This window comes from Cellulophaga algicola DSM 14237 (genome assembly GCF_000186265.1).
Lineage (GTDB): Bacteria > Bacteroidota > Bacteroidia > Flavobacteriales > Flavobacteriaceae > Cellulophaga > Cellulophaga algicola.
Map to the genome: position 1 here is coordinate 807,401 of NC_014934.1, position 57,671 is coordinate 865,071.

Annotated in this window: 44 protein-coding genes and 1 tRNA gene (2 of these 45 running past the window's edge); 15 read left to right on the top strand and 30 right to left on the bottom strand. The window is 34.2% G+C overall.

What is annotated here, in order from left to right; genetic code table 11:
- The 6 genes from gcvP to CELAL_RS03600 all read left to right on the top strand — a co-directional run.
- Nucleotides 1–1,042, top strand: partial view of an aminomethyl-transferring glycine dehydrogenase gene (gene gcvP / locus CELAL_RS03575; RefSeq protein WP_041557483.1) — the end only. The gene continues 1,808 nt to the left of window position 1, outside the view; the window shows 1,042 of its 2,850 coding nt (coding positions 1,809–2,850); its start codon lies beyond the left edge, outside the window; its stop codon occupies nt 1,040–1,042.
- A 168-nt stretch (nt 1,043–1,210) separates the two neighbouring features.
- Nucleotides 1,211–2,269 carry a 3-oxoacyl-ACP synthase III family protein gene (locus CELAL_RS03580; protein WP_013549552.1) on the top strand — a complete coding sequence of 353 codons (1,059 nt, stop codon included), beginning with the start codon at nt 1,211–1,213 and terminating at the stop codon, nt 2,267–2,269.
- Between the two features lie 14 nt (nt 2,270–2,283).
- Nucleotides 2,284–2,805: a methyltransferase domain-containing protein gene (locus CELAL_RS03585; RefSeq protein ID WP_013549553.1), complete on the top strand. Its 522-nt coding sequence runs from the start codon at nt 2,284–2,286 to the stop codon at nt 2,803–2,805.
- Between the two features lie 76 nt (nt 2,806–2,881).
- Nucleotides 2,882–3,298: a hypothetical protein gene (locus tag CELAL_RS03590; RefSeq protein WP_013549554.1), complete on the top strand. Its 417-nt coding sequence runs from the start codon at nt 2,882–2,884 to the stop codon at nt 3,296–3,298.
- A 20-nt stretch (nt 3,299–3,318) separates the two neighbouring features.
- Entirely contained in the window at nt 3,319–3,855 is a 537-nt protein-coding gene (locus tag CELAL_RS03595; protein WP_013549555.1) for a sigma-70 family RNA polymerase sigma factor, read from the top strand.
- Nucleotides 3,856–3,911: 56 nt separating this feature from the next.
- Nucleotides 3,912–4,799 (top strand): PhzF family phenazine biosynthesis protein, encoded by an 888-nt coding sequence (locus tag CELAL_RS03600; RefSeq protein WP_013549556.1) that lies wholly within the window; start codon nt 3,912–3,914, stop codon nt 4,797–4,799.
- 59 nt (nt 4,800–4,858) lie between these two features.
- Here CELAL_RS03600 and CELAL_RS03605 read toward each other — a convergent pair whose 3' ends face one another.
- Entirely contained in the window at nt 4,859–5,170 is a 312-nt protein-coding gene (locus tag CELAL_RS03605) for a winged helix-turn-helix transcriptional regulator (RefSeq protein WP_013549557.1), read from the bottom strand.
- A 119-nt stretch (nt 5,171–5,289) separates the two neighbouring features.
- Between CELAL_RS03605 and CELAL_RS03610 the strand changes: the two genes are divergently transcribed.
- Nucleotides 5,290–5,802 (top strand): VOC family protein, encoded by a 513-nt coding sequence (locus tag CELAL_RS03610; RefSeq protein WP_013549558.1) that lies wholly within the window; start codon nt 5,290–5,292, stop codon nt 5,800–5,802.
- 98 nt (nt 5,803–5,900) lie between these two features.
- Nucleotides 5,901–7,598: a GMC oxidoreductase gene (locus tag CELAL_RS03615; protein ID WP_013549559.1), complete on the top strand. Its 1,698-nt coding sequence runs from the start codon at nt 5,901–5,903 to the stop codon at nt 7,596–7,598.
- A gap of 69 nt (nt 7,599–7,667) precedes the next feature.
- Here the strand turns inward: CELAL_RS03615 and CELAL_RS03620 are convergent, their stop codons facing one another.
- The 4 genes from CELAL_RS03620 to CELAL_RS03630 form a co-directional block, all read right to left on the bottom strand.
- A complete protein-coding gene (locus tag CELAL_RS03620) occupies nt 7,668–8,306 on the bottom strand; it encodes a response regulator transcription factor (RefSeq protein ID WP_013549560.1) in 639 nt (212 codons plus the stop codon).
- Nucleotides 8,307–8,550: 244 nt separating this feature from the next.
- Nucleotides 8,551–8,688, bottom strand: a complete 138-nt coding sequence (locus tag CELAL_RS22285; protein ID WP_165750086.1) for a hypothetical protein — start codon at nt 8,686–8,688, stop codon at nt 8,551–8,553.
- Nucleotides 8,689–9,100: 412 nt separating this feature from the next.
- Nucleotides 9,101–10,894 carry a PorP/SprF family type IX secretion system membrane protein gene (locus CELAL_RS03625; RefSeq protein WP_013549561.1) on the bottom strand — a complete coding sequence of 598 codons (1,794 nt, stop codon included), beginning with the start codon at nt 10,892–10,894 and terminating at the stop codon, nt 9,101–9,103.
- 81 nt (nt 10,895–10,975) lie between these two features.
- Nucleotides 10,976–12,217, bottom strand: coding sequence for a TolB family protein (locus tag CELAL_RS03630; protein WP_041557485.1), 1,242 nt, complete (start codon nt 12,215–12,217; stop codon nt 10,976–10,978).
- Nucleotides 12,218–12,460: 243 nt separating this feature from the next.
- On the opposite strand from CELAL_RS03630, the gene CELAL_RS03635 reads away from it, so the two are divergent.
- Nucleotides 12,461–13,312, top strand: coding sequence for a glycosyltransferase family 2 protein (locus CELAL_RS03635; protein WP_013549563.1), 852 nt, complete (start codon nt 12,461–12,463; stop codon nt 13,310–13,312).
- Here CELAL_RS03635 and pafA read toward each other — a convergent pair.
- Nucleotides 13,304–14,989: an alkaline phosphatase PafA gene (pafA, locus tag CELAL_RS03640; RefSeq protein WP_013549564.1), complete on the bottom strand. Its 1,686-nt coding sequence runs from the start codon at nt 14,987–14,989 to the stop codon at nt 13,304–13,306. The two genes, CELAL_RS03635 and pafA, sit on opposite strands and share 9 nt — an antisense overlap.
- Before the next feature lie 199 nt (nt 14,990–15,188).
- Between pafA and CELAL_RS03645 the strand changes: the two genes are divergently transcribed.
- Both CELAL_RS03645 and CELAL_RS03650 read left to right on the top strand, forming a co-directional pair.
- Nucleotides 15,189–15,926, top strand: a complete 738-nt coding sequence (locus tag CELAL_RS03645) for an MlaE family ABC transporter permease (RefSeq protein ID WP_013549565.1) — start codon at nt 15,189–15,191, stop codon at nt 15,924–15,926.
- Nucleotides 15,926–16,693: an ABC transporter ATP-binding protein gene (locus tag CELAL_RS03650; RefSeq protein WP_013549566.1), complete on the top strand. Its 768-nt coding sequence runs from the start codon at nt 15,926–15,928 to the stop codon at nt 16,691–16,693. The genes CELAL_RS03645 and CELAL_RS03650 overlap by 1 nt, the downstream gene beginning before the upstream one ends.
- On the opposite strand, the gene CELAL_RS03655 is transcribed toward CELAL_RS03650, so the two are convergent.
- From CELAL_RS03655 to porV, 9 genes are all read right to left on the bottom strand, one after another.
- A complete protein-coding gene (locus CELAL_RS03655) occupies nt 16,690–18,204 on the bottom strand; it encodes a DUF389 domain-containing protein (RefSeq protein ID WP_013549567.1) in 1,515 nt (504 codons plus the stop codon). The two genes, CELAL_RS03650 and CELAL_RS03655, sit on opposite strands and share 4 nt — an antisense overlap.
- Before the next feature lie 3 nt (nt 18,205–18,207).
- Nucleotides 18,208–19,287 carry a mannose-1-phosphate guanylyltransferase gene (locus CELAL_RS03660; RefSeq protein WP_013549568.1) on the bottom strand — a complete coding sequence of 360 codons (1,080 nt, stop codon included), beginning with the start codon at nt 19,285–19,287 and terminating at the stop codon, nt 18,208–18,210.
- A 4-nt stretch (nt 19,288–19,291) separates the two neighbouring features.
- Entirely contained in the window at nt 19,292–19,894 is a 603-nt protein-coding gene (locus CELAL_RS03665; RefSeq protein ID WP_013549569.1) for a SprT-like domain-containing protein, read from the bottom strand.
- A 345-nt stretch (nt 19,895–20,239) separates the two neighbouring features.
- Nucleotides 20,240–20,920, bottom strand: a complete 681-nt coding sequence (locus CELAL_RS03670; RefSeq protein ID WP_013549570.1) for an SDR family NAD(P)-dependent oxidoreductase — start codon at nt 20,918–20,920, stop codon at nt 20,240–20,242.
- 2 nt (nt 20,921–20,922) lie between these two features.
- Nucleotides 20,923–21,975: a M28 family metallopeptidase gene (locus tag CELAL_RS03675; protein ID WP_013549571.1), complete on the bottom strand. Its 1,053-nt coding sequence runs from the start codon at nt 21,973–21,975 to the stop codon at nt 20,923–20,925.
- An 82-nt stretch (nt 21,976–22,057) separates the two neighbouring features.
- Nucleotides 22,058–23,698, bottom strand: a complete 1,641-nt coding sequence (locus tag CELAL_RS03680) for a pyruvate dehydrogenase complex dihydrolipoamide acetyltransferase (protein WP_013549572.1) — start codon at nt 23,696–23,698, stop codon at nt 22,058–22,060.
- A 4-nt stretch (nt 23,699–23,702) separates the two neighbouring features.
- Nucleotides 23,703–24,701: a pyruvate dehydrogenase (acetyl-transferring) E1 component subunit alpha gene (gene pdhA, locus CELAL_RS03685; RefSeq protein WP_013549573.1), complete on the bottom strand. Its 999-nt coding sequence runs from the start codon at nt 24,699–24,701 to the stop codon at nt 23,703–23,705.
- 191 nt (nt 24,702–24,892) lie between these two features.
- The gene (gene cdd / locus CELAL_RS03690) at nt 24,893–25,375 is read right to left on the bottom strand and encodes a cytidine deaminase (RefSeq protein WP_013549574.1); all 483 of its coding nucleotides are present in this window, start codon (nt 25,373–25,375) and stop codon (nt 24,893–24,895) included.
- Nucleotides 25,376–25,487: 112 nt separating this feature from the next.
- Nucleotides 25,488–26,636, bottom strand: a complete 1,149-nt coding sequence (gene porV / locus CELAL_RS03695; RefSeq protein WP_013549575.1) for a type IX secretion system outer membrane channel protein PorV — start codon at nt 26,634–26,636, stop codon at nt 25,488–25,490.
- 427 nt (nt 26,637–27,063) lie between these two features.
- On the opposite strand from porV, the gene gldJ reads away from it, so the two are divergent.
- Complete coding sequence (gene gldJ / locus CELAL_RS03700) at nt 27,064–28,725, top strand: gliding motility lipoprotein GldJ (protein WP_013549576.1); 1,662 nt, start codon at nt 27,064–27,066, stop codon at nt 28,723–28,725.
- Between the two features lie 66 nt (nt 28,726–28,791).
- A complete protein-coding gene (locus CELAL_RS03705) occupies nt 28,792–30,066 on the top strand; it encodes a UDP-N-acetylmuramoyl-tripeptide--D-alanyl-D-alanine ligase (RefSeq protein ID WP_041557488.1) in 1,275 nt (424 codons plus the stop codon).
- Between the two features lie 58 nt (nt 30,067–30,124).
- On the opposite strand, the gene CELAL_RS03710 is transcribed toward CELAL_RS03705, so the two are convergent.
- The 15 genes from CELAL_RS03710 to CELAL_RS03780 all read right to left on the bottom strand — a co-directional run bounded on the left by CELAL_RS03710 (nt 30,125) and on the right by CELAL_RS03780 (nt 52,139).
- The gene (locus CELAL_RS03710; protein WP_013549578.1) at nt 30,125–31,774 is read right to left on the bottom strand and encodes a glycerol-3-phosphate dehydrogenase/oxidase; all 1,650 of its coding nucleotides are present in this window, start codon (nt 31,772–31,774) and stop codon (nt 30,125–30,127) included.
- Nucleotides 31,775–31,799: 25 nt separating this feature from the next.
- The gene (glpK, locus tag CELAL_RS03715) at nt 31,800–33,287 is read right to left on the bottom strand and encodes a glycerol kinase GlpK (RefSeq protein ID WP_013549579.1); all 1,488 of its coding nucleotides are present in this window, start codon (nt 33,285–33,287) and stop codon (nt 31,800–31,802) included.
- A 28-nt stretch (nt 33,288–33,315) separates the two neighbouring features.
- On the bottom strand, nt 33,316–34,971 hold the full coding sequence (locus tag CELAL_RS03720; RefSeq protein ID WP_013549580.1) for a solute:sodium symporter family transporter: 1,656 nt from the start codon (nt 34,969–34,971) through the stop codon (nt 33,316–33,318).
- 12 nt (nt 34,972–34,983) lie between these two features.
- On the bottom strand, nt 34,984–36,753 hold the full coding sequence (locus tag CELAL_RS03725; RefSeq protein ID WP_013549581.1) for a glycoside hydrolase family 36 protein: 1,770 nt from the start codon (nt 36,751–36,753) through the stop codon (nt 34,984–34,986).
- Nucleotides 36,754–36,763: 10 nt separating this feature from the next.
- Nucleotides 36,764–40,099: a VCBS repeat-containing protein gene (locus CELAL_RS03730; protein ID WP_013549582.1), complete on the bottom strand. Its 3,336-nt coding sequence runs from the start codon at nt 40,097–40,099 to the stop codon at nt 36,764–36,766.
- Nucleotides 40,100–40,188: 89 nt separating this feature from the next.
- Entirely contained in the window at nt 40,189–41,778 is a 1,590-nt protein-coding gene (locus CELAL_RS03735; RefSeq protein ID WP_013549583.1) for a RagB/SusD family nutrient uptake outer membrane protein, read from the bottom strand.
- A 15-nt stretch (nt 41,779–41,793) separates the two neighbouring features.
- Nucleotides 41,794–44,802: a SusC/RagA family TonB-linked outer membrane protein gene (locus tag CELAL_RS03740; protein WP_013549584.1), complete on the bottom strand. Its 3,009-nt coding sequence runs from the start codon at nt 44,800–44,802 to the stop codon at nt 41,794–41,796.
- Between the two features lie 207 nt (nt 44,803–45,009).
- Nucleotides 45,010–46,023, bottom strand: a complete 1,014-nt coding sequence (locus CELAL_RS03745) for a GntR family transcriptional regulator (RefSeq protein ID WP_013549585.1) — start codon at nt 46,021–46,023, stop codon at nt 45,010–45,012.
- A gap of 121 nt (nt 46,024–46,144) precedes the next feature.
- Nucleotides 46,145–46,219: transfer RNA gene (locus CELAL_RS03750), tRNA-Val, on the bottom strand.
- A gap of 79 nt (nt 46,220–46,298) precedes the next feature.
- Nucleotides 46,299–47,510 (bottom strand): bifunctional folylpolyglutamate synthase/dihydrofolate synthase, encoded by a 1,212-nt coding sequence (locus CELAL_RS03755; protein WP_013549586.1) that lies wholly within the window; start codon nt 47,508–47,510, stop codon nt 46,299–46,301.
- Between the two features lie 3 nt (nt 47,511–47,513).
- Nucleotides 47,514–48,401: an energy transducer TonB gene (locus CELAL_RS03760; protein WP_013549587.1), complete on the bottom strand. Its 888-nt coding sequence runs from the start codon at nt 48,399–48,401 to the stop codon at nt 47,514–47,516.
- Nucleotides 48,401–48,787, bottom strand: a complete 387-nt coding sequence (locus CELAL_RS03765) for an ExbD/TolR family protein (protein WP_013549588.1) — start codon at nt 48,785–48,787, stop codon at nt 48,401–48,403. The genes CELAL_RS03760 and CELAL_RS03765 overlap by 1 nt, the downstream gene beginning before the upstream one ends.
- A gap of 9 nt (nt 48,788–48,796) precedes the next feature.
- Complete coding sequence (locus CELAL_RS03770; protein WP_013549589.1) at nt 48,797–49,489, bottom strand: MotA/TolQ/ExbB proton channel family protein; 693 nt, start codon at nt 49,487–49,489, stop codon at nt 48,797–48,799.
- A gap of 48 nt (nt 49,490–49,537) precedes the next feature.
- Nucleotides 49,538–50,899, bottom strand: coding sequence for a sodium:proton antiporter NhaD (nhaD, locus tag CELAL_RS03775; protein ID WP_013549590.1), 1,362 nt, complete (start codon nt 50,897–50,899; stop codon nt 49,538–49,540).
- 13 nt (nt 50,900–50,912) lie between these two features.
- Complete coding sequence (locus CELAL_RS03780) at nt 50,913–52,139, bottom strand: Glu/Leu/Phe/Val dehydrogenase dimerization domain-containing protein (RefSeq protein WP_013549591.1); 1,227 nt, start codon at nt 52,137–52,139, stop codon at nt 50,913–50,915.
- A 324-nt stretch (nt 52,140–52,463) separates the two neighbouring features.
- Between CELAL_RS03780 and CELAL_RS03785 the strand changes: the two genes are divergently transcribed.
- Together CELAL_RS03785 and gltB are read left to right on the top strand one after the other, a co-directional pair.
- Nucleotides 52,464–53,606 (top strand): acyl-CoA dehydrogenase, encoded by a 1,143-nt coding sequence (locus tag CELAL_RS03785; protein ID WP_013549592.1) that lies wholly within the window; start codon nt 52,464–52,466, stop codon nt 53,604–53,606.
- Between the two features lie 318 nt (nt 53,607–53,924).
- Nucleotides 53,925–57,671, top strand: the 5' portion of a protein-coding gene (gene gltB, locus CELAL_RS03790; RefSeq protein WP_013549593.1) for a glutamate synthase large subunit. The gene runs 762 nt beyond the window's last position; the window shows 3,747 of its 4,509 coding nt (coding positions 1–3,747); it begins with the start codon at nt 53,925–53,927; its stop codon lies beyond the right edge, outside the window.

The window sequence follows — 57,671 nt, forward strand, 5'->3', positions numbered from 1 at the left end:
TGCAGTGATGGCCGGAATGAAAGTAGTGGTTACAAAAACCGATGAAAAAGGAAATATTGACGTTGCAGATTTAGAAGAGAAAGTAGCAAAACATGCAGATAATCTTGCTGCCCTAATGGTTACTTACCCTTCTACACACGGTGTTTTTGAATCCTCTATAAAACATATTACTAAACTGATTCACGATAACGGCGGACAAGTATATATGGATGGTGCCAACATGAATGCGCAAGTAGGACTAACAAATCCTGCTACTATTGGTGCAGATGTTTGCCACTTAAATCTACATAAAACCTTTGCAATACCTCATGGTGGTGGCGGACCAGGAGTTGGTCCTATCTGCGTTGCAAAACAACTAGTACCCTTTTTACCAGGTAACCCTGTGATCAAAACTGGAGGCGAAAAAGCCATTAGTGCTATTTCTGCTGCGCCCTGGGGGAGCTCTTTAGTATGCTTAATCTCTTACGGCTATATAAAAATGTTAGGCGAACAAGGACTAAGACATTCTACAGAAATTGCAATTCTAAACGCTAACTATATCAAACATCGTCTAAGCGGAAATTATGAAGTGCTATATACTGGAGAAAAAGGTAGAGCTGCACACGAAATGATTTTAGATTGCAGACCCTTTAAACAAAACGGAATTGAAGTTACGGATATTGCAAAACGCCTAATGGATTATGGTTTCCACGCACCTACTGTTTCTTTCCCTGTTGCGGGAACAGTAATGATAGAGCCTACAGAAAGTGAAGGCTTAGCAGAATTAGATCGTTTTTGTAGCGCCATGATTTCTATTAGAAAAGAAATTGATGAAGCTTCTGCTGAGGATGTAGATAATGTACTTAAAAATGCACCACATACTTTAAAAATGGTTACAGCAGATGCATGGAAATTTCCATACAGCAGAGAGAAAGCTGCGTTCCCATTAGAGTTTGTATCTGATAATAAGTTCTGGCCATCGGTTAGACGTGTTGACGATGCATATGGAGATCGTAATTTAATCTGTACTTGTGCTCCTATTGAAGCCTATATGGAAGCGTAAAAACACCAATAAAATCAATGCTTTGAGCCTCTTCAATACTATGAAGAGGCTTTTTTTATTTCTATATTTTAAAATAATAACTAGGTTGAACATCATTTATTTTATTATGCATGCATAACAACTCTTTGATTTTTTAGTAACTTCGTGCAGATTTAAAGAACACCAAAAATGAAAATCGGAATTACAGGAACAGGATCATATATACCACCTGTTTTAACAGCTAATAGCAGCTTTAACAACCACACATTTTTAAATACTGATGGAACCGCATTTGCGCATTCTAACGAAGTAATAATAGAAAAATTTAAAGCCATTACCGGTATTGAAGAACGCCGTTATGTCACGGATGATTTAAATACTTCTGACATTGCATTTTTTGCTGCTGAAAAAGCAATTGCTGATGCAGGAATTGATAAAGAAACTTTAGATTACATCATCTTCGCACATAATTTTGGCGATGTAAAACATGGTACGTCTCAAGGAAATACCTTACCTAGTTTAGCGACACGTGTTAAACATAGTTTAAAAATAAAAAATCCAAAATGCGTTGCTTATGATCTTCTGTTTGGATGTCCTGGATGGATTGAAGGGGTGATACAAGCCAATGCATTTATTAAAAGTGGTATTGCTAAAAGATGCTTGGTTATTGGCGCAGAAACTCTTTCTAGAATTGTAGACGATTACGATCGTGATTCTATGATTTATGCCGATGGTGCTGGAGCTACAATTATTGAAGCTTCTGATAAAAACGGAGAAATATTAGCACATGCTTCTGCTACCTACGCCTATGATGAAGCGAACTACTTATTTTTTGGCCCTTCTTATTCCAAAGAAAATACAACAGACACCAACTACATCAAAATGCATGGCCGTAAAATCTATGAATTTGCAGTAACAAATGTACCGCAAGCCATGAAAGATTGCTTAGATAGCAGTGGAGTTGCAATTACCGATGTTAAAAAAATATTCATTCACCAAGCGAATGAAAAAATGGATGAAGCGATTGTAAAACGTTTTTACAAATCTTATGGGATGGAAATGCCAGAAGGTATTATGCCCATGAATATTAGAGAGAATGGAAATAGTTCCGTAGCTACAATTCCTACCTTATTTGATATGGTGAAGCACGGAAAAATAGAAAATCAGGCTATAGAAAAAGGAGATGTTGTTATATTTGCAAGCGTTGGCGCAGGAATGAATATAAATGCCATTGTTTACAGACACTAACAGCCTTTTTTTACATGTACGAAAACACGTTTCCGAATAAGCGATTTGAGCATACTTTAAGCTTTTTACAAAAACATGTAACTACTTCGCAATCTATTCTTGATTTAGGAGTAGAAAATCCGTTTTCAAAAATAATGACGGAACGTGGTTTTAAGGTGAAAAATACAGGTGGTGAAGATTTAGACTTAGACTTTTCTTCAGTCGTTTCTTCTGATGCGGAAGTCGTGACAGCTTTTGAAATATTTGAGCACCTCATAGCTCCATTTAATGTTTTACGTGAGATAAAGGCTGATAAATTGGTTGCCAGTATTCCTATGCGATTATGGTTCTCACCAGCCTACCAGAGTAAAACGGATAAATGGGACCGTCATTATCATGAATTTGAGGATTGGCAGTTTGATTGGCTCTTAGAAAAAGCAGGTTGGAAAATTGTAGACCGTATTAAATTTACGAATCCTGTCCATAAAATAGGCTTTAGACCCTTACTTAGAAAATTTACCCCTAGATATTATATGGTTTACGCAGAACGCATATAACTATTTTTAGCCTTCAATACCCTACTCATTTTTCCAGTACCTTACAACCAAATATTTTCTTTATTTTAAAATAACTATGCCAAAATTAATAGTAGAACGTACTTCTGAATGGAACAATAAAGCCCGACAAATAGACTTCTATATTGATGGTGTACAAAAAGGAATTCTTGACAATGGTAAAACGTTAACCTTTGATCTTGAACCAGGAACCCACGAAATCGTTGCCAAAATTAATAATCGAAGAAGTGAAAAAATCCAAATTAACTTTACCAAAGACGAAACTAAAACATTTAAATTGGCAGGCTTTAAATACGGAAGTTTAGTAATGCCTCTTATTATTGGGTCTGTTTTAATTTTTTTGGTCTGTAAAGCTTTTCTTAATATTGAATTGAAGTTTCTATTAGCCCTTTCTCTTTTGGCTTTTTTATACCCTGTATATTATATGACATTAGGTAAGAATAATTACCTATCTTTAAGTGATCTAACCTCATAGAGCAAGATAAATTCACGATTTTGAAAAATGACATAAATATAATTTGGGCTGACCTTAATGAGGAATTATTTGCGTTTATGCTGTCACAATTAAAAGATGAAGAACTCGCAAAAGACCTACATCAAGAAGTATTCATAAAAGTCCAAACAAAAATTCATCAATTAAAGCACTCCTCCAAACTCACAAGTTGGGTCTATCAAATTACGAGAAATACTATTATTGATCATTTTCGAAAAACAACATCAAAAAATATCAGCTTAGAAAATGTTGACATTGCTGAAAGTGAGGTTGACAATTTTAAATATTCAAACCTAAGCACCTGTATCAATCAAAAAATAAAATTACTTTCTGCAACACATCAAGAAGTGATTCTTTTAACAGCTTTTCAAAACTACACCCAGAAAGAACTAGCAGAGCACTTGAAAATATCTTATTCAGGAACAAAATCTAGAGTCCAAAAAGCGAGAGAAATTCTTAAAAACACTATTTTAGATTGTCCTAATCTTGAGGCTGATAGTTCTGGTAAGTTATTAAACTTTGAAAAAAAACAAGATTAATTACGTCTTTTTAAAACTACCTACGTCCATTAAATATACCTTTAAAAGAAGATAAAATGGACCAATCAAAAACAATTAAAGTACAGATCATTAATGCCTTTGTAGCAAATAACAAAGGCGGAAACCCCGCAGGGGTAGTTTTGAATGCAGGCGAGCTAAGCATTAGAAATAAATTAGAAATTGCTCAAAAAGTAGGACTCTCTGAAACAGCATTTGTTTCAAGCTCTAAAACGGATGCTTTTAAATTAGACTTTTATACGCCCACAAAACAAATAGCCCATTGCGGACATGCAACTGTTGCTACTTTCTCTTACCTAAAGCAACAAGGATTACTAAAAGGGAATACCTCCTCGAAAGAAACAATAGACGGTAGCCGAGGCATTAGAATAATTGGGGAAAATGCTTTTATGGAACAACGAGCTCCAAAATATGCTTCCTTAGAAAATTATAAAGCCGCTATTTTAAAATCAGTAGGACTCGATACAGCTGATCTTCTACCCAATACTTCCATACAACTTGTTAACACCGGTAATTCATTTGTACTTATCCCTGTTAAAACAACTAAAGCCTTAAAAAACCTGAAACCCAATTTAGCGCTTATTAAAAAAATTAGTATTGAATTAGAGGCTGTAGGGTATTATGCGTTTACACCTACCTCATCAAATGTAGAAAGCGATGCAACCACAAGAATGTTTGCACCTAGTTATGGTATTTCTGAAGAAGCAGCTACAGGCATGGCTGCTGGGCCCCTAGCGAGCTATCTATATGACGTGATGTCTATAGACAAAAGAAGATTTATGATTCAACAAGGAAATTTTATGGATAGCCCATCTCCTAGTTTAATTATTGTCGATTTAAATATTGAAAAAGGTAAGATCACACAACTCATGGCTGGAGGAAAAGGAGTTGTTAAAGAGGAGCTAATAATTACCTTAGACCAGTAAAATTAATTTTAGACAAACTATAATGGTTCAATAACTGGTTGAACCATTATAGCTGCCTATTAAAACGCTTTTTTATCTTCTATGCCCCATTGATCTAAGCTTTTTAATATAGCTTCTAATGATTTTCCCCTAGCCGTTAAAGCATATTCTACCTTAGGGGGTACCACTGGATATATTTTTCTAGAAATCAATCCGTCTTTTTCCAATTCTCTAACTGTTTGTGTGAACATTTTATTAGAAATTCCAGGAACTTTCTTCTGTAAAACTCCGGATCGCTCTGCTCCTTCTAATAAATGGAACAACACAATTGGCTTCCATTTGGTACCAATTAAATTCATGGTATAATCTAGCGGACAATAATTAGCATTCATTTAACATATATTAAATAACTATAAATCAGCAATTTACTCGTTTGGGTAACTAAGCAACTTTTAGGTAAGTTATTACATTTAAGGCAAATATAGATTTATTTTGTCTTAAAATTAATCTTATGACCACTAAAAAAGAATATCCAAAATCGTTTTCACATATAGGCATTACTGTTCCAGACATTAAAAAGGCCGTTAGCTTTTATACGGAAGTGATGGGCTGGTACGTAATCATGGAACCCTCTACCGTTACCAAAGAAACAGATACCGCTATTGGACAAATGTGTATCGATGTATTTGGTGATGCTTGGGAAACTTTTGAGATTGCCCATTTAGCGACATCTGATGGCATCGGAGTCGAATTATTTTCATTTCCGCAAGGCATTAAAGAAGCGCCAGAATTTAGTCCGTTCAATACAGGACTTTTCCATTTTTGCATACAAGACCCAGATATCGAAGGTTTGGTAGAAAAGGTAAAAGAACATGGAGGAAAACAAAGAATGCCTATTCGTGAATATTACCCAAAAGACAAACCTTTTAAAATGTGTTATGTAGAAGATCCGTTTGGGATTGTATTCGAGATTTATACGCACAGTTATGAACTCACCTATTCTTCTGGTGCGTATGCAAAATAATTCTATTAAAGTTTAAAAGCCATAATTATAGTATAGACCACCTTTAGTTCATCTTATGCCTATATTTATTGTAGATTTTAAACGGCAACTTTATACATATGGAGAAAAACGATAGTAGGGCAAATTATAATTATGGCTTTCCAACACCAGGACCTCAACAACCAACAGGCCAAGATGTAATGAATCATGTGTTTTTCACCACTCAGTCTGATTGGAAAAAAATACAAGAAACGGAGCAGTTTGATTTTATAGTTGTGGGCTCTAGTTTTTGCTGTCTTGCATTCGTAGAAAGAACATTATCCAAAAATCCATTTGCTAAAATTCTTATTTTGGAGCGTGGAGAATACTTTTTACCTGAGCACTTTCAAAATTTACCTTTACCGTATAAACAGACACTTGGAGGTTTAAGTGAAACATACCCTTGGACTTTGTCTAAAAAAACCACTGAAGGCGAATATATCAAATGGCAGCATGGCATGTTGCCATTTTTTGGTGGCCGTTCTACTTTATGGAGTGCTTGGTGCCCTAGACCCACTAAAGAAGAAATGATTAATTGGCCAAAAGAAGTCATTGCCAACGCTCATAATTATTTTGCTACAGCGGAAAAACTCTTAAATGTAGTACCAACGGATCAAATTGACTCTCCAATTAAAAGTAAACCAGTATATGGTGTACTACAAAAGGAGATTCAACAAAAGTTAAATGAAAATTATACAAAAATTAAAGAAATTACAAGAACTTTTGCTGCGCCTTTAGCTGTAAAAACTCCAGACGTAGTAGACTTAGATTTTTCCAAATTCTCCGTGCCGGGAAAACTTTTAGAGATCGCAGAAAGGCAAAAAGAATTGTTTAAAAAAGAAAAAGGCGCTTTAGTACATATAGTCACAAATTGCCTTGTTAGCAAAATAATAGCCCAAGACAATTATCCAACGGCACTAGATACCTCAAGGGGTATTCTTAATATAGGAGAAGCCAAATTAATACTTGCTATGGGAACTATGCCTCCTACCACGTTGATTCAAAATTCTTTTCCTGCGCTAGAAAACGTAGGAAAACGATTTACATCACATTTTGTTTCTGCAATCATTGCTAGAATCCCAAGAGTACATTTTGAATTTTCCAAGGACTTAGCCGAATTAGAGTTAGGCGCATTTTATATTGCAGGTGTAAACCCTGAAAGAGGCCATGAAGGTCAGTTTCACATTCAACTAACCGCATTATCAGATAAAAATCCGATTAAAAATATCAAAACTGCATTAATTAATATGCCAGATGTCGTGGCCACTGCAACTAAAGAACAACTATTAGATTCAAAAGATTATGTCGTATTTGTTTGTGCTACTCTCGGAGAGTTAGATTATAACAATGAAGAAAACTGGTTTTTAAAAAATGCAGATTTAGACCCAACAACTAATGCTACTTTACAAGTCATTGCTAATCGTAATGATATGAAAGTATGGGATTCTATGGACACAACTACTTTTGAAACCTTAGAAGAAATAATATCGCCTGAAGGAAAAAAAATGGTGGAGTATTGGGATACTATAACTAAAAAATGGGAAAACAGAAGACCTACAGACAAAAGCTATAGAGTTCCTGCCTTAGTGCATGAAGCATCAACACTTTGGATCAGTGATAAAAAAGATGAAGGTGTCGTAGACGTAAATTACAAGGTAAAAAAAGTTGAAAATGTATATGTTACAGGTGCTGCCTTATGGCCCACTGGTGCTTCATGGAATCCAACTCTAACCATGGTGGCTTTAGCGCAACATTTAGCAGATAATTTAAGTAAATAAAAAAACTTTTCCAGGTAGTACTGGCATACTACCCAAAAAAGTAATCAAACTGAAATTAAATTGTATGAACTAGCAAGCTTCTTTCAGCTCCATCTCTCTTAGCTTAACCAAAGCTTCAGATTTAGAGTTTACATTAAGCTTTACATAGATGTTCTGTATATGGAAATTAACAGCACTTGCTGTAATAAATAAGCGTTCTGCAATCATTTTATAAGTACTTCCTTGACAAAGGAATTCTATAATTTGATTTTCTCTCTTGGAAAAAGAATCGTATGATTTACTTTGAAACATAGAGATTAACTTTGAGGCAATATCATGACTCATCGCTGCACCTTCAAACTTTATAGAATCTAAAGCGTGGTGAAGCCTAGCATTAGTAAGAGGTTTTGTTAAGTAGCCGTTGGCTTGATTTTTAAATGCTTTTTTTACTTGTTCAAAATCGCTATCTGCACTTAGCATGATAACTTTTATGTCTGCCTTTAATTTTCTGAAATATTGAATAGCATCAATACCATTTAAGTCTGGAATTGCTACTTCTGATACAATAATATCAGGCATTACGGAGTTAAATTGTTGTAGGGCATCATTCACTGAAGTATATATACCAGCGAGTGCATAATCTGTGTAGGTTTCAAAGAAGTAACGGTAACCTTTGTGAAATTGTTTATCGTTATCTATGATCATAATTTTTAGAACATTTGATTGCATATTGTGGGGGTTTTTGGGGATCAACATCCTTCATGTTTGGGCATTAAAAGACATCAACAATTAAAATTTGTTTTAAATAAATCGCTAAAAAAAGACACTATACTATGTGGAATAATTAGGGGTAATTATCCTTATATCGTAGTTATAAAATTTTTAATCTTAAGTTAAGGGGGACTATCTCAAGATCTACATCTTACAGTTAAATGCCTTAAAATCAGCAATTAATAATGTTTGGAATAAAAATTTAGCGCCAATAGAACTGAAGTTCATGTGCTTTTATTTGTTTAATTTCTAAGAAGAAATCAAAAAGACTTTCGCTAAATTTTTGAAAAAGAGTGTACTGTCCTCTATGAGGAAACTGTAGGTTTATGTTAGTTTTCATTTATTTGGGGGATTTGGGAAAATGTAAAATTATTTAATAGGCTTTTTTTTAGGTTTAACTTAATAATTATGCTAAAAGTTCTTTTAAAAAGCAATAACTATTTGTTATTACATATTCTAAATTTATATAATTATTCTACAAACCTAGTAAAAATTAGTAATACTTTTCCTACGTAAAATTGTCTTTCGATGAACTACATAGCATTTCATCTATAACCACATGTATTTCAATTAAATAAGGGTTTTTACAAAGGAGTGCATTTGGTCGAAAAATTATTTACAACCTAAAAAAAGAGGGCTTAAACGCAAAAAACTATCGAAATTACAGAGACTGTCTTACCAATCTTAGTAATTTCAATAGTATTTATTTTCCCAATTAAAGCGTACTATCCCAAATATGTAATTATAATTCTTTAGTCTTCATACATGTTCACTGCTGTAGCAGTAGAATTCATAGTATCTACCTGCATGATCCACTTTTCATCATTATATTTTCCGTTTAAATTAGAAACATAAGCTGTTTCTGCTTCTTGCTTAACTTCGTAATCAGCTAAATACACATAAAACAATCCGTTTTCTTTATTGAAGAATTTCTGTGGATTTAAGCCTCTGTTCTGAAGGTTTTTCATAAATGCATTTAAATACTTTTCTGTCTTATACACATTTGCTATTACATAATATCCCGTTTTTACTCCAACAATATCTGCTTCGTTTAAAACTTTAATCGATAATTCTTTGTAATCTTTTTTAGCGTGGTCGTTATTAATAGCATAGGTTTTCTTAATTTCTGCTTTAGAAGCTGCAATTAATTCATTAGGATTATTGTATGCTGCATTATTTGTACCTGAAGTACTAGCTGTTCTAATTTCATTTTTTAACACTCTAACAATATCGTCAAACCTTCTTTCAAACTCTTGATTTCTTGTAGACTCTAAAGAATCTAGTCGATAGATCAATTCATCTAATACTAAGCTGTTTTCATATGCTAACGAGTTTACATCTTCTACAACATCATTTACTGCCATTCCACTTGAACCAGCACCTCTTTCTATTGTTTTTCTACTTTTCTTTGGAATCCCTTTTTTATTAGATTTTACTGGAGCAGCATTATCAGCATCATCAACAGCATTATCAATTTCAGATTCTTTCGTTTGCTTTTCTTGAGCAGACATTAATCTAAGGATCTGCTCTTCATAGTTTCTAATAATAGCATCTACTTTGCTATCTTGAGAATTATCTACATAATCTGCTAACGTCTTTTTATTGTTCTTAAAAGTGTAGGCTACGGAAACTTCATGATTCCACCCCAAATCTGCTTCCGTATTAGCCACATCCTTTTCCATTAAATACCCCAAAGACATTTTATCACTTAAATTAAAACCAAACCCTGCAGAAAGCCCATAATCTGCATCAAACGTTGTTTGTAACCAACCATACTTAGGCAGCTCTAAAACCATTGATCCTACATACGTAAAGCTATTATCACTATTACGTGCAACTTGTAACATTGGTGTAAACCTCCCATTTGCAAACAACCCCCTTGTTGTGCCCATGGTGTGCGTATACTGTAACGCTGCCTTAATACTCTTATCATTAAAGTTGGTTAAAAACTCATTTGTAGATTGGTTGTATTTAAATAAATCTTGTGCATAGACACTAAAATCAAATTTTCCTATAGATAAAGTAACCCCTGGCTGAATCGCTATTTTACTTTCTTTTTTAGTTTGCGCTAATTGAGGATCATTTTCATCTGCTATTACACGGTTTCTATCTAAACCATCACTAAAATAAGTAACATTTGTTCCAAACGTCAAGCTGCTTTTATCCCCTAATTGCACTGACGTTGCATAATTTGCATTGAACCCAAATTCTTGAACTACCCCTGACCATTGGCTGTATACCCCTAAACCTAATGCCGTATGGTCATTAATTTTATTACTAAAACCTATAAAATAATTTTGATTATTGTCTTCAAAAGTACTGTATTGATTTCTGTGTAAAATATTGATATAAGATTTGTTCTCTCTTACTAATGAAAAAGTAGGATTAATTAAGAATCTGTTAAAGAACAATTGATTATGGTACGTTGTTTTTGTACCAAAATTTGCAGCGGCCTCTTCTTGACCAATTACAGACTGGAAACTCATCATTACTATGAATATAAGTACCAGTGTAATTTTGTTCGATATGTTAGTTACGTTGTTCATCTTTGGGGATTTTTGTGGGGTTTTTGTTGTAATCGCTAATACCTTGGGGAGTATTATATATTATCTTATTAGCAGTTGGGACTACTTATCTTCAAATATTGAGGTCGCATAATTTATTTTAGACTCTGTATTCATGGCTTCTAATATGCCATCATCTTTAGTTTCTGGGGTAAAACTACGTCCTGATTTAGAATAACTGAATGCTACACGCTCTACAGCGCCTTTATCTTCTCCACGGTTGATTATCACATAACCCGTTCCGTTTTTATTCATAATATCTAAGGAGAATTCATCTTTTGAACTGTTAATGGGACTACCAAGGTTGACAGAAGCGCCAACCTTGTTATTAGCTACTTCCACCATAAAAACATCTAGTCCCCCATAGCCTTTATGCCCATTTGAGGCGAAAAATAGCGAAGTCCCTCCCACAATATTTGGATACAAATCATTCTCATTTGTATTGACTTTCTTTCCTAAATTTTTAACAGCACCAAACTTACCGTTTGATTTTAAATCTGCTACATAGATATCAAACTTACCAAATGTACCTGGCATGTCTGATGCAAAAAATAAGCGTTTACCGTCTTCTGAAATCGCTGGATGCATAGAAGAAGAATTCTTAGGCCCTAAAGCTACTTCTTCAACCGTTTTCCATTGTCCCGATACTTTTTCTGCTTTAAATATTTTATGTACTAATTCTTTTTTTGAAAATACACCATATTCTGGTTTAACATATATAGCCTTCGTAAAGTATGCAGCCGTACCATCTGGTGTAATTGCAATCTGCAATTCTTCTTGTTTAGTATCTATTTGATTTTCTGACGTTATTGAAGATTTAGTCTCTCTAGCCACAAATTCTTCTATAGACTTTTTACTTGCTGTTGGATTGATATAAAAATCATTGAATTTATTATCCCTTGATTTTTCTTCATAATATTCTGATTTTACAGCGGCAACCCAATTTTTATCATTTGAAAATTTTGATGCTTTTTGATTGCCTGTCTTTTCAATTGCAAATTGGTAACGCTCTACATAACTATCACGCACTCCTGCTCCATCACTTAACTTAAAAAGTTTTGTGTACCAGTGTAATGCCGTCTCATAATTCTCACTTAAAAAATTGGCATTACCCAAATCTTCATAAATTTCTTTTTCTGAATATCCTAAACTCTTTAGAGTATTAAAATTTTCTTTTCGTTTCGTGTTTTCTATTTTTTCTGATTTTGACATTCTATTCGTGTCAGAATCTTGTGCTTGAATAGTGTAGCATGAAAATGCAATCATTGTTGCAAAAAACACGTTGTAGGTTAAATTATTTTTCATAACTAATTCGATAAAGGGGTTAATATCTTCGACAAAATTCACTATTTATTCCTAGAGCATAACTAATAAAAAATCATAGGTTTTTACTAAAAAGATGTATTTCATCGAAAAAAAAGGTTTTTAATCCGATATTTTGTATAAAAAAAATGAAATCTCACTGAAAAAAAATGAAATTTGAGCAAATCATCTCCTTCCTAAAGCAGAATTTTAGTTGGATATTTACACCAAGTATTAATTATTTCAATGAAATATTACGTAGTTATTCCCGCGCACAATGAACAAGACTTTTTAGAAGGGACTTTACAATCTCTAATATCACAAACTCTTCTGCCTAAAAAAGTAATTATTGTTAACGATAACTCTACCGATAATACGGAAGCGATAATCGATAAATTCACTACTAATTGTCCTTTTATTACAAAACTGAATACGACTTCGTCTACGGAACATATGCCAGGCAGTAAAGTTATTAATGCCTTTACTAAAGGTTTAGCGCTATTAGATGAAGAGTATGACTTTATCGTAAAATTAGACGCAGACCTTATACTGCCTACAAACTATTTTTCCGAAATAGCCACTGTATTTAAAACAAACAGTACTGCAGGTGTTGCTGGTGGATTTGTTTTTGAGAAAAATAAACTAGGCGAATGGCAACTTAACCACCCGATGCATAAAAAACATGTACGCGGAGCATTTAAAGCCTATTCTAACACATGTTTTAAAGCAATTGGGGGACTTAAGAATGCTATGGGATGGGATACGGTAGACGAACTGCTAACCCAGTATCATGGATTTGAAGTAATCACCTTAGATGGTTTAAACGTAAAACACTTACGCCCTACTGGAGATGCCTATAACAAAAAAGCCAAGCAGCTTCAAGGAAAAGCAATGTATCAAATGCATTATGGTTTTATAATTACCTTAATTGCTTCACTAAAAATGGCGTTCAAACAACAGAAATTAAATGCCTTTTTTGATAATATAAAGGGATACCTAAATGCAAAAAAACAAAAAACCCCCTTCTTGGTAGCACCAGAAGAGGGTCAGTTTATTCGCAATTTACGTTGGAAAGGAATTAAAAAACAATTATTCTAAAACCGCTGCAATTGGTTTACCGGTAGCTCCATTAGGGAACGCAATGCCTAACATTGCTGATATTGTTGGTGCTATATCAGGAATTTCAGTAGGCGCTACTGTTGCTCCCTTTTTTATCCCTTTTCCAAAAAATAATAAAGGAACATGTGTATCATAATTATAAGGAGAACCATGCGTAGATCCCGTACCACCATACTGAATGTAATTTGGCTTTAATACCAGCATCACATCTCCGGATCTTAAGGGGTTGTATCCATTCTGGATAATATAAGGAATGCCATGTGTATAGTTATTTTCTAACATTTGCTCTGCTGTAAACACAAGCTCATAGATACCATAAGTCATGAATTCATTCGCAATTTGTTCTTCTACTTCTCTTAGTTCTAAATCTAAATTCTTTACAATCTTATAATCTAAAAATACTTGACTGTTAGATATGTTTTTAACAATATCTTCGGTACCATAGGTGTACTTTAAAAACTGAGTAAACTTATCCTTCAAGGCATTATTATCTGTATATCCTGCTGGTATTTTCTGGTCTTTTAAATAAGAAGGTACATCTACTGCTGCATGATCTGCGGTTAAGAAAACAGTATATTCTCCTTCACCAACTTTTTCATCTAAGGTATTTAATAACCGTTCTAAATCGGCATCTAAATTTAAATAGGTGTCTTCTACTTCTTTAGAATTAACACCATACATATGCCCTACATAATCTGTACTTGAAAAACTTACGGCTAAAAAGTCGGTAATTGCATCTGCCCCTAAACTTTCACCATCTAAAGCTGCAATAGCAAAATCTGCCGTTAAACTATTCCCAGAAGGAGTTGCTTTAAGAAGGTCAAACTGCCCATTTTCATCCCAAAGTGCAGGAATATCATGTGGAAAAGCAGAATTCACTTCTCCTTTAAACTTACCTTCATAAGCATTATCATCTGTACCACTCTCTAAATACGTGTCAATACTTTTTAAGGTATTCCATGGTTTTTTATACGAAACTGCTTTCCCTGAGGCATTAAAATCTAACACCCACTTTGGCAAATCACTTCTATAAAAACTACTCGTAATCCAGCGGCCTTCATCTTTACCATGAAACCAATACGCTGCGTTTGCCGTATGTCCGGCAGGTAAAACAGCTCCTCTATCTTTAAGCGCTATCCCTATTACTTTACCTCGCATTTGTGTATGCAAACGCAATTCATCTGTTACCGTAGTAACCGCATTTTGAAAAGGAGATACTTGACCCGCATCAGAAGTAGTACCTACTGAAGTGTAATTAGCATCCGTAACACAATACACTTCCTTGTCTAGCTCCTTATCATACCAGTTATTTCCAATTATTCCGTGAGTAGCTGGTGTCGTACCAGTATACACGGAGGTATGCCCTGGTGCCGTATAGGTAGGGGCATAATTAAAATGATTATTTTTACAATTAAAACCTTCATTCATTAAGCGCTTAAAACCTCCTTCTCCATATTGATCATAAAAACGAGTCAGATAATCGTACCGCATTTGATCAACCACAATACCCACCACCAATTTTGGCCTTACAAAAGGAGCTTCAACAATTGTCTTTTCTTCTTTGTTCTTTTTTGATTTTCGTTGTGCTTGTACTGTACTAGTCGTAAAGTACATAAATGCTGTAAGCAATACCACAGCAGAATTTTTATAATTCATTAGAAATAGTTTAAGGGATAAAAGTAAAGAAATAAATAATTTTATATTTGAATAAAAAGTTAAATCGAAATTAAGAAAGCTACTTTAAAATTTACACCCAAGTTACTTGCGGGACTAGTTCTTTTTTCTTTTCTTACAATAACAAGTAACAACCGGTTTAATATTATTATTTTTACATCAACTAGATTCTAATTAATTAATGAACTACCTAGCATCAATTGGCAGTTATTTTATTATGATACGTGAGGTTTTTAAAAAACCTACGAAATGGAGAATAATGAAATCGCTTATTCTTAAAGAGATAGATGAACTTATTTATGGCTCTTTAGGTATCATCATATTTATTTCCTTTTTTATTGGAGGGGTTGTAGCCATACAAACCGCCTTAAATATGACGAACCCATTAATCCCGAGAAATCTTATAGGTTTTGCCACGAGACAATCGGTTATTTTAGAGTTCGCCCCTACGTTTACCTCTATTATCATGGCAGGGAAAGTAGGCTCTTATATTACTTCTAGCATTGGTACAATGCGGGTTACAGAACAAATTGATGCCTTAGAAGTCATGGGTGTAAATTCGTTAAATTACCTCGTATTCCCTAAAATTGTTGCCTTACTATTATATCCTTTCGCTATTGCTATAGCCATGTATGTGGGTATTTTTGGTGGGTGGATTGCCGGAGTATTTGGCGGATTTAGCACGAGTGCTGATTTTGTTGAAGGTATTCAATTAGATTTTATTCCGTTTCATGTGACCTATTCCTTTATAAAAACAATAATCTTTGCTTTTATTATTGCAACGATACCTTCTTTTCACGGGTTTTATATGAAAGGTGGGGCTTTAGAAGTTGGTAAAGCAAGTACAACATCGTTTGTATGGACGAGTGTGGTTATCATTATTGTAAATTATGTACTAACACAATTATTACTAGGATAATGATAGAAGTAAACGACATACACAAATCATTCGGAGAGGCTGAAATCTTAAAAGGAGTTACTACTCAATTTGAGAAAGGTAAAACCAATTTAGTCATTGGGCAAAGTGGTTCTGGTAAAACTGTATTTCTAAAGTGCCTATTGGGGCTTTTTGAACCAGAAGAAGGGTCTATTTGCTATGATGGAAGAACCTATTCTAGTCTATCTGGTGATGAGAAAAGAGATTTACGTCAAGAAATGGGAATGGTCTTTCAAGGAAGCGCCTTGTTTGATTCTATGACCGTGGAAGGCAATGTAACGTTCCCTTTAGAGATGTTTACCAAGCAATCTAAATCTGAAATGCAAGATAGAGTTAATGCGGTTTTAAAACGCGTTAACCTTATTGATGCACACCATAAATATCCATCAGAAATATCTGGAGGAATGCAAAAAAGAGTTGCTATTGCGCGTGCAATTGTAATGAACCCTAAGTATTTATTCTGTGATGAACCTAACTCTGGTTTAGACCCGAAAACGGCTATTCTAATTGATAATCTTATTCAAGAAATTACAGAAGAATATGATATTACTACGGTAATTAATACTCATGATATGAATTCTGTGATGGAAATAGGGCAAAAGATCTTATTCTTAAAAAATGGATTAAAAGAATGGGAAGGGACTAATAAAGAGATATTCAAAACCGATAACGCTGCCGTTACCGATTTTGTTTATTCTTCTGAGTTATTTAAAAAAGTACGCCAGATGTATATTGAAGAACGTAATTAATCTACTTTTTCTCTAACTTCAATTTTAGAATTTTTTAAACGAAGCTTTAACCATTCGGTTATTTTCTTTGTATCCGCTTCTACTTGCGTTTTCTTTAAGTCTTTTTGCCAATCCACTTCAAAAACAGGAATAGTATCTAATTTTTTAAAATCTGTTCTTATCGTATAAGAATAGCTTAACGATTCTAATTCTTTATAATTTACTTTCGCTTCTGCACTAATATCTTCAAAAGGTATCTGTAAACGCTTTAGCTTATTTAATTTCACTAAATCATCTTCTAAGATTTTAATTCGCTCATCTTTAGTGAGCAATTCTGCTTTTTTAGATTCATACAGTTCGTTTACATATTTAAACTGATCGACAGCCTCATTTTTAGATCCTTGAATAATTTTTAAATTGGTCCCTTTTAATTCGGGATACTCTTCATTTTTAATAGACTCCCAACTGGCAATAATATTATCAGGAACTAATTCTTCTCCCATGAACATTACTTCAATTGAAGATTTTTTATCTTTGGCTTTACTACCAAAAATCATGTCAAAGAAGTTTTTATCACTACCGTGATATTCAATATTGGTAAAGTTCTCTAAAAACATTCCGTTTCCTGAAAATTTATACTTTGCTACATTATCTGCTATAAAACTTTGTGCTTCACTTTTAAACTTAGACTCTTTCCAAGCCTGAAAAAACGTATAACTAGCAGGAATCATTACTAAAATAGCTACTAAAGAGGCTAATCTGGCGATTGTTCTTCTGCGCTGAGAATTGGCATAACGCACCATTGGAAACCCTAAAATCTTAATCACTAAGAATGTAGCTAAACCAATAAAAATGGTATTGATTGTAAATAAATACATGGCACCACTAGCATAATCCCAATTGCCTATTGCGAGTCCAAAACCAACCGTACATAAAGGTGGCATTAAGGCAGTTGCAATTGCAACTCCAAAAATAACACTGGCAATAGTTCCTTTTTTCGCTCGCGCAATAACTAATGCTAAACCACCAAAAAATGCAATTAAAACATCTCGAATATCTGGTGCAGTTCGCGCCAAAAGCTCAGAAGACTCATCGCGTAAAGGAAAAAATTTAAAGAATAAAAAGGCGGTCAGAATACTCAAGACCACCATAACTCCAAAATTCTTTAAAGACCTGCGTAACGTATCAACATCATTAATAGCCAATGATAGTCCCATTCCTAAGATAGGGCCCATTAAAGGCGAAATTAACATCGCACCAATCACTACCGCTGTAGAGTTTGCATTTAAACCAATTGACGCAATAAATATAGAGCAAATTAAAATCCAGGAAGTATGTCCTTTAAAGGGAATATCTGCCACAATAGATTCTCTCGTAGCTTCCTGATCTGTATTCTTTCTTATGTCTAATAATTCCGATAAAAATTGCTTTGTAGAATCCAGAAGACCATGAAGATCTTTTTTTACTTCCTCACCCTTTTGTTCTTCATTACTATTAGGAGCTATGTGGTCTTTATTTAATTCGTCTTGCATATATTAGGTATACTGTTTGCCAAACTTATCTTTTACTTTGGTAAGTACTTGTTTAATATCTTGCTCTTTAGACTTTGGATAAATTAATAATACATCTTCCTTATCTACGATAATATAATCATTTAAGCCATCTACGACAACTACCTTACCTTTAGGAGATCTAATCATGTTACCACTAGCATCCTGACTTAAAACTTGACTATTGACTACCGCATTGTTATCACTGTCTTTGTCTAACTTGTCATATAAAGAACCCCAAGTACCTAAATCATTCCAATCAAAAGTTGCTGGTTTTACATAGATACTTTTTGATTGCTCCAAAATAGCGTAATCAATAGAAATATTCTCTGCTTTTGGGTAGTTCTCATTTATAAACTCCTGCTCAGTAGGCGTATTATAAACACTCATACCCTTTTCAAATAAAGCATATTGAGAGGGTTGGTAGTTTTTAAATGCCGCAACAATTGTTTTAACACTCCACATAAAAATACCTGCATTCCAAAGAAAATTACCTTGAGCTAAAAATTCTTTAGCAGTTTCATAATCTGGTTTTTCTCTAAATTGATTTACTTTTTTCAATCCTTCGGCATTCCCTTTTTCAAATTCAATATACCCAAAACCGGTATTAGGAAATGTTGGCTTAATCCCTAAAGTACAAAGTACATCTTCCTTTTCACACTTATCAAAACAAGCTTTTACATCACTCGCAAATGCCGCCTCATCTTCAATCCAATGATCACTAGGTGCCACTATCATTACAGCATCAGGATTTTGTTTTTGAATTTTTAACGCTGCATATAAAATACAAGGGGCGGTATTACGCATTGCAGGTTCTAAAACTACCTGTTCTTGTTTTACTAAAGGTAACTGCTCAAGAACCAAATCATTATACCTTTCATTGGTTAGGATGAGAATATTCTCTTGAGGTACAAACTTATTTAAACGCTTAAATGTTTTTTGAATTAGTGTATCACCAGTACCCAACATATCATGAAACTGTTTTGGATTTTCTGATGTGCTTATAGGCCAAAATCTTGATCCTACTCCTCCTGCCATTAAAACGGCATAATAATTTTTATTCATTTTATTAGTCTTTTATTAATTCTACTTCTGCATTTGGCTGAAATAAATACATCTTACCTGTTGCCAATTCTGAGCATTCGTATCGTTTTACTTTTCTGTTCCCTTTTTTAAAAATTCTACCATTGTGTATTCTAAAAACACTTCCAATAGGTATTTCAAAAACGTAAGAGTTTTCCTTTAATTGTTCGTCATATTGTTTTAACGCTAAGGATAATCTTGCATCAGTATCACTACTTGCACTTGGGTTTTTAAAATGATTAGCGATTAATGGCAATACTTTATTTGGAAATACATCTGGGTGTATAAATGGTAACATAAGACCTTGAAAAGTGCGTTTCCACTCTAAGCCATGTGGCTTTATTTGGCGTCCAAACCTTTCAAAGGCTACTAAATGTGCAATTTCATGCACTAATGTTATTAAAAATCGATATTTATTTAAAGATGCATTTACTGTAATTTTATGAGATCCATCTGGTAATTTGCGGTAATCTCCATGACGCGTTACCCGTTGATTTACTATTTTTAAATTAACACCATTATCCTTGATTAAGGTGATGCATAATGCAACAGCTCGTTCTGGAATATATTTTTCTAGTGTTTTCTGCATAAAACAAAAATAACATAAAAATCAAAAAATATTATTTGTGTAAAAGAATATTAAAATAAATAATAAAAACTTAATCTAAAACGAGTATTATTTCCTAAAACCGAACTAAAACATAACCATTATTTGTTTTTCGATAAAGATTATCCCTCCACACCCGATAATATGCATCTCTTTTACTAAGTTTTTACCATTTATTTATCTTTTCTACGTCTAATTACTCTCAGAAAAGACTTCAAAACTAGTATAAGTACTAGCTATAGTAAATAAGATAGGCCACATCATAAAAAATATAGGATGCTCAGAGCTATAATTTAGCAACAAAATACTACGTAATAGAAACAAATATTAAGGTGTACTGCTGCTTACTTGAAGAAGTTTACCGTTGTAAAATTTATTTCCGGTCAATGAAAACTCTTTAATATAAGTTGCCATTTCTAAGGCTGTATTTGGTGCTTGATATCCAGGAAAAGCCTCTTCTAACATTTCCGTTTGTACCGCCCCCAAAGCCAATACATTAAATGACGGTCCTTTTTCTTTAAACTCTTCTGCCCATAGCTCTGTTAACGTAATTACTGCTGCTTTACTAGAACTATATGCTGCTAACCCAGGAAACTTTAAACTCCCTTGTACGCCCCCCATAGAACTTATGGTTACTACATGACCAGATTTATGCATGCGCGGCAAAACAGTCTTAGTAACACTGGCTACTCCAAAAACATTTACCCGATAAACCGCTTCAAATTCTTGATCAGAAATTTCAAGAAAAGGTTTATTTAACAACATTCCGGCGTTATTAATTAGAACATCTACTTGCTCCCATGTTGTTGTAATAAAATCATGAAGAATTTCTAAATCTCTAGAAGAAGATAAGTCAAAAGGGAAAGTGGTAATATTAGGATGGTTTAAAGCTAATATAGGCTTGTCATTCCTAGATAATGCCAACACTTGGTGTCCGTCATTTGCAAACAACTTCGCCATTTCAAAACCAATACCTCTACTAGAACCTGTAATAATAATATTCGCCATCTTTAGTTGTACTTTATTTCCTTAGTAGGTGCATTAATAATACCGGTTACCATTGGAATTGATTTATTAACCACAAGTGCCATATGATCAAAATCCATCAACTCAGCTTCGTCATCTACCCCATGGTAATGATCAAAATTTGTAAAATCGAAAGTGCAAAACGTTTGAGATGGCACTCCAAATTCGGTATGAAAAGCATAATTATCTGAACGCTGAAATAAATTCATTTTTTGTGCAGATGGTAAAAAGCCAATTAATTTCTCTCCTGCATAGTCATTAGCAACTTCCGCTAAATTAGTACTTTGGTAGCCTGTTACGTACATAAAATAGTCTTTATCTTGCAAGGCTACACCAACCATTTCAAAATTTAGCATGGTGTATAAGTCAATGTTTTTTTCTTTTAATCTTTTTGCTAAATCTTTAGAACCCAAAAGGCCTTTTTCTTCTGCTGTAAATAAAGCAAAAATAACAGTGCGTTTATTAAGCTTGTTTAAAGCAAAATAACGAGCAAGCTCTAAAACCGTGGTTGTTCCTGATGCATTATCATTAGCTCCGTTTGCAATTTCATCTCCATTTTTAGGAGAAATTAATCCTATATGATCATAATGTGCGCCGATAACAACAACTTCATTTTTTAATTTAGGATCATTACCTTCTAACACCCCTACAACATTATAAGCAGGTTCGCTAAAATTCGAAATGGTATCCTTATAAGAGTCAAAAAATGGTTTTACCCCATTTTTTTTGAAGATTTCCTCTATATAGTTTGCTGCTTTTTCTATTCCTTCACTCCCTGCTTCTCTTCCTTTTAATTCATCAGAGGCCAGATAAGTAATAATATCGCCTACATCTTTTGAAGAACTAAAATCTATAAACGGCACTGCTTTTCTAGATTGAAGAAGTACGCCATCATCTGTTTCCGTTTCGCTTATCATAAGCTCACCGCCACCCTCGCGAGCTACTGGGGCAATATTTTCAGGATCTGTTTCTTTCATTTTAACAGTACCACATGCTGTTAATATCAAAACAGAAAAAAGACAAATAATTGATTTCATACTATTTATATTTAGATTTTAAAGATAAAAAAAGCATCCTAATTACTTAGGATGCTTTTAAATTATATTATGCTTATTTTAATTAAGCTAACATGGTCACTGGATTCTCAATGAATGCACGTAATGTTTGCAAAAATTGAGCCCCTGTAGCACCATCTACTGTTCTATGATCACAAGCAAGTGTCAATTTCATGGTATTACCCACAACAATTTGCCCATCTTTAACTACTGGTTTCTCTACAATTGCTCCTACGGATAGGATTGCTGAATTAGGCTGATTGATGATTGAGGTAAAACTCTCAACGCCAAACATACCCAAGTTAGAAACTGTAAATGTACTACCTTCCATCTCGGCTGGTGTCAATTTCTTAGTTCTAGCCTTCCCTGCTAAATCTCTTACAGAAGCACCAATCTGAGATAATCCCATTTGATCTGTAAATTTCAATACAGGAACTACCAAACCATCTTCTACTGCAACTGCAACACCAACACTAATATGGTGATTATAACGTGTTGTATCGCCATTCCAAGATGTATTTACTTGTGGATGCTTTCTAAGTGCCATTGCACAAGCCTTTACTACCATATCATTAAATGATACTTTTGTATCTGGCAAAGCATTAATCTGCACTCTTGAAGCTTTCGCATTATCCATGTCTACCTCTATATTAAGGTAGTAATGTGGTGCTGTAAACTTAGACTCTCCCAAACGCTTAGCAATAACTTTACGCATTTGGTTGTTCTTAATATCTTCAACACTTTCTTCACCCACTGGCAATGCTAATGGAGCACTTGCACTAGAAGCTTTTGCTGCTGGAGCTGCCGCTTTAGGAGCAGGAACAAAGTTTTCTACATCTTTCTTTACAATTCTTCCGTTATCTCCAGAACCTGTAACATCATTTAAGTTTACTCCTTTTTCTGATGCAATTTTCTTAGCTAGTGGAGAAACAAATATTCTTTGTCCGTCTTTAACAACAACTTCTTGCGTTTCTGCTGGAGCACTAGGCGCAGCTTTTGCTTCTGTTTTAGTTGCTTCTTTTGGAGCTGTTGCAGCTGGCTTAGCCGCTGTTGATGGTTTTGATGGTTTTGATGCTAAAAGTGCATCTACATCTGTTCCTTCTGGGCCAATAATAGCTAGAATAACATCAACTGGAGAAGACTCTCCTTCTTGAGTTCCTATATACAATAATGTTCCTGAATAGAAAGACTCAAACTCCATGGTAGCTTTATCTGTTTCTATCTCAGCAAGAATATCTCCTTCTTCAATCTTATCACCAACTTTTTTCAACCAAGAAGCTACTGTACCTTCTTCCATGGTATCACTTAAACGTGGCATTTTAATGATTTCTACTCCTTCAGGAATCGCTACAGACGCTGCAGCTTCATCAGTAGTTTCTGGTTCAGAAGCTACTTCTTCTTGTTTTTCCTCTGTTTTAGCTTCTGGAGCCGAAGCACCACCACTTAATAAACCAGAAATATCTTCGCCTTCTTCACCAATTATAGCTAGTAAGGTATCTACAGGAGCACCATCACCTTCTTGAATTCCTATATGAAGTAACGTTCCTTCATTAAAAGATTCAAATTCCATGGTTGCTTTGTCGGTTTCTATTTCTGCTAAAATATCACCTTCTTCAACTTTATCTCCTACTTTTTTTAACCACTTAGCTACGGTACCTTCTTCCATGGTATCACTAAGTCTCGGCATATTTATTACTATTGCCATCTAACTATAATTTATGTTTCAAAAATGGATAATCTTCTTGCTCGTAAACCATATCATACATTTGGCTTACTGGAGGGAAATCTGACTCTTCTGCAAATTTCTCACATTCTGCTACTAACTTTTTAATTTTCTTGCCTATGGCACTAATCTCGTCATCAGTTGCATATTTCTTATCCTTAATTACGTCTAAAACTTGCGTAATAGGATCTATCTTTTTATACTCTTCAACCTCATCTTTTGTTCTATACTGCTGTGCATCTGACATAGAATGACCTCTATATCTATATGTTTTCATCTCTAAGAAAGTTGGTCCACCACCACTTCTTGCTCTTTCAATGGCTTTACTCATTTCTTTAGCAACGGTAACAGGATCCATACCATCTACTGGTCCACATGGCATTTCATAGCCTAAACCTAATTTCCAGATATCTGTTGAATATGAAGTTCTAGCTACTGATGTTCCCATTGCATACCCATTGTTCTCACAAACAAAAACTACTGGTAATTGCCAAAGCATGGCTAAATTGAAAGTTTCATGCAATGAACCTTGTCTTACAGCACCATCACCCATATAACATAAGGTAACCGCATCACTTTTTTTATATTTATCGGCAAAAGCTAAGCCTGCACCTAATGGAATTTGACCTCCAACGATACCATGCCCACCATAAAAGCGGTGCTCTTTTGAGAAAATATGCATTGAACCACCCATACCTTGTGAGGTACCCGTAACTTTACCAAATAATTCGGCCATTACTCTTCGTGGATCTACACCCATACCAATTGGCTGCACGTGATTTCTATATGCAGTAATCATCTTATCTTTTGTAAGATCCATAGCATGAAGAGCTCCTGCTAAAACAGCTTCTTGTCCGTTATAAAGGTGTAAAAAACCTCTAACTTTCTGTTGAATATAAACTGCTGCTAATTTATCCTCGAATTTTCTCCAGAATAACATGTCTTCATACCATTTAAGGTAGACCTCTTTTGTGATTTTTTCCATTTAAATATGAATTTATAGAACTTATTCACTTCTATCCAACTTTAGAAGCGAAAATTGAAAAGCAAAAATACACATATAAATCAATAGGGAAAAAAAATTCAAGAAAAAGCGCATGGTCTACCAAAAATTAAACGAATACTTCTTTAAAAGTGAGAATTTCGTAAAAAAGATGAAACGTCAGTAAGATTCTTCTATTCTAAAAAAGAGCTATTGAAAGCTAAAGGCAAAATATCGGATAGTGAATTTATCTTTATCACTTCTCCTTTTTCCCCCATTAAAAGAATTGAAATAGGTTGTTTTTGTTTTTGCTCATATTCTATCATTGCTTGTCTGCAATTACCACAAGGTGCTGCAGGCTCTTCTACAGCATAATTTTTTGAAGTTGCTGTAATTGCTACTGATTTAATAGCTACTCCTGGAAATTTTGCTCCTGCCTGGAAAATAGCTACCCGTTCTGCACAAAGGCCCGAAGGGTATGATGCGTTTTCTTGATTATTACCAATCACTACTTCTCCGTTTTCTAATAAAACCGCAGCACCAACATGAAAATTAGAATATGGTGCATAAGCATTACCTCTTGCCAAAACAGCTTGTTTCATCAATTGTAAATCTTCTTCCGCTAATTTTTCTATAGACGGGTATACTTCGTACTCTATTGTTATTTGTTTTTTCAAAGCTTTTTTTTTTGAAAGATACTACATTTCGAAAAATAGTTAATCTTAAAACAAAAAATCCAAATTCAAAATATAAATTTCGAATTTGGATTCCTCATCTAACTATTTAAACTTAATCGTTGATAAACTCTTCTCCTAAATTAAAAGTTAAGGAAAAACGCAATGTATTCTCTAAAGGGTTTTGAATTTTAGAGGATGAAAATAAGTAAGATAAATCTACCTGAGCTGCTTTAAATTTAAAACCAGCACCAAGAGAGAAAAATTTTCTTGATCCTTTTTCTTCGCTTTCATTAAAGTACCCTGTTCTTAACATAAAAGAATCTTGATAACTATATTCTGCGCCAAGTGCCCATGAAAACTCTTTTAATTCTTCTGAGAAACCATCAGGGGCATCACCAAAAGATTTAAATACACCACTTAAAAAACCTATCTCCTGATATTCTGCATTATCATCGCCATTAATTACACCATCCTCATTAAAATCTTGAGGTGTTGGTACTAATAGTTTATTAAATTCTGTTGAGATTGCTAATTTATTATCTGCATCTAAAATAAAGTCAAACCCTGTACCAAATTTTAAATTTGTTGGTAAGAAATTCTCTTGCCCACCTTCATCATAAGAAATTTTATTTCCTAAATTAGAAAGGTTAAAACCAAGTCTCCAACGACCATCAAAATTATTGTAGGCAATTTCTCTTGAACGATAGAAACCAGCAATATCTACAGCAAAAGCACTAGCTGCTTTTGTATCTGCAGAACCTGCTTGATCCGGAAATTTTAAATTGGAACTAATAAAACGCGCTCCAACCCCCATAGAAAAAGTTTCGCTAAGTTTTAAAGAATACGAGCCATCAATAGCAAATTCATTTGGTTTTACTACCGTACCTTCTTCATTTGCAAACTGTCTAAGCTCAATTTCACCTAAAGTAAAATAACGTATACTTGCTGCAAATGCACTTCTATCATCTATTTTATTATAAAAACTTGCATTTAATAACGCAATATCTGTAATGATACTCTCTAAATAAGGAGTATAACTAATTCCTATTCCCATTTTCTGTTCTGCAAAAGCAAATTTTGCAGGATTCCATTGCTGTGAATACGCATCTACCGATGTTGCTACACCAATATCTCCCATACCAGAAGAACGAGCATCTGCAGCGATTGTTAAAAAAGGAACTCCAGTTGTAATAACACGTTCATTTTGAGCGGATACTTTAAACAAACCTAAAATTAGGGTAATTACTAATATTTTTTTCATCTCTCGTTTTCTATACTTAAAATTTATTGGTATAAATAGGTTACTAGTTTTCGGTAATAAATAAAAATCATATAAATATTATAACACTAACGTTCTATTTCAAGAAAACTTATTCAAAAGAAAAAAAAAGCAAAAAATAATTTCATTATCCTATTAATATACCGTCAGAAATTAAATATTAAAACAAATAAAAATCGCTATTTGATAAAAAAGGAAAAAACAAAATACTAATACGATTATTACTGCGTTATTAATCTGTAAATGCAATTTGGCCTACGAAATTAAAAATCTAGAAATATTTTAGAATTGAATAAAATATTCTTTAGAAAACACCGTTCTTTAAGCCGAAAGCAGTAATTGCAAACCAAAATATAATGTTTTACCTAACTACATAAAGTAGTTATTTTATTGAACTCAAGTCCTAATTATGAAAAAACAATTCATCAAAGTTGTACTCTCTTGCGCTGTTATTGCAGGTGGTTTTAGTAGTTGTAAAAATTCTTCTTCTTCAAAAAACACTTCAAGAGCTACAGGTTGGAAAATAAATGCAAAGGAAGGTGGTTTTCAACACAACACAGACTATAAAGAGCAAGAAACTGCTCCTGGTTTGGTTTTTGTTGAAGGTGGTACCTTTACAAAAGGTAAAGTACAAGACGATGTTATGCATGATTGGAACAACACTCCTACATCACAACACGTAATGTCTTTCTATATGGATGAAACGGAAGTTACTAACTCCATGTACTTAGAGTATTTAGATTATTTAAAGAGCGTTTATCCTCCTGAAGATCCTAGATATGTAAATATCTATACAGGTGCTTTACCTGATACTTTAGTATGGAGAAACCGTTTAGGTTTCAATGAGACCATGACCAATAACTATTTACGTCACCCAGCATACGCGGAGTATCCTGTAGTAGGTGTAAACTGGATCCAAGCAGTACAATTTGCTGAATGGAGAACAGATAGAGTGAACGAAATTATGCTAGAGAGAGAAGGATATCTTTCTGAAGAAGCAAAATATAAAGTTGTAAATGGTGATATTGAAGGTACTTTTAGTACTGAAGCCTACCTAAATAGACCTGAGTCTGTTTACAATGGTCAGATTGATTCATTACAAGGAAAAATGAAAAAAGATTCTGTATCGAACTTCGCATCAAGAAGTACAGGTATTATTTTACCAGAATATAGATTACCAACAGAAACAGAGTGGGAATATGCTGCTGCTGCTCAAGTAGGATCAAGAGAATACAACAACCAAAGAGGTAGAAAAAAATATCCTTGGGAAGGTGATTATACAAGAAACGGACAACGTCTTGGTCGTGGTGATCAATTAGCCAACTTTAAACAAGGTAAAGGTGATTACGGTGGAATCGCAGGATGGTCTGATGATGGTGCTGATATTACAGCTCAAGTTAAATCATACAAACCAAATGATCTTGGATTATACGAAATGGCGGGTAACGTTGCAGAATGGGTTGCTGATGTTTACAGACCTATTGTAGATGATGAAGTAAGTGATTTTAATTACTATCGCGGAAATATCTATATGAAAACGGCAATCGGTGAAGACGGAAAAGTAAACGTAATTAGAGATTCTATTGTTTACGATACCTTACCAAACGGAAAAGTTGTTGCTGTAAATTTACCAGGCGAATTAAAAATGGTTCCTGTAGATGAAAACGAAACATACTTAAGAACAAACTTCTCTTCTAGTGATAACAGAGGCTACAGAGATGGCGAGCCAGGATCTTCAAGATTTTACGATAGATTCAGTGATGATGAAGATGGTGACGAAAAGAAGAAAATGTACAACTCACCTAAACATAAAGTACAACGTGATTCTTTAGGAGCTGTGACTCGTAATTATGATAAGTCTAACTACAGAACTACATTAATAAATGATGAAGTTAGAGTTTACAAAGGTGGTTCTTGGAGAGATAGAGCATATTGGTTAGATCCTGCACAACGTAGATTCCTACCTCAATATATGGCTACTGATTACATCGGGTTTAGATGTGCAATGTCTAGAGTAGGTTCTAAATCTAAAACAAAGAACAAAACGGTTAGAAGTAAAAAAGTAAAATAATCTTTTTTAAATAAAATATTAAAAGTCCCGATGCAACCATCGGGACTTTTTTTATACATTAGTTTTATGAAAATAGAAAAGCTACACGAACTTTTTTTAAAGTTCTCAACGATAAGTACAGATACCCGAAAGGTTACTAAAGACTGCATCTTCTTTGCGCTAAAGGGCGAAAATTTTGATGGCAACACCTACGCTAAAAAAGCATTAGAAAGTGGCGCTAAATACGCTGTAATAGATGACGAAAGGTTTGCGGATAGTGATGCCACTATTTTGGTTCCAGATGTTTTAACCTGCTTACAACAATTAGCTAATTTTCATCGAAATTTCTACAAAACAAAGGTTATTGCACTTACTGGAAGCAATGGAAAAACAACCACCAAAGAACTTATAAATTCCGTTTTATGTACCACGTATAAAACCATTGCCACAGTCGGGAATTTAAATAACCACATAGGAGTACCTTTAACACTACTCGCTATAAAAGAAGATACCGAAATTGCGATTATTGAAATGGGTGCTAACCATCAAAAAGAAATTGAATTTCTTTGCAACATAGCTGAACCTGATTTTGGCTATATCACAAATTTCGGAAAAGCACATTTAGAAGGTTTTGGCAGCTTTGAAGGTGTTATCAAAGGAAAAAGTGAACTTTACGATTACCTTCAAAAAGATGAGAAACCTATTTTCTTTAATGCTGATGATGAATTGCAAGCAAACAAATTATCAAACTACATTAATAAATTTGGTTTTAGCGAAACAGATTCCCATTACTATAACATACAACTAAAGGAAGCGGATCCTTTTGTGCAGATCATTTTTGAAAATCAAGAAATCGTTTCAAATTTGATTGGCGCTTATAATTTTATTAATTGTTGTGCCGCTATAATCATGGGTAAGTATTTTAACGTTTCCATTGATCAAATTAAAAACGGAATAGAACGCTACATCCCTTCTAATAACCGTTCACAAGTACTAACACAAAATACGAATGAAATAATTTTAGATGCTTACAATGCCAACCCAAGTAGCATGAAAGCGGCTTTGGATAATTTTAGCAAATTAAAGACCACTAAGAAGATTGTTTTTTTAGGTGATATGTTTGAATTAGGAAGTACCGCACCAGAAGAACATCAACATATTGCGGAATTAACTTCAGCATTAAACTTCACCGAAGCTTTTTTAATTGGTGAAAATTTTGATGTAACCACTTCAGATTTAAAAACATTCAAGTCTTTCAATGAACTCGCTGTATTTTTAAAAACAAACACATTTAAAGATGCCTCTATATTAATTAAAGGATCAAGAGGAATGGCTTTAGAAAGAGTACTAGATTTACTATAAATAACAAGATGAATACCTCAACGAGGCATTCATCTTGTTATCTTTTTTTAAAAAAGTATTAGAATTCTGAATGTGATTTTATCAAAGCATCTAATTCTGAATTATAGGCTGATAAGGTTTCTTCACTTAAAGCAAAAGTCTCTTTAAAAACTGCAAAAACTTTTTCTCTATACGCTTTTACACTCTCTATATTAAAATACAGTCTTCCTGTTCTCCGTATAAAAAAATCTAATGGCGTAACCACCATTTCATGGTGCATACAAAATTCTAACTCAGCCATGATTAAATTCTCCTTAGGATTAGCCCCTGTACTGGAAGCATAAATTTGTAATATAGCTTCTGTTTGTTTCCCATATGTGGTAACCAAATACCATGCTTCATGTGCCTCAAAATTATCCTTTTCTAATATGTCATTAATTTTAGTGATGTATTTCTTAACTTCTTTGTATTTTTTCCATGGCCCACCAGTTAGCGGAATTTTATCCGTAAAAACATCCTTGAACCTTGCACTTGTCTGTTTTTCTAATTTTTTGTGAACTTTATCTACTACTCGTTCTGCCATTTTACGATACCCCGTAAGCTTACCTCCTGCCATACTCAATAATCCAGAATCAGAATTAAATATTTCATCTTTCCTAGATAGCTCTGAAGGCGACTTCCCTTCTTCATGTATTAAAGGCCTTAAACCTGCCCAAGAAGACACAATATCTTTACGCTCTAAATGAACACTAGGAAACATGTTATTAATAGCATCTAACAAATAATCTGCATCTTCTACAGTAGCCACAACATCTTCCTTAGAATGTTTGTAATTGGTATCCGTTGTACCTGCATAAGTTACATTTCCTCTAGGAATAGCAAACATCATGCGACCATCTGGAATATCAAAGTAAACGGATTGTTTTAAAGGTAGTTTCGCTTTTTCAAAAACCAAATGCACTCCTTTGGTCAGATGTAATTGCTTTCCTTCTTTAGAATGATTGATCGTCCTCAACTCATCTACCCACGGACCCGCAGCATTAATTACGTATTTAGAATGTATCTGATAAGATTCTCCACTCACTGCATCGGTAACCGTGACTCCCGAAATTTGGTCGCCATCATACAAAAAGTCAGTTACTTTCGTATAATTAATAGCTGTTGCATTGTAATTTAATGCCGTTTTAATGTTCTCTAAAGTCAAACGTGCATCATCCGTTCTATATTCCGCATAATACCCAGACCCTTTCAAGATGCCTTCTGGCAATAATGGCTCTAATGCTAAGGTTTCTTCCTTATTCATCATTTTACGCTTATCATCACCTTCTACATCAGCAAGAATATCATAAACTTTTAAGCCAATTGAAGTCATCCATTCTCCATAAGAACCGTCTTCAATAAGCGGTAATAGCATTTTTTCAGGAATGACTAAATGTGGTGCTAATTTATGCACTATAGCACGTTCTGTACCTACTTCCTTTACAAGCATTAGCTCAAATTGCTTTAAGTACCGAAGACCTCCATGAATTAATTTAGAAGACTTGCTACTGGTTCCTGAAGCAAAATCGCCTTTTTCTATTAAAGCAACTTTCATTCCTCTTGAGGATGCATCTAATAAAATACCTGCTCCTGTAATTCCTCCACCAATAACTACTAAATCAAACGTATTAGCCTTTAATTCTTCTGTTATCTTATCTCTTTTTAAATAGGTAAAATTTTCTTTTTTCATAACTTTATTTCCCCAACTAAATTAATTAATTGCACTCCCAATTCATAGTACGTTTTACCGCTTTTTTCCAACCAGCATACATTTTATTTCTGAGTTGCTTAGAAACATTTGGTTCAAATATTTTATCGACAGTTCTACTCTTCAGAATATCATCTTCAGACCACATACCCACGGTAATCCCTGCCATATATGCTGCGCCTAATGCCGTAGATTCTATAGATTTTGGTCTGATTACATTTTTATTTAATATATCTGCCTGGAACTGCATTAAGTAATTATTTGCTGCTGCACCTCCATCTACTTTTAAGCATTTAAGCTTTATACCAGAATCGCTTTGCATGGCCTGTAAAATATCTTTTACTTGATACCCTAAACTATCTAAGGTAGCCTTTGCGATATGTGCTTTTCCTGTATCTCTCGTAAGTCCAAAAATTGCACCCCGTGCATACATGTCCCAATATGGGGCCCCTAAACCTGCAAAAGCAGGAACTACATAAACAGGATTCTCTACATCTAGACTCAAAGCCAACTTCTCAGATTCACATGCAGATTCTATAACATTTAACTCATCTCTTAACCACTGTACTGCCGCGCCTGCAATAAAGATACTACCTTCTAAAGCGTACCGCACTTTACCATTTACGCCCCACGCTATTGTGGTGATCAGTCCGTTTTTTGAAAACTGGGGTTTTTTCCCTGTATTCATTAGTAAGAAACAACCTGTTCCATAGGTATTTTTAGCGTCTCCCTTTTTTAAACATGCCTGACCGAATAATGCCGCTTGTTGATCCCCAAGTACACTTGCTATTGGGATTTTAACTCCATTGAGTTCATACATTCCAAATACACTTGACGAAGGAAAAACTTTTGGCAGCATACTTGCCGGAATTTCTAATTCTGAAAGTAGCTTTTTATCCCATTCTAAGGTATTAATATTGAATAACAAACTTCGTGAAGCGTTGCTATAATCTGTAACATGGACATTCTCTTTTGTTAAATTCCAAATTAACCAGGAATCTATAGTTCCAAACCGCAACACTCCTTTATCTGCCTTTTCCTGAGCCCCTTCTATGTTATCAAGAATCCATTTTATTTTAGTTCCTGAAAAATAAGAATCTATTACTAGTCCCGTATTTTTTCTAACATAATCTGTAAGTCCGCGTTTTTTTAATTTTTCACAAAATGGTGCTGTTCTCTTATCTTGCCAAACTATAGCATTATAAATAGGTTTTCCGGTTTCTGAATCCCAAACCACCGTGGTTTCTCGTTGATTTGTTATACCTATTGCTACAATTTGGTCTGGTGTTACCTTAGTATTCTTGATTAGTTTTTCAAAAACGCGTAGTTGACTTTGTAATATTACAGCAGGGTCATGCTCTACCCAACCTGATTGCGGATAGATCTGTTCAAACTCCTCTTGCTCCATGCCTATAATTTTTCCTTGATGATCAATCAAAAGAGCGCGAGAACTTGTTGTTCCTTGATCTAAAGAGACGATAAATGAAGTGTTCATTCTAGAAAATTTATATTAGTTATCTCAATTAAAAAATTAAATAGGTACTCAGTACGAGTATTGTTATCAATATACCTGCTACTATGGCATACTTCCAAGGAGTTATATTTAAATCGTCTGTTTGCATAGGAACATAATCAGTATCACGAGGATACAATTTACCTATGACTAGCATTATAATGATATTCAACACAAAAAGTATCGCCATCACGTGTAAGAAGTGCGGATAAGCTTCTGCTTGAATGACATTTAATGCATGAAGATCTGTAATACCATTCTGCTGCGCTTCTAAAAGTGCTTTTTCAATAAATCGAGGTTTTATTATAAATTGACTAATTGAATAAAGTACTACTCCAGAAATAACGCCAACTTTTGCTGCAATCGCTGGTACTCTTTTCGTAAAGAACCCTATAACAATTACTGTTAATATCGGAATACTATAACAACCATTGGCTTCTTGCAACCATGCGAATAATCCATTAGGCGCATTTGCTATTAGTGGTGCAACACACATACCCAAAATTCCAAGAACTAGACCAAATATTTTACCTGCTTGAACCACTTGTTTTTCAGAAGCATTTTTTTTGAAATACTGCTTATATAAATCAAAACCAAAAAGTGTTGCACTACTATTTAATAAGCTATTAAATGAACTTAGTACTGCCCCAAACAATACTGCTGCAAAAAAGCCAGTGAATACTGTTGGCAATACTGTTTTTACCAATTGCGGATATGCTTGGTCAGGGTTTTCTAAATCGCCATTAAAAACATGCCACGCTATTATACCTGGAAGTACTACAATTATTGGAATTAAAAATTTAGCAAGCGCAGCCAAAATCATTCCTTTTTGACCTTCTTTTAAATTTTTAGCACCAAATACACGTTGCAATATTGCCTGATTAGTACCCCAATAGAACATCTGAACCAACATCATCCCCGTAAAAACCGTTCCAAAAGGAATGGAAGCATCAACCCCGCCTTTAACATTAAATTTCTCTGGATTTTCTTTCCATAAAATATCTAATCCGTCTAATACATTACCATCTCCTATCAACATCAATCCGAATACAGGAACTAAAAGTCCCCCAATGATAAGACCTATAGCATTTATTAAATCTGAAACAACCACTGCCTTTAGTCCTCCAAAAACTGCATAAATAATACCTATTATTCCAATACTCCATACACATACCCAAATGGTTGCATTCTGTGAAATTCCTAAAATTTGCGGAATATCAAACATAGTACTAAAAGCTAAAGAACCAGAATACAAGACTGATGGCAATACAACCAAAACATATCCAGATAAAAATAAAATTGTTAATATGGCTTTAGTTTGATGATCGAATCTATTTTCAACAAATTGAGGAATCGTAGTTATTCCCCCTTTCATATATTTTGGAAGTAAGAATATAGCGGTAATAATCATGGCAATTGCGGCTAGTGTTTCCCAAGCCATGACCAAAACACCTTCTGTAAATGCTTGCCCATTTAAACCCACAATCTGTTCTGCAGACAAATTAGTTAGCAAAATAGAACCTGCAATAGTAACTGCTCCTAAGCTCCTGCCTGCCAAAAAATAACCATCGGCAGATTTTTCATCTGTTTTCCTAGTAGCATACCATGCTATAATTGCGACTAAAAGCGTAAAACCGACAAAAGAAATGATTGCTAAAAAATCCATATAGTTTGGTTGTTATTTTTTGATTAACTGAATAATACCACAAGAAGGTACGCTTATTTCAACAATTACAGCATTTATAGTTAATGCTGCTTTAGAGACTTCATTGCCCATACAATCAAAAACGATATATTCATACATACCTAAGTTTGTAGTTGCTTTCAAGGCAATATTTGTACTCATTTTTCCATTATGCAAATGAATGTGCTCATAAGAATTTGAAATAGTTGTAATTAAATTATCATAAACTCCTATAATGATACTTTTATCTTTAGTGACTTTTTGAGTAGTGTAATTACCTAAAGGATTAGAGGGGGTAAACTCTCCATTCATTAACACATCGGCATTTCTATTCCAGTATGCAGTATAAAACGCAATCATTTTTCTATGTGCAACAGATACTTTAGAAATAAACATTGAAAGTTGCGGTACTCCAAAAAGAGTATTTATCAATTGCAAAGCTGCAACCTCAACAGGTTCTTTATCATGCCAAGTAACCATATCTGAATGTACCGCAGTGTTCCCTGCTAACAGTCTAATATCTGCAATACGGATTCTATTCATGGTAGCATCTCCTGGACAATCAAAAGCGCGAAGCATGTTCCCAAATTTACGCATCGCAGGACCAACATATTTTTGTCTAAATTCTATGAAAATATCTGGATTTATCGCTTGTAAATTGTGCATAACATCGGTCATCAATTTATCTACAGCATCATTAATAGATGCAAAATCTCGACCATTACCTAAACCTAGAGGTGTACTTTCATACAAACGAAAATCATCAATAAAATCTAACTTCAATCCATCAAGATTCCACTCTTTAACTGCATTAGCATAAATGGTAATTAAATACTCCCTTACTTCTGGGTATCTTGGATCAAATACAGGAGCCCACCTATGATCTTCGGTCAAAAATTTACCTTTAAATCTTTTGAAAGCTTCTGATTTTGGACCACAAAAAGGAACGGAATACCACAAAGCTGCTTTCAGCCCTGTTGCCTGAATTTTTGCAATATATTCTGCCATATTAGGAATACGGTCTGGTCTCCAATCTCCGGTATAATCATACCCTCTATTCGTATCGAAAGTCTGCCAACCATCATCAATAATTATTGCCTTATATCCCAAATCACTAGCTAACTTGCATTCTTCTAAAAGTAATTCTAAATCTAAATTTTGATGAAATTGATACCACGTAGAATATAGTGGCATTTTTGCAATTGCCGGTACCGATGCTGGCTTTAGATTTTCAAAAGTTTCCCACCAAGCTGAAACCTGCTTTATAGCCTCTGAAAAAAGTGTATTTCTGGTATCTATTCTAACCTGAGCTTTAAAACTTTCTAAGGCTTGTTCTTCTTCTGAAAAGAAGGTTATATGGCAATAAAAATAATTATCCTCTTCTCTAATACGCGCATTCATTTGCAACTTATTGATTGCATTTGAACAGGCAAAAGTGATGATATTTTCATCCTTATGACCAAATAAGCTAATTACTGGAGCATCAATTGAGATTCTAGATTCCATATGATCTAACTCCCAATCTGCCTGTATCCTCTTAGCAAAATCTGTAGTAGGTTTCCAAACCCCTTTTACATTTATTCCAGGAATTTTCCATTTGAGCGTAATTGGTTTTGGAAAATGTTTTTCACCACACTTTACCTCAAACTCATAAATATCTAATCCTTTTTCTGAACTAATTTTCTGGACGGAAGAAGACACCATTGCATCATCTCCAATTATTTCCATAGCTTCTATAGCAGCTTCAATACTATCAACATTCATTTTATATACTTTATCTATTTTGTGAAAACACTTTCATTTCATTATTATATTGGGTAGCTATAATAAAAGCTTTCCCTTTTATATCTATCAATTTTATTACATGATTAGATTGCTCTGGGACATAAAACCCTGAATCCTTACTTGGTACTACTTCAAAAAAATCATCCTTACCTTTTAAAAAGATTCCTGTTAGCGCATCTTGATTACCAAAATGTGTTTCTGCTGTTTTATCATTACCAACCAGAAGCATATCTAATTTGCCATCTTCATCAAAATCATCAACTAAAATATCTTTTATAGGAGCTACTTGACATGTAGCAGGAAGTGGTCTTAATTTAAATTTACCATTACCTAAATTTTCTACATAACTACTTTCAAAAATTGATGCCTGTACAGTTTCTGAAGCCAGCTTTTTTATCTGAAGTAACTCTTGAAAACTTGTACTCGCAAAAGATTCATACGTTGAGTAGTCATTTTTCAAGACGGATAATTGCTTCATTATATCATCTCTTGTTTGCAATGGCAACAGAACCTCTCCCTTATCCGTAGTAAAATATTTTGCCAGAATAGGATCTAAACTACCATTATGATCAAAATCTTTAGTATACAAATAGACAGGCTTAGCTTGTGTTGGCCTCATAAAACTATTTGTACCTTGATTACCTATAACAAAATCAATATCGCCATCCTTATCAAAATCTGCAGCCTTTATTTTGTTCCACCAACCAGAGGTATTCATTGGCTGGTCATTTTCATCAAGCCAAGTAATTTTCATGGGCTGTAGAGTTCCTCTATTATTTTTAAAAACAGTAATTTCCATGAACTCCCCTACTACAATTAAATCTTGCCAGGTATCATTATCAATATCTTGCCAAATTGCGCTGGTTACCATTCCTAAGTGAGAAAATATTGTTTTAAACGCCCCCTTAAAAACACCACTTTCATTAATTAAAAAAGAACTGATTGGTACCGACGGATATTCTTTTGGTGTAAGTCTAGCCCCTATAAAAACATCTACATCACCATCTTTATCAAAATCTGTTGCCGCTATTGCCCCAGTACTTTGTATAATTTCGGGGAGCTTACCTTCTGCTTTCTCAAAAAATCCTTTTCCATTATTCAAGTATAATCTATCTTTATAACTACGAGATTCTTTGGTATGTCTATTACCTCCACTACCCACATATAAATCTAAATCGCCATCTGCATCGGCATCAATAAAAACTGCCTGACTATTATCAAAATTGCTTTCTAAATATTGAGCTACTTTATACACGCCGGCTTCATCCTGGAACCAAATGCTGCTAGGCACACCATTAGTTCCTCCAACAAACAACTCATCACCCATGTGATTATCAATATTAGCTGCAACCACACAAGGACTTTTTGGTGTATACTGCTTTACCATTAAATGCTGTACTAAGTATTCATTTAACGGAAGAACTTTTTGATTATATTTTAGTAAGCTTGTATCCATACTAAATAAAAAATCTCTTTTCTTATTAAAAACGGAATGCTCAGAAGCGTCTTCCTGCTTTAAGGACAATACCTGATTAGCTGCAATTTTATAATGCATACTATTTTTACCGTTTGGCCACTGAATTTTTAGAGAATCTACAACAGTATCTTTAATTCCGAAATGCACTATGGGTTCTACAGATGATAAATACCCACGAATAACAGATTGGTAATGACTTTGTGTAGTACCATTTTGATAAAGGGTAACTTTTGCACCAATTGCCTTTGAATTATGTGTGCCTCCTTTAAGGAGTATTCTAAGGTAATTGTTATTGTTTTTTTGTCTAGAACGATTTTCTAAAATAAATGCTTTTTCATTATTATTATTGACAATCAAATCTAAATCTCCATCATTATCTAGATCTGCATATGCAGCGCCATTGGAGAAAGATTCTTTGTTTTGAATCCATGTATTAGATACATCATTGAAATTTGTATCATCATCTTGTTCGTAAATAAAATTGGGTAAATGAATCCCAGGTAGTTTAGCAACAGCCTCTTTTAATCTTTTACTTTTTGCTTCTGGTGTACCAAAAATTCCGTTTTGATTGGAGTAGTTTATAAAATCTAAATCTGTAATATCTTTTACATACCCATTTGTAATGTAAATATCTTTATCTCCATCATTATCAAAATCTACCATTAACGGCGCCCAGCTCCAATCTGTGCTAGCAATTCCTTTCTGAAAACCAAGTTCACTAGATTTGAGGGGTTTATCTGCTAAAAAACCATTACTTAATTGTAGGGTATTATGCATATACTGTGGCGTATACTCATTTCTTTGAGATAGAAGAAATTTATCATAATTCATGCTTCCCAGCATCATTTTTTGTCTCTTATACGCTTTTGGCAACATATCTAAAACCAAAATATCTGGTAAAGTATCATTGTTAATATCTGCAACATCAACCCCCATAGCATTGTAGGTTTCATGAGAAAGATAGGCCTTGCTAGATTCTATAAAAGTTGGATTTTCATTCGTATGAGATGCCCTATTAATGTATAAAATATCATCCGTAATAAAATCATTGGAAACATAAATATCAGGCAGATTATCTCCATTAAAATCATTGATTGCAACGCCCAACCCAAAGCCTTTACTATTCATATTTAAACGATCTGAAACATTTATATAAACCGGATGATTAACTCCTTGTATTGTTTCATTTTTTAATAGATAGTCGGACAAGTGATTAGGTAAGTACCTTTTAGGCATTGGTGTATTTTTATCATGCGTGGTATTCCCATTGTGCACGATATACACATCCAAATCCCCATCTAAATCATAATCAAAAAATACTGCTTGTTGTGCATAGTTTGCATCATCTAAACCATATGCCTTTGCTTCTTCTATGAATTTAGGTACTCCATTTTTAGTTAATCCTTGATTCACAAACAATAAATTCTGACAATTATCAGTACAATTTGCACCTCCTACACTTAAATAAATATCATCCCAACCGTCTGAATTTATATCTACTATAGAAACCCCAGTAACCCAAGTATTAGTAAAAAAATTAGCCTTTTCAGAAATATCTGTAAAGGTTAATTTTCCATTATTTAAATAGATTTTTGAAGAAACTTGATTTCCTGTAAATACAATATCTTGAAGACCGTCATTATTAAAATCTCCTATTCCGACACCTCCACCATTGTAACAGTATTGAAAATCGATTATATTGATTTCATTATTTTCTGTGATTGTATTTTCAAAATTTATGTTTGATGTATTTTCTGAAACATGTACAAATAAAAAATCCTCGTTATTCGTAACGCAACCTGTAAATAGTAACGATAGCAAAATAATAAGAGTAGAATATTTAAACATGATACAGCTAATATTTTTAATTAAAGCCAAGTATTTCTCTCAAAACACTTGGCCTAAAACTCAACTTCAATTAAACTTAACAACAATTCTTAATACCCCGGATTTTGCTTTAAATTAGGGTTTGCATCAATCTCTGAGCCTGGAATCCAAACTAGTTCATGTTTATTTTCTTGAAAAATTCCTCCACTTAACGATTTTGGATTTGCACCATGTAATGAAGTTGCTCCCATATAATCATCTGCAAGGCCCCAACGCACAAGATCAAAAAATCTATGCCCCTCACCTGCCAATTCCATGGCACGCTCATCTATTATTGCTTGACGCATTGCAGTTTGATCTAAACTTAAATCTGAAACTGTAGAAAGTTCTGCTCTTAAGCGAACCTGATCTACAAATGGTCCTGCAAGGTCTGGTTGATTGTTTTCATTCAGTGCTTCGGCAAGCATTAACAAAACATCTGCATACCTAATGATTCTCCAGTTATTACCTACATTAGTTCCTAGAAGATCTACTTGTTCTCTTGTTCCTAATTCCATTCCGGTATACTTTCTACTGAAAATTGGCTCTACACCAGCATCAATTGCAATCGTAACCGCATCAGAGGGTTCACCTTCCGGCTCAGGCGTTTCATCTCCCATATCCGTGACAAAATCTACACCACCATAACCTGTGGCTCCTGCATAATTATACGTTAGTGTTTCATTTCTTCTTATAACGTCATTATTATCATTGAACAAATCTTTTAACCAAGGGTTAATAACATGCCCTTTATCTGGTGACTTAACAGGAGGAGCATAATCAATATGATAATTCCCCATGGTGCCTGTTCCAGGAATATCTGTTCCCCAAATAAAAGTGGTCTGTCCTAAAAATTGTAGCTCAAAAACAGATTCTTGGTTATTTTCATTTGTACTTGAAAAATTATCACCATAAAATGATCCGGGAAGCAAACTGTATTTACCAACTAAACTCTGCAATGCAGTGATCGCTAATGGATACTCTTTCATGTATAAATAACTCTTCCCTTTTAATGCTGTTGCTGCACCTGCAGTCGGTCTACCTAAATCATCACCACTCCAACTATCTGGCAACATTCCTTCAGCCATTTCTAAATCGGCAATTATTTGTGCCCAAACTGCAGACGGTTCTGCTTGGTCTACTAATAAATTATCTAAATCTGGTAATGTTGTAATTAACGGTACACTACCGTATAAATTTAGTAAATACCAATAATCAAATGCTCTTAAAAAATAAGCCTGACCAATAAGACTATTTCTTATTTCTTCATCTGCTATATCTTCTTCATTAATATTTATGATGATATTGTTACATCTAGCGATTGATTTATACAATTGCTGAAACGGCTCTAATGCCCAACGATCTCCGGGATTTCCTTGTAAGGTAGACATCGCCGTATTACTCCCAAACGGAAATATATTAAACTCATCAGAACGCAATAATGCTCCTGTGTGCACTATTCTTCCCCAGAAAAAAGTATCTGTAATTGGGTGAAATGCTCCATTTACTGCGGCCTTTACCTGAGCTACAGAAGTACCAAAATTTTCTGTTGAAGTAGCATTATTATTTTCTTGATCCAAAACATCATCTGAACACGAACCAAATAAAACAATACTGGATAGCGCTAGTGCTAAATTTCTTGATTTAAAAATATTTTTCATTGTCTAATTTTTTAATTAAAATGTAGCTTGTACACCAAACATTATTGTTCTTGCATTCGGATATGCTCTTGCATCTAATCCTCTTCCTAATAACGGGTTAACATTATTTCTTAATCCCGGAACACCACTATCTCTATTTGCTCTACCTCCATTTGTAGAAGAAACATCTGGATCATACCCACTGTAACTAGTAAGTACAAATACATTTTGAACATTAAGAGATAAACGAACATCTTTCACCCAGTCTAAACCAGCAATACCGTCTCTAAAATTATATCCAACATCTAAATTTTTCAATCTGAAATAAGAACCGTCTTCTACAAAGAAAGAAGATGGAGCCTTATTACCAGCAGCATCTGATATAGAAGCTCTAGGAATATTAGTATCTGTATTTGAAGGCGTCCAAGAGTTTAAAACTTCAGTAAGTTTACCTCCATCTTGCCATAAAATACTATAATATCTACCCAAATTATAAATTTCATTTCCTTGTACCCCGTTAAAACTTAATCCAAAATCGAAATTCTTGTATTCAGCGTTAAAGTTTAAACCATAGGTAAAATCTGGTGTAGGATTACCTATGTTCGTAATATCATCTGCAGTTATAGCGCCGTCTCCATTTACATCAACTCTTACAAAATCTCCAGTTGCTGGATTTACTTTATCTTCTACTTTATACCCATAAAATGCACCAATGGACTCATTGGAAGTTGTTCTATTTACAATACGTTGATCTTCATCGATTGCTGGACCAAGAATTGGATTAGGCAAATCTCCTGCTTCACTTTTTAAATTGAAAGAAAAGTTGGTTCCTACTGTATACGTAAAATCACCATCATTTTTGCGATAGGTTAAATCCCACTCTAAACCATTATTGACAAGTGTTCCTGCATTTCTAGTAACAGGTATACTTACGCCACTTGTGGAAGGCACATTAATCCCAACCAATACGTCTTCTATATTCTTAGAATAGTAGTCCATTGTAAAATTCATCTTATTATTCATAAAAGCTAAATCGATGCCAATGTCAAACGTTTTTGATGTTTCCCATACTAAGGAAGGATCTGCCAAAGTGGTTTGCGACAAGCCTGTTGCTAAACCACCCCCGAATGAAGTATTAGAATTGGTTTGAAATGTAGCTTTCGTTGGATAAAATGTGTCAGGATATGAACCCAAAACACCATAAGAAGCACGTAATTTAAAATAATTGATAGCTTCTGATTTCCAAAAATCTTCGTCGCTAATATTCCATCCCGCAGAAAAAGAAGGGAAATACCCAACTCTATTCTCTGGAGCAAAACGAGAAGAAGCATCTCTTCTTATGGTAGCAGATACTAAATACTTACCATCATAACCATAATTTACACGTCCAAAATAGGATTGTAAAGCAGCCGCATTATTATCCCCTAACAATACCAATTGCTCGGTTGATGGCAATGCTCCAACATTTTGAATTACATTTGATGGAGTACCTTGCCCATAAACACCATTGCCTTTTTGTGTTTCTTTAAAAAGCGTATACCCTGCTACAGCGCCAAATTTGTGTACACCAAATTTTTTATCATAAGCTAAGGTAGGTTCTACCAAAATATTAACATCTTCTTGTCTGTAATCTGTTAAATCATTTTCTGTATTTACGTTTAAAACAGCATCTACATTACTCATGAAGTAAGTAGGCGTAAACTGAAAACTATTTCTGTTGGTATAATCTATACCAAAATTTAGTGATGCTGTTAACCCTTCTATGATTTCATAATCTAACTTTGCATTACCAAAAATAGTTCTCGTAGTTTCTAAATTATTTTCCAAGCTTGCTAAACCATACTGGTTGACACCACCTGGCCCATGAATTACTGATGAAGGAGCTTCAAAACCACCATCATTAGCAGTATTCGTAAAGGCCAAAGTTGGTACAGAAGCACCGTCCCAACCATACCAATTGTTCTCCTGTAGTTTACCTTCTGCAATACCTAAAGACTGAGTAAGTGTAAATTTCCCGAAATCTGACCTACTATTAAATCTCATATTAATTCTCTTGAAACCAGAACCTACCAAAATACCATCTTGATTAAAGTAATTTCCTGAAGCAAAATATGAAGTATGCTCTCCTCCACCAGAAATAGAAAAGCCTAAATCTTCAACAATTCCTGAACTTAAAGATTCATCTTGCCAATCTGTATTAACGCCATTATAAGTTACTCTTGTAGCCTCTCCATCGTTAGCAAAGCGTTGATTTAAATAATCTGTATATTGTTGACCATTGATATAATCTAACTTCTTACTAGGCGTATCAAAACCAATTCTTGAATTAATTTTAACCTCAACAGCCCTATTCTTCCTTCCGTGATTTGTTTTTATTAAAACAACACCATTCGCTGCTCTTGAACCATAAATAGAAGCTGCTGCTGCATCTTTAAGAATAGAGATATCTTCTATGTCTTGCGGATTTACATAATCCATATTATCAACAAATAATCCATCAACAATAAAAAGAGGATCTGCATTACTTAAAGAGTTAACCCCTCTGATAAAAACATTTGCAGAACCTCCAGGCTGACCACCAAAACTCTCTACCTGTATTCCCGAAAGTTTTCCTTGCAATGCTGTTGTAGGGTTACTTGCAACCACATTAACAATGGCTTCCTTTTTAATTGTAGCAACTGCACTGGTAAGTTCTCGCTTATTTGAAGTTCCGTATCCTACAATAACCACTTCGCCTAATGCCTGAGCGTCTGGCTCTAGAGTAATATTTACAGTAGATCTACCCGCTATAGGGATTGCTTGAGTTGCATACCCAATATAGCTAAAAACTAATACACTATTTTCAGTCAAATCTGAAAACGTATAATTACCGTCAAAATCTGTTGTAATTCCGTTTGTTGTTCCTTTTACCACAATATTTACACCAGGTAAAGGGCCATCTACATCGGAAACAATTCCTGAGACCTTTCCGGTTTGCGCAAAAGCAATACTACTCAGTAATACTAAAGCCAAACCAATAAATTGTTTGAGTGTTTTTCTGATCATAAGAATCAATGTTAATTAATAGTTTTTTTAAGTTAGTTAATTAAAACATAAGCCATTATAATAGTCTATGATAGTCTATGCTACTATGCAAATATAATTATATTTTAATAATATCAAAATATTATGTAGTTAATTTGAGAATATCACATATTAGTACGCCTATTTATATGCATACTATATAATAGTAAAAATAACCTCTAAGTAAGTTTATAGGGAGTTTCTTTTGATTAGATCCGAAGGCATAATCAATTGTGTAATTTTTTTATTTTTAATATGGCTCGCCGCTTTTCTTGCCATTTCTTTAAAATCCGTAGAAATAGTAGTGATCCCTCCGAAAATAATTTCTTTAACCACATGATCATTGTGAGACAAGATTCCAATTTCTTTGCCTACTTTAAACTCACTGTTTCTAATATCCTTTAAAACATCCCAGAGGTAGGTGTCACTTACAAAAAAATAGACGTTTCCTCTCTGAACAGCTCCAGGTTTATATTTTTCCAAAATACTATTGCTTATAGAATAGTCTGAACAAAATCTATTAAAAGCATTTAATATGCCAACAGGATAATCTGCATCCTCCTTGAAGAAAAGTATAAATTTTTTGTATTTGGTAATTTTCGGAAGCAGTTCTACCAATTTGGAATAAGTAGATTCCTCAAACTCTTGCGCTATATAGGAATATGATTTATTCAGCGGTATGAACCTATCTATAATTAATAACTTCTCAGGAGGAATTACCTCCATAAGAGGCCTTAAATTTAAATCTGGAATAGGAGCAACGACGTACATACCATATTTGCCTTGTATATTTTGGAATACACTACTAAATATAGCACTATTATTATGATGAAAAAAAACATCAATTTGATATTTTTTACCAAGTTCTTTTCTAAAGGTATTATAAAATTCTTCTTGAAAACGTTGAAAAGAAAACAAGATGAGTGCCACCCTCAACACTACTTTAGTTTCTTCACTTACAACAAAATACCCTTTGAGTTTTTTTGATTCTATGAGTCCACGATCTTTGAGCTCTTCATAAGCCTTAACGATAGTTTTTCTTGCAAACCCTAATTCAGAGACCATTGTATTAATAGAAGGCAATTGATCTCCTATTTTTAGAATACCAGATTGTATAGCATCTAATACTCCATGAACTATTTGCTCATGTTTTGATAATAAATTTACCTCTTGAAGGTTTTTTATTTTATCTATTAACGTCATCTTAAAAAAATCAATCGTACATAAGAATACTATTACAAAATAAATATCGAGAAATTTATCTAGAATAAATAGTATTCAAAAAAAAAACCCATCAATTTCTTGATGGGTTTTAAATTATCGGTGGGCCTTGTAGGATTCGAACCTACGACCCCCTGCTTGTAAGGCAGGTGCTCTAAACCAACTGAGCTAAAAGCCCGATTTGCAAAACTTGTTTCGTTAAGCGAGTGCAAATATATAATAGTTTTTCAATTCTCAAAAGAAAAAAATGATTTTTTTTATAAAATTTCTGCTACAACAAAAGTACTTCCTCCTACATAGATAAAATCTTCATCAGACGCTGCCATCAAAGCACTTTCAAGTGCCTTATTTACAGAAGAATAAGATGCTCCGATCAATTTATGTGCTCCCGCAGTATTTTTTAAAATAATTTCATCTAAACCTCTATTTATTTTTGGTGCACAAAAATAATAAGTCGCTTCTTTAGGAAAAAGCGGTAAAATTAGCGCCAGGTCTTTATCTTTCACAAAACCTAAAACCACATGCAACTGATCATATTCTTGTTTCAATAACTGATTAACTACTATTTTAATTCCGTCTGAATTGTGTGCGGTATCGCAAACTACGGTTGGATGTTCCGATAGTGTTTGCCACCTCCCTAAAAGACCTGTATTTACAATAACATTCAACAAGCCCCTCTCAATAGCTTCTTTTGACACCTGAAACCCCTTAAGCTTATGAATAACCTCAAGTACACCTTTCATGTTTTTCTCTTGATAGGAGCCTAATAAGCTAGTCTGATAGAGTTCTACTACGACTTGATCAGCAAACGTAATTTCAGCACCCTTAGATTCTGCAATGGCCTTAAAAACATCTTGAGTTTCTAATTGCGTTTCACTCACCACCACAGGAACATCATTCTTTATAATCCCAGCTTTCTCCGCCGCAATTTTTGCAAGCGTGTCACCTAGCATTTCTATATGATCTAAACCTATATTTGTAATTAAAGAAACTTCTGGAATAACAATATTTGTAGAATCCAAACGGCCACCTAATCCGACCTCTACAATAGCTATATCAATATTTTGAGTTACAAAATAATCAAACGCCATCCCTACAGTCATTTCAAAAAAAGACAACTTATTTTCTTGGAGGTACTCAAAATTAGCTGCTATAAAGTCAACTACTTCTTGCTCACTAATACTGCTACCATTAATTTTTATTCGCTCTCTAAAATCCTTTAAATGGGGAGAGGTATACAAACCCACCTTATACCCTGCCTCTTGTAAGATAGATGCAAGCATATGACTACTAGAACCCTTTCCGTTGGTCCCAGCTACATGTATACTTTTAAATTTATTCTCTGGATTGTTTAAATGTGTAGAAAATTTGATAATGCCATCCAATTTACCTGAATGTGCAATGACTCCTTTTTGTTGATACATTGGAAGTTGCGCAAACATCCAATCTAACACCTCTTGATAAGTCATTTTCTAGTCCCTCAATTTAAAATTTATCACAACAAAACCAACTTGTTGGTTAGGTGCATTAGGGTCAGGTTTCCAGGAATGAGAGCGCGCTGTTTGCTCTGCAGGCTTCATCAAACAAGGATTTGTATTTGTAGTCCCTTTTACTCCTGGGGTAGCACTAATTACACGACCAGTTCTATCTACCACAATTTTAACCACAACCCTACCTTCTTCGTTACAGTCTTGTTTTACAGAACTACTCCCTGATAATGATCTACCATTTAAACCATAGCCACCTGTACCATTTCCAGAACCTGGAGCCCCATAGTAACTTGTTGCATAAGGATCTCCGTTAGGATTACCCTTATCACCAGCTTTATTATCATTACCCTCACCACCAGATGCTGAACCGTCGGATTGATTAAGTCCTCCCATCATTTCATCAAGCTTTTTCTTTTTAGCGTCTTGTTCTTTCTGAGCTTTTACTTTTGCTTCTTGCTTTTCACGAGCAACGCGATCTGCCGCAGTCTTAGCTGCCTTTTCTGCTGCATCTGCCTTTCGCTTAGCTTCCTTTTGCTGCTTAATTACTAAAGACTCTTCACTATCCTGAGTAACCACTTTTTCAGTTGGTTGTTCACTCGATGCGGTTTCCTCTGGAACTACTTCCTCTACTTTTTCCTGTTGAGAAGGCGGTACTACAGGTTTATCTATAGGTTCTGATTTAATTTTTTCTTTTGGTTGAACAGTACCACTTCCGTACTCTGTTGTCCCAAAATTTATAGAAATTCCATTTTCTTCAGGAGGATCTAAATAAGTTAGTCCCACATAGAAAAGCACCAACAACAGTAAACTTAAAAGTACTGTTGTTAGTGTAAAAGATTTCTTCTTGTGTCTCGTGTCTAGTAATGACATTATTTTGGTCGCACTGCCAATATCACCTTGTACTTATTCTTATTTGCAATATCCATAACGCTAACTGCTTCTTTAATTGCAACGCTTTCTTCTGCTCTTAGAATAATTGTAGGGTTCTCTTGTCCTTTTAGTGCTTTTTTTAGTTCAATTTCTATATACTCTCCATTAATTCTCTCATTATTAACGAAGTACTCTAAATCTTTATTAATACTTACAGAAACATTCTGAGTACTTGTAGATTTCCCTTTTGCTTTTGGCAATAATAAATCTAATGCATTTGGTGAGTTAGACGTTAACATAAAAAACACCAATAACAAGAATACAATATCTGTCATTGAAGACATACTGAAATCTGGACTAACTTTATTTCTTCCTTTTAGTTTCATAACTAAAAATTAAAGAGGTTCGTTTAATAAATCCAAGAAATCAACAGCATTTGCTTCCATGCTATGAACAACTTTATCTGTTCTATTCACCAAATGGTTATATCCAATGTAAGCAATAATTCCTACAATTAAACCCGCTACCGTAGTTGTCATTGCCGTATAAATACCTGATGCTAAAGAACCCATTTCTGCCTGACCACCACTTGAAGCCATTTCATGGAACGCTAAAATCATACCAATTACAGTACCTAAAAACCCAATCATAGGGGCAGCACCAGCAACAGTAGCCAAAATACTAACATTTTTCTCTAGTTTGTACACTTCTAATGTACCAGCATTTTCTATGGCTTTATTGATATCTTCTAAAGGCTTACCTATACGAGATATTCCTTTTTCAGTTAACCTAGCTACAGGAGAATCTGTTTGAGCACAAAGCAATTTTGCAGCTTCTAATTTTCCGTTTGACACATGATCACGAATTTGATTCATGAAATTTTTATCAATTTTTGATGCTGCTTTTATAGCAAATATTCTTTCGAAATAAATGTACAAGGCAACAAAAAGCATTACAAATAATACTGAGATAATAATGATACTCCCTGCACCACCATCAATAATTAAATCGATGATGGAAAGTGTTTTTTCTTCAGGTAAAGCATCTCCTATTTGAGCCTCTTCAACAAGGTCTTGGAACAATAACATATACATATTCTATTAAGTTGCTGTTATAACGGTATTATACGGATAAAATTATACGTTTAAAATAAAATTTCTCATCAAAATGAAAACAACCGCTCCAGATAGAAATCCTATCAAGGCTAACCAAGATATTTTCTTGAAATACCAGAAGAAATCTATTTTTTCCATTCCCATTGCAACAACACCTGCAGCAGAACCAATAATCAGCATACTACCACCTGTACCTGCAGAATACGCTATAAAATGCCAAGCCGGTTCATCTAACCCTATTTGGAACATTCCGATACTTGCTGCTACCAATGGCACGTTATCAATAACCGCAGAACCTACCCCTAACAACAAGACCACTAAATCAGAAATTATTGTAGAATGTAGTTCAGTTCCTAATCTTGGAACAGAATCATTTAAAACTCCTGCAAAGTCAAAAAGTAAGCCTAATGATTCTAATGCCGCAACAGCTAACAATATACCTAAGAAAAACAAAATACTTGGCAATTCAATTTTAGATAGAGAACTGTGTACCGGACTATGATGACCTGCAGCATCTGATTCTCCATCTATTGTAGAAATACTAAATTTAGAACTACTATATATCTCTGCAAAAGTTGCAACGAAAGCTAATGACAGCATCATCCCCATATAAGGAGGCAAATGTGTTACTGTTTTAAAAATTGGTACAAAAATAATTGCCCCTAATCCCAAATAAAACATTACTGCTCCATATTTAGATTTAGGTTTATCATTATCAGATCCATCATCTTCAATACTTCCTTTAAAAACCTTCATGCGAGATGCAATAAATGTTGGAATAACAAAACAGAATATTGACGGAATTAATACATGCTCTACTAAAACACCTGCAGTAACTTTATTCGCAATCCATAACATTGTTGTCGTAACATCTCCTATTGGAGACCAAGCACCACCTGCATTTGCAGCTATAATAATCAAACCTGCAAACCACAGTCTTAAATCGCGTTCTTTAATTAATTTCTGAAGTATCGTTATCAACACGATAGTAGCCGTAAGGTTATCTATAATTGCTGACAAGACAAATGCCAACGAAGAAATAATCCATAACAGACTCCCTTTCTTTTTGGTTTTTATATACCCTTTAATCGTAGAAAAACCATCAAAGTAATCTATAATTTCAACAATAGTCATCGCTCCTAATAAGAAAACTAAAATTTCAGCTGTTTTCCCTAAATGATGAAGTAAAACACCCTCTAAGTGATGCGCCTCCTTCCCTACTCCTGGAATAATCTCATAAACATCCATATGTGTCAATGCGATAATAGCCCATAAAATAGCCATCATCCCTAAAGCAGGAATAAGCTTATCTATTTTTAAGTTATGTTCTAGAGTAATTGCCAAATAACCCAGTACAAATACAATAATAATAATGGTTTCCATAAAATTAGTTAGTTTAAATTAATTGTTTCAATGCGATTTCAAAAGCTGTCTTACTTATGTTCTTTTTTGTTGTATTTTCTTCAAATATATTTAAAATTGCGTTTCTAATTGTAGTTGATGTATCTGTAAATATCAATTCATCATCCATAGAAACTCTTCCTTCCATGAAAAAAGCAAATACACGTGCCATTCCACAGTTCGAAATAAAATCAGGTATCAAACTTACTCTTTCATCTGTAAATTCCATAATTGGACCGAAGAAAATTTCTTTATCCGCAAAAGGAACATTAGCTCCGCAAGAAATTACTTCCAAACCAGTATCAATCATCTTACTTATTTGATCTTTCTTCACCAATCTTGATGCAGCACATGGCGCAAAAATTTCAGCCTTGATATTCCAAATACGCTCATTAATTTCATCAAACGGAATCATAGCATCAGAAACCAACGTATTCCCATCTTTATTTTTATAGAGGTTTACAATTTCTTCAAACGTAAATCCATCTTCATTAATAACACCACCTACTCTATCTATAATTCCTACAACCTTAGCGCCCATTTTGGCCAAGTAAAATGCTGCAGCAGCACCTACATTACCAAAACCTTGAACAATTGCTCTTTTACCTTCTACAGAACCTCCATAAATATCATAATAATGCTTTACAGCTTCAGCAACACCAAAGCCCGTAATCATATCTGCAACGGTATACTTTCTAGAAACATCAGGAGAATAATTAGTTCCTTCTAAAACTTTTATAACCCCTAATCTTAATTGCCCTATTCTATTTATTTTGTCTGCCTCTGTAGGTCTAAAATGCCCATTAAAAACACCTTCTTGCGGGTGCCAAACTCCTGCATCTTCCGTAATCGGAATTACCTCATGTATTTCATCTACATTTAAATCTCCTCCCGTACCATAATAGCTTTTTAACAATGGAGCTACCGCATGATACCATCGCTCTAGTACGCCTTTTTTTCTTGGATCCTTAGGATCAAAATTTATTCCAGATTTAGCACCTCCAATTGGAGGACCTGATACTGTAAATTTAACTTCCATAGTTTTTGCTAATGACAAAACTTCATTAACATCTAGACCTTCTCTCATACGTGTTCCGCCACCAGCAGCTCCACCTCTAAGAGAATTTATAACCGTCCAACCCTCTGCTTCTGTTTCCGCATCTTTCCAATGGAATACAATTTCTGGTTGTTTATTCTCGTATATCGCTAGTAAATCTTTCATGTATGTAATTTTTAAAAAAAAATAATGTGACTTTTAATTAGTTACTTATAAAATAGTATCCGAAAAACTAAAATGAATATCCCCCTAAGGGGTTACTGTTGCCTCATAATTTTATTTTAAAAAAAAATTAATTTGATAGATGTAGCAAATATAAAAATAATGAAACGCAAAAAAAGCATTTAACACAAACTAAACACGATTTTTTTGAGTATTTTAAAGGCTTCAAACTATACTTATGAAATTCTTTGCTTTGAAAGGTTTTTTTTAATCATATAACAATAATCAGTTATATTTGCAGTAGTTTTTTAATTATATCGTAATTATATGGATTTTACATTATCAGAAGAACAATTAATGATTCAACAAGCGGCTAGAGATTTTGCTCAAAATGAATTACTGCCAGGAGTTATAGAAAGAGATGAAGAGCAAAAATTCCCAAAAGAACAAATTAAAAAACTAGGCGAGCTTGGGTTTTTAGGTATGATGGTTGACCCAAAATACGGAGGGAGCGGACTTGACACCTTATCTTATGCTATTGCCATGGAGGAGCTTTCTAAAATTGATGCTTCGGCCTCTGTAGTTGTTTCTGTAAACAATTCTTTAGTTTGTTGGGGATTAGAAATGTTTGCAAACGAAGAACAAAAACAAAAATACCTTACCAAATTGGCTACCGGCGAAATGATCGGTGCTTTTTGCTTATCTGAACCTGAAGCTGGCAGTGATGCAACATCGCAAAAAACAACCGCTATAGACAAAGGAGATCACTACCTATTAAATGGAACCAAAAACTGGATCACAAACGGTAGTACCGCGGGAGTTTATTTAGTGATTGCCCAAACAGATATTGAAAAAGGCCACAAAGGTATTAACGCCCTTATTGTAGAAAAAGGCACCCCAGGATTTGAAATTGGCCCTAAAGAAAATAAACTAGGTATTAGAGGTAGCGACACGCATTCTTTAATGTTTAATGATGTAAAAGTACCTAAAGAAAATAGAATTGGTGAAGATGGTTTTGGCTTTAAATTTGCAATGAAAACCTTGAGCGGAGGAAGAATTGGCATTGCAGCACAAGCATTAGGTATTGCAGCAGGAGCTTACGAACTTGCGCTTAAATATTCAAAAGAACGCAAATCTTTTGGTACAGAAATATGCAACCACCAAGCAATAGCCTTTAAATTGGCAGATATGCATACCGAAATTGAGGCTGCTCGTTTGTTAGTTTACAAAGCTGCATTAGACAAAGACAACGGGAAAAACTACGACCTGTCTAGCGCTATGGCAAAACTATACGCATCAAAAGTAGCTATGGATACCACCGTAGAAGCGGTTCAAATTCACGGAGGAAATGGTTTCGTAAAAGATTACCATGTAGAACGATTAATGAGAGATGCTAAAATCACTCAAATCTATGAAGGAACATCAGAAATACAAAAAATAGTCATTTCAAGAAGTATTATTAGCAAGTAAAAATTATTTTAAACACAAAACACCCCTATATAATTAGGGGTGTTTTTATTTTTAAAGGCATTTTACAACAAACACCCCTCCTTAAATCACATTAAATAACAAGTAATCATTATTTTAAAAGTCGTTACCCCTTAAAAAACAAGGTACACCTCCCTGCAACTTACTAAATTATCATAATCTTAAATTAACATCACCTTAAGGTCAATTATGATTATATTTTAATGTTTTATTCCAAACGATGTTTTTTTTGTTACATAACACAATAAGAGGTATGAATAATTCAATAAAAATGATATTTTTGAGGAAATACAATAATTTATGGCGTTGAAAAAGCAAGGGTTATACCTACCGGAATTTGAGCATGATAACTGTGGTGCAGGTTTTATATGCAGTCTTAAAGGAAAGAAGTCTAATGATATAATCCATAAAGCACTTGAGATTCTAGAGAAACTAGAGCACCGTGGTGCAGTAAGCTCGGATGGTAAAACAGGTGATGGTGCAGGAATATTAATTGATATCCCTCATGATTTTTTCCAAGAAGTTTGCAACTTTGAACTACCAGCTGCTGGAGAATATGCTACCGGAAATATTTTTCTACCTCAAAAAGACAATCAAAGAGATTTTTGTATTTCAGTTTTCGAAGAAAATATAAAAAAACAAGGCTTAAAACTTCTAGGCTGGAGAGATGTTCCTGTAAACAAATCTGTTCCTGGACGAATTGCTATGGAAACAGAGCCGTTTGTAAAACAAATATTTGTTGCTAAAGAAAATTCAGCGCAAACTTTTTTCGATTTTAATTTAAAGCTGTACATCGCCAGAAAAACTACAGAACACACTATAATTGACTCTAAGTTATCAGAAAGTAAATTTTTCTATGTACCTAGCTTGTCAACAAAAATTATCATATTTAAAGGCTTATTAATGCCTGAAGACATTAGTCTTTACTACAAAGATTTAATGGATCCTAGGGTAGTAACAAGGCTTGCTCTTGTACACCAACGTTTTTCTACGAACACATTCCCTACTTGGGATTTGGCACAACCGTTTAGGTACATGTGTCATAACGGAGAGATAAACACCTTAAGAGGTAATGTTACCCGTATGCGTTCTCGTGAAGAATTACTTAAGAGTGATTTCTTTGGCGACGAAATAAAAAATATTATCCCTATAATTCTTCCAGGAAAGTCAGATTCTGCAACTATGGATATGGTTGTTGAATTATTATTGATGACTGGACGCTCATTACCTGAAGTAATGATGATCTTAGTTCCTGAAGCTTGGGAGAAAAATCCTGACATGTCTGAAGCTAAAAGAGCTTTTTATGAATATAACTCTTGTTTATCTGAACCATGGGATGGCCCAGCGTCAATTCCGTTTACAGATGGAAACTATATTGGAGCTGTATTAGACAGAAATGGACTAAGACCTTCTCGATACACCGTAACTAAAGATGGTAATGTTATCATGTCTTCTGAAACTGGTGTTGTAGATATTGAACCAGAAAACATTGAAATGCATGGTCGTTTAGAGCCAGGCAAAATGTTTTTGGTAAATATGGAGGAAGGCCGTATTGTAAATGACGAAGAAATAAAAGAAGAAATTGCGAATAGACATCCTTATAAAAAATGGCTAGATAAAAATTTAGTCCACCTTAAAGATATTCCTTATAATGATTGTCCATTATTTTTAAATGAAGCATCATTAGCTAAGAGAAAAGCAACTTTTGGATACACGTTAGAAGATATAAATACGATTATTCTTCCTATGGGAAAAACGGCAAAAGAACCTCTAGGTTCTATGGGTAGTGATACTCCTATTGCCATATTATCCGAACGTCCTCAATTAATCTATAATTACTTTAAACAGTTATTCGCTCAAGTTACGAATCCTCCATTAGACGGTATTCGCGAAGAGTTAATTACAGATATTAGTTTAACATTAGGTAGCGATCATAATATTTTTGATTTTACAGAACTTCATTGTCGTAAATTAAAAATTCAGAATCCTGTTATTTCTAAAGAGGATTTAGATAAGATTAAAAACTACGATGCTAGTCCAGATTATAAAGTAACGTCAATTCCCATTTTATATGAAGTAAGTAAAGGGAATAACGGACTTGAAGACGCTCTTCAAGATATGCTTAACCAAGCTAGTAAAGCTATTGATGAGGGTACAAATATTATTATCCTTTCTGATAGAAATGTTAGCGAGAAATTAGCACCAATTCCTGCACTTTTAGCATGTTCATTTGTTAATAGCGGTTTACAAAGACTTAAAAAAAGGTCTAAACTAAGCGTTATTATTGAGTCTGCAGAACCAAGAGAAGTACATCACTTTGCTTTATTATTTGGTTTTGGAGCAAGTGCTATTAACCCTTATTTGGTTAACGAAATTATTGCAGAACAAATAGAAGAACACGACATTACTGAGTTTACAAAAGAAGAGGCTATTAGAAATTACAACAAAGCTGTTGGAAAAGGCATCTTAAAAGTAATGAACAAAATAGGAATCTCTACCTTAAACTCTTACAGAGGCTCGCAATTATTTGAATGTATAGGAATTAACACGAAAGTTGTTGAGAAATATTTTCCAAATACAGCGACAAGGATTCAAGGTATCGGACTTTACGAAATTGAAAAAGAAATTGCTAAACGCCACCAGACCGCGTTTACCAACAAACATATTGCCGCCAACTTAGACCTAGAAATGGGTGGTGAGTACCGATGGAGAAGAGATGGAGAAAAACACATGTTCAATCCATTATCTATTGCTAAACTGCAACAGTCTGTTCGTAATAATGAGCCAGAATCTTACAAGGAATTTGCTAAGATGGTGAATGAGCAGTCTAAAAGTTTAATGACAATTAGAGGTTTGTTTGAATTCTCTAACTACGATCCTATTCCTTTAGATGAAGTTGAACCTTGGACAGAAATTGTAAAACGTTTTAAAACGGGTGCAATGTCTTATGGCTCTATTAGTAAGGAAGCTCATGAGAACTTAGCCATCGCTATGAATAGAATTGGCGGAAAAAGTAATTCTGGTGAAGGAGGAGAAGATGCGGAACGTTTTTACAAAAATTCTACTGGAGATTGGAAAAACAGTGCTATAAAACAAGTAGCGTCAGGTAGGTTTGGAGTAACCTCTAACTACTTAACGAATGCTTCAGAGATACAAATAAAAATGGCACAAGGTGCCAAACCAGGAGAAGGTGGTCAATTACCCGGTGCAAAAGTAAATCCATCAATTGCTAAGACTAGAAATTCTACGCCTTATGTTGGTTTAATTTCGCCACCACCCCATCATGATATTTATTCTATTGAAGATTTATCACAATTAATTTTCGATTTAAAGTCTGCCAATAGAGAAGCACGTATTAATGTAAAACTTGTTTCCGAAGTTGGTGTTGGTACTGTTGCTGCAGGAGTTTCTAAAGCAAAAGCAGATGTAATTTTAATCTCTGGTTTTGATGGTGGTACAGGAGCATCTCCTTTAACCTCTTTAAAACATTGTGGCTTACCATGGGAACTTGGTATAGCAGAAGCCCAACAAACTTTAGTAATGAACGATCTTAGAAATAGAATTGTTCTAGAATGCGATGGTCAATTAAAAACAGGTCGTGATGTTGCTGTAGCTTGCTTATTAGGTGCAGAAGAATTTGGTTTCGCAACAGCGCCCTTAGTAGCCTCTGGTTGTATTATGATGCGTGTATGTCACTTAAATACATGCCCAGTAGGGATTGCAACCCAAAATCCGGATTTGAGAAAAAAATTCAAAGGGAAACCGGAGCATGTTGTAAACTATATGTATTTTGTAGCACAAGAACTGAGAGAGATTATGGCTCAGTTAGGCTTTAGAACCATTAATGAAATGGTAGGTCAAGTACAGAAACTGGACAGAAATAAAGCTATTGATCATTATAAAGCAGCAGGAATAGATTTAACTCCTATTCTATATAAGGTTGATGTACCTGCGGGAACTAAATTTTACAATACACAAAAACAACAACACCATATAGAAGAATCTATTGAGTTTGATATTATTGCAAAAGCTCACCCAGCTCTTTTT

What these genes read in the sequence shown, in the direction of transcription:
- CELAL_RS03580 (WP_013549552.1), top strand. Translation starts at nt 1,211, where the DNA reads ATGAAAATCGGAATTACAGGAACAGGATCATATATACCACCTGTTTTA.
- CELAL_RS03585 (WP_013549553.1), top strand. Translation starts at nt 2,284, where the DNA reads ATGTACGAAAACACGTTTCCGAATAAGCGATTTGAGCATACTTTAAGC.
- CELAL_RS03590 (WP_013549554.1), top strand. Translation starts at nt 2,882, where the DNA reads ATGCCAAAATTAATAGTAGAACGTACTTCTGAATGGAACAATAAAGCC.
- CELAL_RS03600 (WP_013549556.1), top strand. Translation starts at nt 3,912, where the DNA reads ATGGACCAATCAAAAACAATTAAAGTACAGATCATTAATGCCTTTGTA.
- CELAL_RS03605 (WP_013549557.1), bottom strand. Translation starts at nt 5,170, where the DNA reads ATGAATGCTAATTATTGTCCGCTAGATTATACCATGAATTTAATTGGT.
- CELAL_RS03610 (WP_013549558.1), top strand. Translation starts at nt 5,290, where the DNA reads ATGACCACTAAAAAAGAATATCCAAAATCGTTTTCACATATAGGCATT.
- CELAL_RS03615 (WP_013549559.1), top strand. Translation starts at nt 5,901, where the DNA reads ATGGAGAAAAACGATAGTAGGGCAAATTATAATTATGGCTTTCCAACA.
- CELAL_RS03620 (WP_013549560.1), bottom strand. Translation starts at nt 8,306, where the DNA reads ATGCAATCAAATGTTCTAAAAATTATGATCATAGATAACGATAAACAA.
- CELAL_RS22285 (WP_165750086.1), bottom strand. Translation starts at nt 8,688, where the DNA reads ATGAAAACTAACATAAACCTACAGTTTCCTCATAGAGGACAGTACACT.
- CELAL_RS03625 (WP_013549561.1), bottom strand. Translation starts at nt 10,894, where the DNA reads ATGAACAACGTAACTAACATATCGAACAAAATTACACTGGTACTTATA.
- CELAL_RS03630 (WP_041557485.1), bottom strand. Translation starts at nt 12,217, where the DNA reads ATGAAAAATAATTTAACCTACAACGTGTTTTTTGCAACAATGATTGCA.
- CELAL_RS03635 (WP_013549563.1), top strand. Translation starts at nt 12,461, where the DNA reads ATGAAATATTACGTAGTTATTCCCGCGCACAATGAACAAGACTTTTTA.
- pafA (WP_013549564.1), bottom strand. Translation starts at nt 14,989, where the DNA reads ATGAATTATAAAAATTCTGCTGTGGTATTGCTTACAGCATTTATGTAC.
- CELAL_RS03645 (WP_013549565.1), top strand. Translation starts at nt 15,189, where the DNA reads ATGAACTACCTAGCATCAATTGGCAGTTATTTTATTATGATACGTGAG.
- CELAL_RS03650 (WP_013549566.1), top strand. Translation starts at nt 15,926, where the DNA reads ATGATAGAAGTAAACGACATACACAAATCATTCGGAGAGGCTGAAATC.
- CELAL_RS03655 (WP_013549567.1), bottom strand. Translation starts at nt 18,204, where the DNA reads ATGCAAGACGAATTAAATAAAGACCACATAGCTCCTAATAGTAATGAA.
- CELAL_RS03660 (WP_013549568.1), bottom strand. Translation starts at nt 19,287, where the DNA reads ATGAATAAAAATTATTATGCCGTTTTAATGGCAGGAGGAGTAGGATCA.
- CELAL_RS03665 (WP_013549569.1), bottom strand. Translation starts at nt 19,894, where the DNA reads ATGCAGAAAACACTAGAAAAATATATTCCAGAACGAGCTGTTGCATTA.
- CELAL_RS03670 (WP_013549570.1), bottom strand. Translation starts at nt 20,920, where the DNA reads ATGGCGAATATTATTATTACAGGTTCTAGTAGAGGTATTGGTTTTGAA.
- CELAL_RS03675 (WP_013549571.1), bottom strand. Translation starts at nt 21,975, where the DNA reads ATGAAATCAATTATTTGTCTTTTTTCTGTTTTGATATTAACAGCATGT.
- CELAL_RS03680 (WP_013549572.1), bottom strand. Translation starts at nt 23,698, where the DNA reads ATGGCAATAGTAATAAATATGCCGAGACTTAGTGATACCATGGAAGAA.
- pdhA (WP_013549573.1), bottom strand. Translation starts at nt 24,701, where the DNA reads ATGGAAAAAATCACAAAAGAGGTCTACCTTAAATGGTATGAAGACATG.
- porV (WP_013549575.1), bottom strand. Translation starts at nt 26,636, where the DNA reads ATGAAAAAAATATTAGTAATTACCCTAATTTTAGGTTTGTTTAAAGTA.
- gldJ (WP_013549576.1), top strand. Translation starts at nt 27,064, where the DNA reads ATGAAAAAACAATTCATCAAAGTTGTACTCTCTTGCGCTGTTATTGCA.
- CELAL_RS03705 (WP_041557488.1), top strand. Translation starts at nt 28,792, where the DNA reads ATGAAAATAGAAAAGCTACACGAACTTTTTTTAAAGTTCTCAACGATA.
- CELAL_RS03710 (WP_013549578.1), bottom strand. Translation starts at nt 31,774, where the DNA reads ATGAAAAAAGAAAATTTTACCTATTTAAAAAGAGATAAGATAACAGAA.
- glpK (WP_013549579.1), bottom strand. Translation starts at nt 33,287, where the DNA reads ATGAACACTTCATTTATCGTCTCTTTAGATCAAGGAACAACAAGTTCT.
- CELAL_RS03720 (WP_013549580.1), bottom strand. Translation starts at nt 34,971, where the DNA reads ATGGATTTTTTAGCAATCATTTCTTTTGTCGGTTTTACGCTTTTAGTC.
- CELAL_RS03725 (WP_013549581.1), bottom strand. Translation starts at nt 36,753, where the DNA reads ATGAATGTTGATAGTATTGAAGCTGCTATAGAAGCTATGGAAATAATT.
- CELAL_RS03730 (WP_013549582.1), bottom strand. Translation starts at nt 40,099, where the DNA reads ATGTTTAAATATTCTACTCTTATTATTTTGCTATCGTTACTATTTACA.
- CELAL_RS03735 (WP_013549583.1), bottom strand. Translation starts at nt 41,778, where the DNA reads ATGAAAAATATTTTTAAATCAAGAAATTTAGCACTAGCGCTATCCAGT.
- CELAL_RS03740 (WP_013549584.1), bottom strand. Translation starts at nt 44,802, where the DNA reads ATGATCAGAAAAACACTCAAACAATTTATTGGTTTGGCTTTAGTATTA.
- CELAL_RS03745 (WP_013549585.1), bottom strand. Translation starts at nt 46,023, where the DNA reads ATGACGTTAATAGATAAAATAAAAAACCTTCAAGAGGTAAATTTATTA.
- CELAL_RS03755 (WP_013549586.1), bottom strand. Translation starts at nt 47,510, where the DNA reads ATGACTTATCAAGAGGTGTTAGATTGGATGTTTGCGCAACTTCCAATG.
- CELAL_RS03760 (WP_013549587.1), bottom strand. Translation starts at nt 48,401, where the DNA reads ATGTCATTACTAGACACGAGACACAAGAAGAAATCTTTTACACTAACA.
- CELAL_RS03765 (WP_013549588.1), bottom strand. Translation starts at nt 48,787, where the DNA reads ATGAAACTAAAAGGAAGAAATAAAGTTAGTCCAGATTTCAGTATGTCT.
- CELAL_RS03770 (WP_013549589.1), bottom strand. Translation starts at nt 49,489, where the DNA reads ATGTTATTGTTCCAAGACCTTGTTGAAGAGGCTCAAATAGGAGATGCT.
- nhaD (WP_013549590.1), bottom strand. Translation starts at nt 50,899, where the DNA reads ATGGAAACCATTATTATTATTGTATTTGTACTGGGTTATTTGGCAATT.
- CELAL_RS03780 (WP_013549591.1), bottom strand. Translation starts at nt 52,139, where the DNA reads ATGAAAGATTTACTAGCGATATACGAGAATAAACAACCAGAAATTGTA.
- CELAL_RS03785 (WP_013549592.1), top strand. Translation starts at nt 52,464, where the DNA reads ATGGATTTTACATTATCAGAAGAACAATTAATGATTCAACAAGCGGCT.